Here is a 55779-nt window from a genome sequence, read left to right as displayed (position 1 = left end):
CCAATTGAGCTACGACCCTTTGTGTGTACCCCAACGTACCGCATCCAGCCGGGTGCTCGGTGTGCACCGCCCGGTCACGACCGCTGAAGGCCAACGAGGTGAGAGTGTACGTGCTCCGCGGCCGGGCGTCGAACAGAAAGCGCCCGTAGGTGTCTTGCCCGTGAAAGATCGGCCGGTCCGGGGCGCGAATCCGGACAGTTGTTCAGCCGTCGATCCGTTCCTGTTCAGTCTGTGAAACCCGCGTGCCGGGCGCGTTTCCTGTCTGAAACCATGGGCCTCATGAGCGCTGCAACCCCTCCCACCGAGCGCCGGGTCTCCGCCCGGGTCGGGGCGATCTCCGAGTCCGCCACCCTCGCCGTGGACGCCAAGGCGAAGGCCCTCAAGGCCGCCGGGCGCCCGGTGATCGGCTTCGGCGCCGGTGAGCCCGACTTCCCGACGCCGGACTACATCGTCGAAGCGGCCGTCGAGGCCTGCAAGAACCCGAAGTACCACCGCTACACGCCGGCCGGCGGCCTGCCCGAGTTGAAGGCCGCGATCGCCGCCAAGACGCTGCGCGACTCCGGCTACGAGGTGGACCCCTCGCAGATCCTCGTCACCAACGGCGGCAAGCAGGCCATCTACGAGGCCTTCGCCGCGATCCTCGACCCGGGGGACGAGGTGATCGTCCCGGCGCCGTACTGGACGACGTACCCGGAGTCGATCCGGCTGGCCGGCGGTGTCCCGGTGGAGGTCGTCGCGGACGAGACGACCGGCTACCGCGTCTCCGTCGAGCAGCTGGAGGCGGCCCGCACCGAGAAGACGAAGGTCGTCCTGTTCGTCTCCCCCTCCAACCCGACCGGCGCGGTCTACACCGAGGCCGAGACCGAGGCGATCGGCCGCTGGGCCGTCGAGCACGGCCTGTGGGTGCTCACGGACGAGATCTACGAGCACCTGGTCTACGGGGACGCGGCCCGCGTGTCGCTGCCCGCGCTCCTGCCGGAGCTGCGCGACAAGTGCATCGTGGTCAACGGCGTGGCGAAGACGTACGCCATGACCGGCTGGCGGGTCGGCTGGATCATCGGCCCGAAGGACGTCGTGAAGGCGGCGACGAACCTGCAGTCGCACGCCACGTCGAACGTGGCGAACGTCTCCCAGGCGGCCGCGTTGGCCGCCGTGTCGGGCGACCTGGACGCGGTCGCGAAGATGCGTGAGGCCTTCGACCGGCGCCGCAAGACCATCGTGCGGATGCTGAACGAGATCGACGGCGTGGTGTGCCCGGAGCCGGAGGGCGCGTTCTACGCGTACCCGTCGGTGAAGGCTCTGATCGGCAAGGAGATCCGCGGCAGGCGCCCGAAGGACACCGTGGAGCTGGCCGCGCTGATCCTTGAGGAGGTCGAGGTCGCGGTGGTCCCGGGCGAGGCGTTCGGCACGCCGGGCTATCTGCGGCTGTCGTACGCGCTCGGGGACGAGGACCTGGTCGAGGGCGTGAGCCGGATCCAGAAGCTGCTGGCGGAGGCGCGGGACTGACGTCCTCGCGTCCTTCACGCGCGTGTGCGGGCCGTTTCCCTTCGGGGAGGCGGCCCGTTCGCGTGTGCGAGCAAGACCACGTTCGGGGAAAGCGCTACCGGGGCGGCGGGGGCGTACGGCAGGATCCTGGAATGGAGCACGTACGTGATGCTGCTGAGCGTGATCTTTCTCGGCTGCCCAAGGCCCATCTGCACCTGCACTTCACCGGGTCGATGCGGCCCGCCACCCTGCTGGAACTGGCCGACAGGTACGGCGTGCGCCTGCCCGAGGCGCTCACCGAAGCCCTGACCAGCGGAGAACCGCCGAGACTGCGGGCGACGGACGAGCGGGGCTGGTTCCGCTTCCAGCGGCTGTACGACGCGGCGCGCTCGTGCCTGCGGGAGCCCGAGGACATCCAGCGGCTGGTGCGCGAGGCCGCGGAGGAGGACATCAAGGACGGTTCCGGCTGGCTGGAGATCCAGGTCGATCCGACGTCGTACGCGCCGCGCCTCGGCGGTCTGATCCCGGCGCTGGAGATCATCCTGGACGCGGTGGAGACGGCCATGCGGGAGACGGGCCTCGGCATGCGGGTCCTGGTCGCCGCGAACCGTATGAAGCACCCTCTCGACGCACGCACGCTGGCCCGCCTGGCGGTCCGCTACCGCGACCGGGGCGTGGTCGGCTTCGGCCTGTCGAACGACGAACGGCGGGGCATGGCGCGGGACTTCGACCGCGCCTTCGCCATCGCCCGCGACGGCGGCCTGCTGTCGGCCCCGCACGGGGGCGAGCTGACGGGCCCGGCCTCGGTCCGCGACTGCCTGGACGACCTGCATGCGAGCCGTGTGGGTCACGGCGTACGGGCCGCGGAGGACCCGAACCTGCTCCGGCGCCTCGCCGACAGGGGCGTGACCTGCGAGGTGTGCCCGACGTCGAACGTGGCGCTGGGGGTGTACGAGAAGCCGGAGGACGTCCCGCTGCGGAGGTTCTACGAGGCGGGCGTCCCGATGGCCCTGGGCGCCGACGACCCCCTGCTCTTCGGCTCCCGCCTGGCGGCCCAGTACGAACTGGCCCGCCGACACCACGCCTTCACGGACGAGGAACTGGCGGAACTGGCCCGTCAGTCGGTACGGGGTTCGGCGGCCCCGGAGGACGTGAAGGCGAAGCTGCTGGCCGGCGTCGATGACTGGCTGAGCACGCCCGTCTCGTCCGGGGCCTGAGAGGGCGAGTGGGGGCGGCACCCCCCGGGGGGCGGGGAGAGTGGGGGCGGCGGGGGCGAGCACCGTCATCGGGCCACCCCGTCGTCCCACTACGGCCTCGCGGGCCGACCGGCCGGCTCAGAGGCGCACGCCGACCGTCACCGGCTCGTTCACCAGGGTGATCCCGAAGGCCTGGCGTACCCCCGCCACGACCTCGCGGGCCAGCGCGAGCAGGTCCTCGGTGGTGGCGCCGCCCCGGTTGGTGAGGGCCAGGGTGTGCTTGGTGGAGATACGGGCGGGCCCGGTGCCGTACCCCTTGGTGAAGCCCGCCTTGTCGATCAGCCAGGCCGCCGACGTCTTGGTGTGCCCCTCCCCCGCCGGGTACGCGGGCGGCTCCGCGTCCTCGCCCAGCCGCTCCTTCACGCGGGTGCGGAAGGCGGCGAAGTCCTCGTCCGTGAGGATGGGGTTGGTGAAGAAGGAACCCGCCGACCAGGTGTCGTGGTCCTCCGGGTCCAGGACCATGCCCTTCCCCGAACGCAGCTTCAGCACGGTCTCGCGGGCGTCGGCCAGCGGCACACGGTCGCCGGGCTGGACGCCGAGGGCACGGGCGGTCTCGGTGTAGCGGATGGGCGCGGACAGTCCGTCCGCGTCCTGAAGCTCGAAGCGGACCCGCAGGACGACATGCCGGTCGGGGTCGGCCTTGAAGCGGCTGTGGCGGTACGAGAACGCGCACTCGGCGTTCCGGATCGTGACCGTCTCACGGGTCCTGCGGTCGTAGGCGATCACCTCGGTGATCGTGGAGGAGACCTCCTGGCCGTACGCCCCGACGTTCTGGATCGGGGTCGCACCCGCGGAGCCCGGGATTCCGGCCAGGCACTCGATACCGGCGAGCCCGGCCTCGACCGTGCGGGCGACGGCGTCGCTCCACACCTCGCCCGCGGCGAGCTCCAGTCTCGTGCCGTCGAGGGTGAAACCCTTCGTCGCGATGCGCAGGGCGGTGCCGTCGAAGCCCTTGTCGCCGATGACCAGGTTGGATCCGCCGCCGATCAGCAGCAGCGGTGTGCCGGAGTCGTCGGCCTCGCGGACGGCTTCGATCACCTCGGCGTCGGTGGTGGCGGTGATCAGGCGGTGCGCGGGGCCGCCCAGCCGGAAGGTGGTCAGCGGGGCGAGCGGGGCGTCGTGGAGTTCCTGCACGCGCCCAAGACTACGAGACGGCACCGACAGCCCCGGCACGACGTAAGGGGCGCCCATATGCACGAGCGCCCCTTACCGAAGTCTTCGACGGCGGGTCAGGCGAGCCGTACGACCGCTCGCGACATGCCCAGCACCTTCTGGCCGCCGCTGGTCGCCGTGAGGTCGACGCGGACCGTGTCGTCGTCGAGCTTGGCCGCGACCTTGCCGCTGACCTCGACGAGGGCGCCCTGGTCGTCGTTGGGGACGACGACGGGCCTGGTGAAGCGGACGCCGTACTCGACGACCGCGCCGGGGTCGCCCACCCAGTCGGTCACCACACGGATCGCCTCGGCCATGGTGAACATGCCGTGCGCGATGACGTCCGGCAGGCCGACCTCCTTGGCGAACTTCTCGTTCCAGTGGATCGGGTTGAAGTCCCCGGAGGCGCCCGCGTACCGCACGAGCGTGGCGCGGGTCACGGGGAAGGTCTGGGCCGGCAGTTCGGTGCCGACCTCGACGGTGTCGTACGCGATCTTCGCGGTCATCCGGGTCACTCCCCCTCTTCCGGCGCCCTGGCGACGAGCTTGGTCCAGGCGGTCACCACGTGCTCACCGACCGCGTCGTGGACCTCGCCACGGATGTCCAGGACGTCGTTGCCGGCCAGGCTCTTGATCGACTCGATGGTTGTGGTGACGCTGAGCAGGTCGCCGGCGCGGACCGGGCGGGTGTAGACGAACCTCTGGTCGCCGTGCACGACCCGGCTGTAGTCCAGGCCGAGCTGCCGGTCCTCGACGACCTGGCCCGCGGCCTTGTACGTGATCGCGAACACGAACGTCGGCGGGGCGATCACATCGGGGTGACCGAGCGCTTTGGCGGCCTCCGGGTCCGTGTAGGCCGGGTTGGCGTCCCCGATCGCCTCCGCGAACTCACGGATCTTCTCCCGGCCGACCTCATAGGGGTCGGTGGGCGGGTAGGACCGCCCCACGAAGGACTGGTCGAGCGCCATGGGCTCGGCACCTCCTGGTGTGTGCTGTGGTTGACCGCGCTGGACGAGCCGCACGGTCCTCAGACGGTCCGGGCTGCGGACCGCCCACATCGTCGCATCCGACAACGAACGTGCGCCGCGCGGACCGAAACGACACGAGGCCGCCCCCTGCTGTAGGGGGCGGCCTCGCTGTTGAGTCCGGATCAGCGCGTCTCGCGGTGCGCGGTGTGCGCGTTGCAACGCGGGCAGTGCTTCTTCAGTTCAAGACGATCCGGGTTGTTCCGCCGGTTCTTCTTGGTGATGTAGTTCCGCTCCTTGCACTCCACGCAGGCCAGCGTGATCTTCGGGCGGACGTCGGTGGCAGCCACGTGAGTGCTCCTTGACGAACAGGTAGACGAAATTAACGCAAGAAAGAGTAGCCGATCGAAGGACCGACCCCGCAATCGGCTACTTTGTGTAGCGGTGACCGGACTTGAACCGGTGACACAGCGATTATGAGCCGCTTGCTCTACCGACTGAGCTACACCGCTGCGATGCGATCGGACCCCGCCTCGCGGCGGGAACCTCTCCCATCAGAGCCCCAATACGGAATCGAACCGTAGACCTTCTCCTTACCATGGAGACGCTCTGCCGACTGAGCTATTGGGGCGAGCGATGAAGACATTACACGGTCGCCTGCCGTTCGCCCAAATCCGTTTCGCGGCACCCCGTCCGTACTGTTCCCGGTGCCCCCACGCACCACACCCCCGGTACGACTATTGCGCTCCTCCCCGCCCCGGCCGGGTCGCAACCCTAGGCTCGACTCACCCTGCGTGATCTTGCCTTTGGTGCCGTGGACCACAGGAGCGCGATGCCCGACAGCCGACCGCAGCCGCCCCGCTTCCCGCCCTCACCGTCGGTACCCGCCGACTCGGCCACCCTGCTGCTGTGCGGGGCCCTGCTCACCGACGGCCGGACGGTGGACGTGCGGCTCGCCGGCGGTCGTATCGAGGCCGTCGGCACGCCCGGCAGCCTGGCGACCGGTGCCGTCGGCGCCCGCGTCGACCTGCGCGGCTATCTCCTCCTGCCGGCCCCCGCCGAACCGCACGCCCACTGCGACACGGCCCTGTCCGCCGACGGCACGGGCGACCCGCGGGGTTCGGGCGGCGCCGGACCGCAGTCGCCCCCTGCGGAGGACGTCCAGCGCCGCGCCACCGAGGCCGCGCTGCTGCAGCTCGGACACGGCGCGACGGCCCTGCGCTCCCACGTGCGCATCGGTGACGTACCGGGGCTGGACGCGCTGGCCGCCGTTCTGCGGGCGCGGCGCTCGCTGTGCGGGCTCGCCGAGCTGACGGCGGTGGCGATGCCGGGGGCGCTGACCGGGGTCGCCGGCGCGGACGGGCTCGCGATGCTGCGGGACGCGGTGAAGATGGGCGCCACGGTGGTGGGCGGCTGCCCGGACGCGGACCCCGATCCCACCGGGTACGTGGAGACGGTCCTGCAGATCGCCTCGGAGTTCGGCTGCCCGGTCGACCTGCACACGGACGCCCGCGATCCGGTACGACTGTCCCGGCTCGCGGCGATGGCGGGCGGTCTGCGGCCCGCGGTGACGCTCGGCCCGTGCGGCGGCCTCGGGCGTCTCCCGGCGGGGACGGCCGCCCGCGTCGCAGACCGGCTCGCCGCCGCCCGGGTCAGCGTGGTGTGCCTGCCGCAGGGCGGCTGCGGCGGCGTCGGCCGGCGCGGCACGGCTCCGGTGCGCCTGCTGCGGTCGGCCGGCGTGCGGGTCGCGGCGGGCAGCGGGGCACTGAGGGACCCGGCGAACCCGGTCGGGCGCGGAGACCCGCTGGAGGCGGCCTACCTGCTGGCGTCGCGGTACGGGGTGTCCGCCGAGGACGCGTACGACATGGTGAGCGCGTCGGCGCGGGCGGCGCTCGGGCTGCCGGAGGTGCGCGTGGAGGCGGGTTTCCCGGCGGAACTGCTCGCGGTGCGCGCCGACGGGCTGGCCGGCGCGCTGTCACTGGCCTACAGCCGGGTGGTGATCCACCGGGGGCGTCTGGTGGCTCGTACGAGCGCGGTGCGGGAGTACTGCGACTCGGCCGCGGTGGCGCTGGAGCTGCCACGGCAGGGCCGCGCGGAGCCGTCGTGACGGCCGGGGGCAACTCGGCCCTGATGTGCGGTCGTTGCGCGTCGCGGGAAGGCGCGCTCCGCTGTGCGTGAAGTCGTGGGAGTCGTGAGGGCAAAAGGCCCCCTCGGGGCGTACGGTCGGAAACATGCGCATTGTCATCGCTGGAGGTCATGGTCAGATCGCGCTGCGGCTGGAGCGGCTGCTCGCCGCGCGTGGTGACGAGGTCGCGGGGGTCATCCGCCGGGCGGAACAGGCCGACGATCTACGGGAGGCGGGCGCCGAGCCGATCGTGTGCGACCTGGAGTCGGCATCGGCGGAGGAGGTCGCCGCACACCTGCGGGGAGCCGACGCGGCCGTCTTCGCGGCGGGTGCGGGCCCGGGCAGCGGCGCGGACCGCAAGCACACGGTGGACCGGGACGCGGCGATCCTGTTCGCGGACGCGGCGGAACGGGCGGGCGTGCGCCGGTTCGTCGTCGTGTCGTCGATGGGCGCCGACCCCGAACACCCGGGCGACGAGGTCTTCGACGTGTACCTGCGCGCCAAGGGCGAGGCCGACGCCTACGTACGCGCCCACAAGTCCCTGGACTGGACGATCCTGCGCCCCGGGTCCCTGACGGACGACGCCGGCAAGGGCCTGGTCCGCCTGGAGGCGCACACGGGACGCGGCGCGATCCCGCGCGACGACGTGGCCGCGGTTCTCGCCGAGCTCGTCGACACACCGGCGACGACCGGCCTGACGCTCGAGCTGATCAGCGGTTCGACCCCGGTGTCCGTGGCGGTGAAGTCGGTGGCCGGGAACTGAGCGGGGCGGGGATGCCGGAGGGGATTCCGCCGTCGCGGGCGGCGTTGCTGACGCGGATGTACGAGGTCTTCGCCACGGACGAACGGGAGGCGTTCGTCCCGCACTGCCTGTCCCCGGACGTCGACTGGCCGAACGTCCTGGACGACCTACGACTCCACGGTCACGAAGGGGTACGCGCCTACTGGGCACGCCAGTTCGCCTCCGGCCACCCGCTGGTACGCCTGGAGGGCCTGCACCCGGACGACGACGGCGAGGCGGTCGTCGCCACCGTGCGGCCCGGTGGACGCACGGAGACGGGCGACGAATGGGCGGCGCACACCGTCGAGCATGTGTACCGATTCGACGCGGAGGGCCTGGTGAGCCGGATGGACGTCCGCCGGCCCTGACGGGTCGTCGGTCGGCGGACGGGTGCAGAAGGCGGGCCGGGAGACCGGCCTCAGAAGAGCGGAAGCTGACCGGGGAACTCCGGTACGGCGTACCCGTCGAGGGTGGGCTGCGCGGCGCCGGCCTGCGCCGGCCGACGGGACCCGGGGCACGAGACGAGCGCGCGGCTGCTGCGCGCCCCCGGCGGATCGTGGCGCGCGAACCGCCCAGCGACGACGGCGACGTCCCGGCGGCACTCGGGGCAGGTCCTGCGGGGCGACGACATGGGTTCAGCGTACGAGAACCGGCTCGGCGGGGAGACGAAGCGGCCGGTGCGCAAGGAGCACGACCGCTGGTGGCGGCGCACGAGCCGCACTCGGTCCCGTACGTCGACGACGTCGACACCGCGGACAGCACCACGGCTGCCGCGGCCGACAGACGGTCGGCAGATCGCGCGGCAGATCGCGTGGGCGCAGCGGGTGCATGCCAAAGGGCCCGCGACCTGCTTTCTTCGCAGGTCACGGGCCCTTTGCTTCCGTGTGGCGGCGCCAGGATTCGAACCTGGGAAGGCTGAGCCGGCAGATTTACAGTCTGCTCCCTTTGGCCGCTCGGGCACACCGCCGGGGATTGCCGCCCTGGAGGCCGCCTTTCGGCGGTGCTCCCTGGCAACGACGTAAACGATACCTGATGCGCAGGGGTGCTTCGCCACCCGATAGATCGGCGACCGCAAGGGGAGGGGGTGGCTAGGCTTATGCGGATGCGGCCCGGCTCGACGCCGGGCCGGGCGGCCGCGCTCCCGCACGCCGATACGCAGCCCGTTCCATCCCGATACAAGGAGCCACAGGACATGGCCGACTCCAGTTTCGACATCGTCTCGAAGGTCGAGCGGCAGGAGGTCGACAACGCCCTCAACCAGGCCGCCAAGGAGATCTCCCAGCGCTACGACTTCAAGAACGTCGGCGCCTCGATCGCCTGGTCCGGCGACAAGATCCTGATGCAGGCCAACTCCGAGGACCGGGTGAAGGCCGTCCTCGACGTCTTCGAGACCAAGCTGGTCAAGCGTGGCATCTCGCTGAAGGTGCTGGAGGCCGGTGAGCCGCAGCTCTCCGGCAAGGAGTACAAGATCTTCGCGTCGATCCAGGAGGGCATCACCCAGGAGAACGCGAAGAAGGTGGCGAAGATCATCCGCGATGAGGGTCCCAAGGGCGTCAAGGCCCAGGTGCAGGGCGACGAACTGCGCGTCAGCTCCAAGAGCCGGGACGACCTCCAGGCCGTGATCGCGCTGCTCAAGGGCAAGGACTTCGACTTCGCCCTGCAGTTCGTGAACTACCGGTAGAACCCCCTTCACGACGCAGGGTGGGCACCCCGGAGCGCGGGGTGCCCACCCTTCTGTGCTGCTGGCTGCGGCTTCGGTGGCGCGTTCAGCGGCGGGAGTCGCCGAACAGGACGCGGTAGATGATCAGCAGCACGAGCGAGCCGCCGATCGCGGCCGCCCAGGTGGCGCCGTCGTAGAAGTGCTTGCTGATCGGGTGGTGCAGCCAACGGGCGGAGATCCAGCCGCCGATGAAGGCACCCGCGATGCCGATGAGGGTCGTACCGATGAAGCCGCCGGGGTCCTTGCCCGGCAGCAGGAACTTGGCGATGGCGCCTGCCAACAGCCCCAGGATGATCCAGCTGACAATGCCCATGCCGTGAACCTGCCTCTCCGCGCTGTGCCTGTGCTGTATTCCTGCTCCGGCCAGGCTGTGCCATACCTCGACGGTGTGTGATTCTGCTGGTCACGCGCCTCGTTCTCCAGTTCGTGGCGCGTCGTTGTCGGCAAGGACGCATCCGCGGCGGCCGCCGGTTGCACGGCTCAGTAGGGTTCGGTCCATGACACAGTCCGGGGCACAGACATCCGGTGGCGTGGGGCTGCGACGGACCCTCGGGGTCGGGGACGCCGTCGTCATCGGGCTCGGCTCGATGATCGGGGCGGGGATCTTCGCGGCCCTGGCCCCCGCGGCGCGTGCCGCCGGGTCGGGGCTGCTGGCGGGGCTCGCGGTCGCCGCCGTGGTCGCCTACTGCAACGCGACCTCCTCGGCACGCCTGGCCGCCCTGTATCCCGCCTCGGGCGGCACGTACGTGTACGGGCGCGAGCGGCTCGGAGCGTTCTGGGGCTATCTGGCGGGCTGGTCGTTCGTCGTCGGCAAGACGGCTTCCTGTGCGGCGATGGCCCTGACCGTGGGCGCGTACGTCTGGCCGGGGCAGGCGCACGCGGTGGCGGTCGCGGCCGTGGTGGCGCTGACCGCCGTGAACTACGGCGGCATGCAGAAGTCGGCCCTGCTGACGCGGCTGATCGTGGCGGTGGTCGTGGCGGTCCTCGCATCCGTGGTCGTCGTCTGTCTCGCGTCCGGTGCGGCCGACGCCTCACGGCTGGACGCGGGCGGCTTCGGCGGGGCCGGCGGGGTGCTGCAGGCGGCGGGGCTCCTGTTCTTCGCGTTCGCCGGGTACGCGCGGATCGCCACCCTCGGCGAGGAGGTGCGGGACCCGGCACGCACCATCCCGCGCGCGATCCCGCTGGCGCTGGGCATCACGCTGGTGGTGTACGTGGCGGTGGCTGTGGCTGTGCTTTCCGTACTGGGTGCCGACGGGCTGGGGCGTACCGCGGCGCCGTTGGCCGACGCGGTGCGCACGGCGGGCGTGCCCGGCCTCGTGCCGGTGGTGCGGGTGGGTGCCGCGGTGGCCGCGCTGGGTTCGCTGCTGGCGCTCATCCTGGGCGTCTCCCGGACCACGCTGGCCATGGCCCGCGACCGGCATCTGCCGGGCGTCCTGGCCGCCGTGCACCCGCGGTTCCAGGTGCCGCACCGGGCCGAACTGGCCGTGGGTGCCGTGGTGGCCGCGCTCGCCGCGACGGTGGACGTGCGGGGCGCGATCGGGTTCTCCTCCTTCGGGGTGCTGGCCTACTACGGGATCGCCAACGCGTCCGCCTGGACCCTGACTTCGGCGCCGGCTTCGCGCGTCGTACCGGCGGTCGGGCTCCTCGGCTGCGTCACGCTGGCGTTCGCGCTGCCCGGGGTGTCCGTGGGCGTGGGGGCGGGTGTGCTGGGCCTGGGCGTGGTGGCGTACGCGGTACGGCGGTGGGTGGCCGGGCGGTAGCGAACCAGCGGCCCGGGCAGCGGGCGGTGGCCGGGTGATGGCAACCGGCCCGCGCCGCAGACGGGCGATCCGGAGTCCGCCCCTACTGCCCCCGCCTCCGTAAGCTGCTGCCCGCGCGTGTGTCAGCGCGTCGCGAAAGGCTGGTCCGTCCGCACGATCTCGCGGCCCAGCGGCAGCAGCGAGACCGGGATCAGCTTGAAGTTCGCGACGCCGAACGGGATGCCGATGATCGTGACGCACAGGGCGATGCCCGTGACGATGTGGGCGAGGGCCAGCCACCAGCCGGCCAGGACCAGCCACAGGACGTTGCCGACGCAGGACGGCGCGCCCGCGTCCCGGCGCTCGACCGTCGTATAGCCGAAGGGCCACAGCGCGTAGACACCGATGCGGAAGGCCGCGACGCCGAACGGAATCCCGATGATCGTGACGCACAGCAGCACGCCCGCGAACAGGTAGCCGAGGAACAGCCAGAAGCCGCTCAGCACGAGCCAGACGACGTTCAGGATTGTCTTCACCGGGGGCGACCTGCCATCTGCTCGAGCCGGGTGATGCGCTCCGCCATCGGCGGATGGGTGGAGAACATCTTGGACAGCCCCTGACCGGGACGGAAGGGGTTTGCGATCATCATGTGGCTCGCCGTCTCGATCCGCGGCTCGGACGGGAGCGGCAGCTGCTGTGTGCCCATCTCCAGCTTGCGCAGGGCGCTCGCGAGGGCCAGGGGGTCGCCGGTGAGCTGGGCGCCGGACGCGTCCGCCTCGTACTCCCGGGAGCGGCTGATGGCGAGCTGGATGAGGGACGCGGCGAGCGGGCCCAGGAGCATGATCAGCAGGAAGCCGAGCAGGCCCGGGCCGTCGTCGTCGTCCGAGCGGCCGACCGGGATCAGCCAGGCGAAGTTCACCAGGAACATGATCACCGAGGCGAGGGCGCCGGCGACCGACGAGATGAGGATGTCGCGGTTGTAGACGTGGCTGAGTTCGTGTCCGATGACGCCCCGCAGCTCGCGCTCGTCGAGGAGCCGGAGGATGCCCTCGGTGCAGCACACGGCCGCGTTGCGCGGGTTGCGGCCGGTCGCGAAGGCGTTCGGTGCTTCCGTCGGCGAGATGTAGAGCCGGGGCATGGGCTGGCGGGCCTGGTTGGACAGCTCGCGGACCATGCGGTAGAGGGCGGGGGCCTCGAACTCGCTCACCGGGCGCGCGCGCATCGCGCGTAGAGCCAGTTTGTCGCTGTTCCAGTACGCGTACGCGTTCGTGCCGATGGCGATGAGGAGTGCGACGATCAGGCCGGTACGCCCGAAGAAGCTGCCGATGACGATGATGAGTGCGGACAGTCCCCCGAGGAGTACTGCGGTCCTGAGCCCGTTGTGCCGGCGGTGCACGGTACGCCCTCCAAGTGGTGCGGCAGGGGAACCCTTTGTCTGCGAACTGCTTGTCGACTCCACTTCTCAGTGGACCTTCCCGCACTGGTCAACGCCAGGTGGGCGGCGCGAGTTCCCTGGTGCGGGCTTCCGGAGTCCGTGGGCCGTCCGGGTGAGGCGGCGGCATCGGGCACGCGCGTGTGCCGGATGCCGGGTGGCCGCGCTCTGGGGCGCGGGTCAGAAGAGCGCGGTGGCCGAGAAGCGGAGCACCAGCTGGGGGGCTCCCGACAGGGCGACGCCCAGCACGGCCGTCAGGGTGAGGGCGGCCGTGAGCGGAGCCGGGACGCGGTGCTTCTCCGGTTCCCCCTCGGGGGCGCGGAAGAGCAGGGCCGTCCACTGGAGGTAGTAGAAGAGCGCGATCACCACGTTGACCGCCATGACCACGGCGAGCCAGCCGAGGCCGGCGTCGACGGCCGCGGAGAAGACGGTGACCTTCGCGAAGAGGCCGATGATGCCGGGCGGCAGGCCTGCCAGGCACAGCAGGAAGAACGCCAGGAGCAGCGCGGTCACGGGGTTCGAGGCGTGGAGGCCGCGGTAGTCGGTGATGCGGTTCAGGGCCCTGGTACGGCCCACGAGTGCGGCCACGGCGAAGGCGCCGAGGTTCACCGCCGCGTACATGAGGGCGTACGCCACGGTGGAGCCGATCGCTTTCTGGGCGTTCTTGGAGTAGGCGGCTGCCGCGATCGGCACCAGGAGGTAGCCGGCCTGGCCGACGGAGGACCAGGCGAGCAGGCGTACCGCGCTGTACGCGCGCGTGGCCTGCTGCCGCAGGGCGCCGACGTTGCCGACGGTCATGGTGAGGGCGGCCAGTGCGGCCAGTGCCGGGCCCCAGGCGTCGGAGTAGGACGGGAGGGCGACGACGGTGACGAGGATCAGGCCGGAGAAGCCGACGGCCTTGCCGACGACGGACAGGTAGGCGGCGACCGGGAGGGGCGCGCCCACATAGGTGTCGGGCACCCAGAAGTGGAACGGGACGGCGGCCGTCTTGAAGGCGAAGCCGACGAGGGTGAGGACGACGCCTGCCTGGGTGAGCGTGTGGAGTTGTCCGCTCACGTGCTGGATCCGGTCGGCGACCTGGGTGAGGTACAGGGTGCCGGTGGAGGCGTACACGAAGCTGATGCCCATGAGGCTGACGGCGGTCGCGGTGACGGACGAAAGGAAGAACTTCAGGGCGGCTTCGGAGGATTTCTTGTCGCCGTGCCGGATGCCGACGAGGGCGAACGCGGGCAGGGAGGCGACCTCCAGGGCGACGATGAGGGTGGCCAGGTCGCGGGAGGCGGGCAACAGGGCGGCACCGGCGGCGGAGGACAGCAGCAGGAACCAGAACTCCCCTTCGGGGATGTCCTTCCTGGCGTCCTTCAGCGCGGTGACCGACAGCAGGGCGGCGAGGAGGGCGCCGCCGAGGACGAGGAACTGGATGACGAGGGTGAAACGGTCCGCCGTGTAACTGCACACCTGCGGGCTGCCGGTCAGGCAGAAGGTGGCGCGGTCGCCGTCCAGGAGGGGCAGCAGCATGAGGATCGCGGCGGCCAGTCCGGCGATGGACGCCCAGCCGAGGAAGGCCTTGTGCCGCTCGTCGAGGAAGAGGTCGGCGACGAGGACGAGGAGTCCGACGGCTGCCGCGATGGTGGGCGGTGCGATCGCCAGCCAGTCGACGGACTGGACGAGGGAGCTCATCGGGTGCCTCCTGCGAGGAGCCGCTGCACGGCCGGGTCGGTCAGGCCGAGGAGTGCCCTCGGCCACAGGCCGGCGAGGATGGTGAGGACGACGAGCGGCGTCCAGGCCGCGAACTCGTACGTGTGGACGTCGGCGAGTTTCGGAGTCTCCTGGGGCACGGCGCCCATGCACACGCGGCGCACCACGATGAGCATGTACGCGGCCGTGAGCAGCGTGCCGAAGGCTGCGATCGCCATGAAGGTGAGGAAGGCGGGGCGGTCGAGGTCGGCGGCGGGCTTGAACGCGCCGAACATCGCGAGCATCTCACCCCAGAACCCGGCGAGGCCGGGCAGACCGAGCGAGGCGACGGCGCCGAAGGCGAGGAGGCCGCCGAGGCGGGGGGCCCTGCCATAGAGGGCGGCGCCGGTCTTCTCGGCCAGGGCGTCGAGGTCGGTGGTGCCGGTGCGGTCCTTCAGCGCGCCGACCAGGAAGAACAGCAGGCCGGTGATGAGGCCGTGGGCGATGTTGGCGAACAGCGCGCCGTTGACGCCGGTCGGGGTGGTCGTCGCGATGCCGAGCAGCGCGAAGCCCATGTGGCCGACGGAGGAGTAGGCGATGAGCCGCTTGAGGTCGCCCTTCGCGCCTCGTCTGGCGAGGGCGAGGCAGGCGAGGGATCCGTAGATGATCCCGACGACGGCGAAGGCGGCGAGGTACGGCGCGAAGGTGTGGAAGCCGTGGGGCGCGACCGGCAGGAGGATGCGCACGAAACCGTACGTGCCCATCTTCAGCAGGACGCCGGCCAGCAGGACCGAGCCGACGGTCGGTGCCGCGGTGTGGGCGTCGGGCAGCCAGCTGTGCAGCGGCCACATCGGTGCCTTGACCGCGAGCCCGATCCCGACCGCCAGAACCGCGATGACCTGCACGGATGCGGTGAGCGACCGGCCGTTGTCAGTGGCGAGTGCCACCATGTCGAACGTGCCCGCCTTGAGTCCGATCAGGAGCAGGCCGAGCAGCATGACGACGGAGCCGAGCAGCGTGAAGAGGATGAACCGCCACGCGGCCCGGGTCCGGCCCTCACCGCCCCAGCGGGCGATGAGGAAGTACATCGGGATGAGGACCATCTCGAACGCGAGGAAGAACAGCAGCAGGTCGAGGACGGCGAAGGTCGCGAGGGTGCCGGACTCAAGGACGAGCAGCAGCGCGACGAAGGCCTTCGGGGACGGGCCCGCAGGCATCTTGAAGTACGAGTAGAGCGCGCAGAGGAAGGTCAGCAGCGCGGTCAGCACCAGGAGGGGAAGGGAGATGCCGTCGATGCCGAGGTGGATCCGCACGTCGAGTGCGGGGATCCAGCTGATGTCGGTGGTGGCCTGCATCCTCGACGGGTGGTCGTGGTCGAAGCCGAGCGCGAGGGCGATCGCCGCGATGAGTACGGCGCCGGTGACGGTCACACCGTGCCGCAGCACGGCCTGCTCCGGTGACTTCCCCTTCAGCCCGGGCGGCGCCGGCAGGAGGGCGGCGAGCGCGCCGAGGAGCGGCGCGACGACGACGAATGCCAGAAGGAACTGCATCACGGACTCGCTGATATCGATCACGCCTGCTCACGCTCCCGTGGCGACGAGGAGGGCGGCCACCGCCAGGACGACGGTGCCGGCGAGCAGCGCGCTCACATAGGTCTGCACATTGCCGGTCTGGGCGCGCCGCACGGCGGCCCCGAGCAGGCGGGGCACGGCGCCCGCGCCGCGTACGTAGGTCTCGACGACCTCCCGGTCCAGGAACTGCACGAGGCTCGCTCCGGCCCTGACCGGGCGGACGAAGAGCCGGTCGTACACGGCGTCCAGGTGGAAGCCCTCGGCCGCGTGGCGGTGCAGCGGGCCGAGCAGGAGGCGCCCCGGGTCCGCCGGGTCGGGCGCGTAGGCGATGTCGCCGTACGCGGGCACGTGGCTTGCGATCGCCTCGGCCTCGACCAGGCCGGCGTCCGCCTCGGGATGGGCCGCGACGGCACCCAGCGGGATGCGGGCCGCGAGTGCGGTGGTGTGCCGCCAGGCGCCGTAGGTCACGAGCGCGCCGACCAGGGCGAGGCCCGTGCCGAGGACGGAGGTGGTGAGCGTCGGCGTCAGGGAGCGTCCGTCGAACCAGTGGGGCAGGACACGGTAGGCGAGGCCGAACGCGATCGACGGGGCGGCGAGCACCCACAGCACGGCGTTCATGACCAGCGGCTGCCTGCCGTGGTCGGGGGCCTGGGGTCCGTGGCCGCGGAAGGCGAGCAGCCACAGCCGGGTCGCGTACGCGGCGGTGAGCAGGGCCGTGACCAGGCCGGTGACGAGGACGATCCAGCCCGCGGCGCCGGGGGCGTGTCCGGTGTGGCCGGTGGCCACGTGCTCGGCGGCCCCCAGGACGGACTCCTTGGAGAAGAAGCCGGAGAACGGGGGGATCGCGGCGAGCGCGAGGAGCGCCACGGTCATCGTCCAGAAGGCGTCGGGGATGCGGTCGCGCAGGTCCCTCATACGGGACATGGCGGCCAGCGAGTTGGTTCCGGCGGCGTGGATGATCACGCCGGCGGCGAGGAACAGCAGCGCCTTGAAGGCGCCGTGGGACAGGAGGTGGAACACGGCGGCACCGCGGTCGCCGACGGCCAGGGCGCCGGTCATGTAGCCGAGCTGGCCGATCGTCGAGTAGGCGAGGACGCGCTTGATGTCGTCCTGGGCGAGCGCGGCGAGCGCCGAGCCGACCATGGTGACCGCGGCCGTCACGGCGAGGACGACCATGGCGGCCCAGGAGGTCTGGAAGACCGGGAGAAGACGGGCGATGAAGTAGACACCGGCGGCGACCATCGTCGCGGCGTGGATCAGCGCCGAGACGGGTGTCGGGCCCGCCATCGCGTCGGGGAGCCAGGTGTGCAGCGGGAACTGTGCCGACTTGCCCGCCACGCCGGCCAGGAGCAGCAGGGCGACCAGGGTCGGGTGGTGCAGTCCGCCGCTCGCGACGGTGCCGAGGACGTGGGTGATGCGGAAGGAGTCGGCATCGGTGCCGAGCGCGAACAGGCCGATCAGGAAGGGCACGTCGCCGAGCTTGGTGACCAGGAAGGCCTTGAGGGAGGCGGCGCGGGCCTCGGGGGTCTCCCAGTAGTGGCCGACGAGGAAGTAGGAGCAGATGCCCATGACTTCCCAGCCGACCAGCAGCACGATCAGGTCGCCCGAGTAGACGACGAGGAACATCGCGGAGGTGAACAGGGAGACGAGAGCGGCGTAGGAGGGGTAGCGCGGGTCGTCGCGCAGGTAGCCCGTCGAGTAGATCTGCACGCAGGTGGCGACGACACCGACCAGGACGGCGACGAGGGCGGCGAAGCCGTCGATGTGCAGGGCGAGTTCGATCGGGACCGAGCCGGTGGGCGTGAGCTCGGTGGCGGCGTCGAGTGCCCGGCCTCCGCCCTGGCGGGCGGCTACCAGCACGGCGAGGACGAGCGAGGCGAGGGTCGGCAGGACGGCGAGCGGTCGGACGAGTCCGGGGACCGTGCGGCCGAGGAGCAGGCCTGCCGCGGCGCCGAGGAACGGAAGGAGGGGTACGAGGACGGCGAGGGTGGTCGTGGTCACGCGGTGGCCTCAGCCTTCTCAGCCGCAGGGGTCTCGCCGTCGTGGCCCTCGGCGGTGTCGCGGAGGCGGTCGATGTCCGAGGTGCCGCGGTTGCGGTACACGGCGAGGACGATCGCGAGGCCGATGCCGATCTCGGCGGCGGCGATGGCGATGGTGAACAGGGCCAGGGCCTGTCCTGAGTGCAGCGTCTCGCGGGCGGCGCGGCTCAGCCAGACGTCGAAGGCGACGAGGTTGAGGTTGACGGCGTTGAGCATCAGCTCGACCGACATCAGGACGAGGATCGCGTTGCGGCGGGCGAGGACGCCGTACAGGCCGGTGCAGAACAGGAGGGCGGAGAGCACGGCGGGATAGGCGAGGTGCATCAGCGGGCGCCTTCCTTCTCGCTCCGGGTGTCCGGGGCGGCCGAGGCGTTCGCGGGGGTGGCCGCCGCGTGAGCCTTCGCCTTGCGGGACAGGACGATCGCGCCGACCAGTGCGGCGAGGAGGAGGACGGAGAGGGCCTCGAAGGGGAGGACCCAGTACTGGAAGAGGCTCGCGCCGGTGACCTTGGTGGAGCCGGAGGCGGCGCCCCCGAGGTCGATCCATGTCGTGCGGAAGGCGTCGACGACCACCCACACCAGGGCGGCCGCGGCGGCGACGGCCACGGTGAGGGCGGCCCAGCGGTTGCCGGAGTCGGCGTCCGGGGAGCGGCCGATGGGGGCCTTGGTGAGCATCAGACCGAACAGGAGGAGGACGACGACGGAGCCGACGTAGATGAGGACCTGCACCCAGGCGATGAACTCGGCGGTGAGCAGGAGGTACTCGACGGCGAGCCCGCCGAGGGTGACCACGAGCCACAGGGCGGCGTGCACCAGTTGCCGGGTGGTGACGGTGACCAGGGCGGCGCCGAAGGTGACCAGACCGACGAGCAGGAAGGCGATCTCGACGCCGGTCGGGGAGAGGAAGCCGTGCGAGGCCGTGGCGGCAGCCGTGGTCAGCGCGACGGAGGCGGTGTTCACGACTCTCCTCCCTTCGGCTCGGTGGGCTCGTCGGCTTCGGTGGGCTCGGCCTGCGCGGCGGCCAGCTTCTCGACGGTCTTGCGGGCTGCCGCCATCTCCTTCGGCTCCTCGGCGCCCGGGTCGAGGGCGGGCGGGGCCGGCACGGTCCACATCCACTCGCGGAGCTTGTCGCGCTCGTGGGTGAGGTCGCGGATGTCGGTCTCGGCGTACTCGAACTCCGGGGACCAGAACAGTGCGTCGAAGGGGCAGACCTCGATGCAGATGCCGCAGTACATGCAGAGGGAGAAGTCGATGGCGAAGCGGTCCAGGACGTTGCGGCTGCGTTCACGGCCGCCGGGGGCGGCGGGCGGGACCGTCTCCTTGTGGGAGTCGATGTAGATGCACCAGTCCGGGCACTCGCGGGCGCACAGCATGCAGACCGTGCAGTTCTCCTCGAACAGGCCGATGACACCGCGGCTGCGCGGCGGCAGCGCGGGCTGGGCGTCGGGGTACTGCTCGGTGACGGACTTCTTCGTCATCGTGCGGAGGGTGACGGCCAGGCCCTTGGCGAGGCCGGAGCCAGGAACCGAGAGGCGCGGCCGCCCGGAGGGCGTCGTTGCGGGGTGGTGGTCGGGCGACGGGCGGGCCATTAGGAGATCACCACCTTGACGATGCCGGTGAGGGCGATCTGGGCGAGGGAGAGGGGGACGAGGAGGGTCCAGGAGAGCTTTTGGAGCTGGTCCTCGCGCAGCCGGGGGTAGGTGACGCGCAGCCAGATGACGACGAAGGCGAGGATCGCGGTCTTCAGCAGCGTCCAGAGCCAGCCGAGGCCGTCGGCACCCCAGGGGCCGTGCCAGCCGCCCAGGAAGAGGACGGTGGTCAGGCCGCACAGGACGATGATCCCGGCGTACTCGGCAAGCAGGAACAGGGCGAAACGGAGGCCGGTGTACTCGGTGTACGCACCGAAGATGATCTCCGAGTCGGCGACGGGCATGTCGAAGGGCGGGCGTTGCAGCTCCGCGAGGCCGGCGACGAAGAAGACGATCGCGCCGACGATCTGCCAGGGCAGCCACCACCAGCGGAAGGCGTCGAGGATGCCGGGGAGCGAGACGGTGCCCGCCGCCATGGCCACCGAGGCGGCCGCGAGCAGCATGGGGAGTTCGTAGGCGAGGAGCTGGGCGGCGGTGCGGAGGCCGCCGAGGAGGGAGAACTTGTTGGCGGAGGCCCAGCCGGCCATGAGGGAGCCGAGGACGCCGACGCCCATGACGGCGAGGACGAAGAAGATGCCCGCGTCGACGACCTGGCCGACGGCGCCCTCGCTCGGGCCGATGGGGATGGCGAGGAGCACGAGGAGGTACGGCAGCAGGGCCACGGCGGGGGCCAGCTGGAAGATACGGCGGTCCGCGCCCGCCGGGACGACGTCCTCCTTCTGCGCGAACTTCACGCCGTCGGCGACGAGCTGGGCCCAGCCGTGGAAGCCGCCCGCGTACATGGGGCCGAGGCGGCCCTGCATATGGGCCATCACCTTGTGCTCGGTCTGGCCGACGAGCAGGGGGAAGGTGAGGAAGACGACGAACACGACGAGGAGTCGCAGGGCGACGTCGAGAGCGCCGTTCACCGCGTGCCTCCTGGGGTGTCGTCGGGGTTCGGGGACTTCTTCGGGGACTCCGGGGACTTCGGGGTCTGCTGCGCGCCGTCGGGCCGCGTGTCACCGGGACGGGTTTCGCCACGGTGGGCTTCGCCGCCGGTCGCGTCGGGCTCCGCCGCGGGAGCGGTGTCGGCTTCCGCGGCTTGGGGCGCGGGGCTCGCGGGTTCGGTCGCGGGCTTCGCCGGTTCCGCCGACTCGGCCGCCGGTTCCGCCGACTCGGTCGCGGGCTTCACCGGACCTTCTGGGGCGGTGGGCTCGGGCTCGTCGAAGGCCGGGCGGGCGTGGTGCCAGGGGGCGTCCGCGCTGCGGGGGGCGACGGCGGGCCTCTGGGGCGTCCCCTCGGCTGCCAGGGCCTCGGCGCGCTGGGACGCCGAACCCTCGGAGGCGCTCCGCGCACGGCGGGGCCCGGCGGAAGGTGTCGCCGGCTCGGCACCGCCCTCGACCCGTTGCGAGGCCGAGCCCTCCGACGCGCTGCGGGCACGCCGGGGACCAGTCGGCGCCGTCGCCGTGTCCCCGGCCGCGCGCTCCGACGCCGAACCCTCCGACGCGCTCCGCGCACGCCGCGGCGGCGGCGCCGCGGTCTCCGTGGGCTCGCCCGCGGCGGGGGCCTGGCTCGCGGAGCCCTCCGCTGCCGTGCGGGTGCGTCGTACGGGGCGTTCGCCCGCCGCTCGGCCTGCGGCGCGGGCCGGGCGGGCGGGGGCCGGAGGGAGCTGGCCCTTGAGGGGGCCCCACTCGTTCGGATCGGGGACGCCCGGGGGCAGCATCTGGCGGCGCTTGGGGCCGCCGCCCGCGGCGGAGCCGCCATGAGATGCAGTGGACTCGCCCGGTTCCTTCGCACCCGGCCATGCCTTGGCCACCCGGGCCGCCAGCACGAAGTCCTTGCGCAGCGGGTGGCCCTCGAAGCCCTCGGGCAGGAGCAGGTGCTCCAGCGCGGGGTGGCCCTCGAAGGCGATGCCGAACATCTCGTGGGTCTCGCGTTCGTGCCAGGCGGCGCCCGCGTAGACGTCCACGGCGGACGGCAGGACGGGGGCCTCGTGCGGGACGGTCGTACGGACGAGGAGGCGGCGGACCGGGGACAGGGCCACCACATGGGCCGAGACGCGCAGGCCCGTGCCCGGCTCGTCGACCGCGCTCAGCCAGTCGAAGTACGTGCAGCCCAGCTCGTCGCGGGCGACCCGGAGCGCCTCGGTCCAGCCCGTCGGGGTCACGTCGACGGTCAGGACCTCGTACGACTCCTCGGCCGTGGCCTCAGGGCCGAAGAGTTCCTCGGCGGACGCGGGCAGCCAGCCGACGGCGGTCATCGCCCCTCCCGCTGATCCGGTTCGGGGGCCGACGGCGGCGGCTGCACCAGGCCGCTCTGCAGGGCCGCGGTGGACGGCCGCGAGGATCCGTACCGCTCCCCCAGCGACTCGCGCGCGATCTTCTCCTGGAGCTTGAGGATGCCCTGGAGCAGTGCCTCGGGACGCGGCGGGCAGCCGGGGACGTACACGTCCACCGGGATGATCTGGTCGACGCCCTTGGTGACGGAGTAGGAGTCCCAGTACGGGCCGCCGCAGTTGGAGCACGCGCCGAAGGAGATGACGTACTTCGGCTCGGGCATCTGCTCGTACAGGCGCTTGACGGCCGGGGCCATCTTGTCCGTGACCGTGCCGGACACCACCATCAGGTCGGCCTGGCGCGGGCCCGGCGCGAACGGGATGACCCCCAGGCGGATGAAGTCGTGGCGGGCCATGGACGCGGCGATGAACTCGATCGCGCAGCAGGCGAGGCCGAAGTTGAAGACCCAGAGCGAGTAGCGGCGTCCCCAGTTCAGGATCACCTTCATCGGCTCGGGGGCGAGGCGGGCCAGTGCGCCCAGCCTCTTGGGCTCCGGAAGCAGCACAGGGCCGGTGGCCTCGGTGGTCGAGGGGTTCACGTCCATGTCAGGACCCCCTTCTTGTACGCGTAGAGCAGTCCCACGGCCAGGAAGCCGAGGAAGACGAACATCTCCACGAGGGTGGTGGCTCCGTACCGCGGATCGGCGAAGACCGTGGCCCACGGGAAGAGGAAGATCGAGTCGACGGCGAAGATCACGTACAGGAACGCGTAGACGTAGTAGCGGACCTGCGTGTGGGCCCAGCCCTCGCCGACGGGGTCGACGCCGCACTCGTACGTGAGCAGCTTCTCCGGCGTGGGCACGACGGGGCGCAGCAGCCGGCCCGCGCCGAAGGCGACGGCGACGAAGAGCACGCCGACGACGGCGAGCAGCCCGACGACGGAGTAGGACCGGAAGTAGTCCGCCGCCACGACAGCGACGGCGGTCGGATGCGGCACGTCAGCCCCTCGCTCCCTGACCTCGTGACCCTGGTGAATCCTGTGATTCGACGATCTGTACGCACGGGAGTCTAGGCCCTGCTAAAGAGAGGGTAAGCAGCCCGTCGCACGTTGAGATGCCCTGGTACGCGCCCCACTCGCCTTACCGCTCGCATCACGTACCCCTGGCACGGCTCGGATCACCTCCCGCGCCGGCCGGATCGGCGGAGGGTGGGGAAACCCCGAGGAAGTCACGGCGGTCGGCCTCATGGTGCGGCGGCCCGCGGCGCGACAGGCTGGCGGACATCACCGCACGAGGCCGGAAATGTGACCGAACGAGGCCGGGGGATATGACCGAACGGGGTCGGAGGGCCATGAACGAACGGGGTCGCGGGGCCATGGACGAACGGGGGCGGGAGGCCATGGACGAACGGGGGCGGGAGGCCATGGACGAACGGGGGCGGGAGGCCATGGACGAACGGGGGCGGGGGGCCGTGGCCGTACGGGGGCGGGGGGCCATGAACGAACGCAGTACGAGCCAGGGCGTGCTGGACGGCGAGCGGCCGCCGCCCGTGCGCCTGGCGCTGGACGAGCACACCTGGCGGGAGATCGCGCATCTTCTGGCGAACCTGCCGATGTCGCTGATCGGGTTCGTCTACGTGGTCACGGTGCTGTCCACGGGTGGGGCGCTGACGGTGACCGTGATCGGTGTCCCGCTGCTCGCGGCCGGACTGCTGGGCGCGCGGCAGCTCGGCAAGCTGGAGCGTGCGCGGGCCAGGGCGTTGCTCGGGGTGCGGGTGGAGGAGCCGACCCCGCTGCCGTTGCGCAAGAGCGGCGGGATGGTGCAGTGGCTGTCGATGACGCTGAAGGACCCGGTGGGCTGGCGGACTCTGCTGTACGGCTTCATCCGGCTGCCCTGGGGGATCCTGAGCTTCACGGTGACGTTCATGTCGCTGTTCGTGCTGTGGCCGGTTCTGCCGTTGCTCGCGCGCGGGCTCAGCAATGTGGACCGGGCGATGGTGCGCGGTCTGCTGTCCCCCTCCGACGAGCTGGAACGGCGTATCGCCGAACTGGAGTCCGACCGTGGGGTCGTGGTGGACACGGCGGCAGCCGATCTGCGGCGCATCGAGCGCGATCTGCACGACGGAGCGCAGGCACGCCTGGTGAACCTGGCGATGGGGCTCGGCCTCGCCAAGGAGAAGCTGCTCGAGGACCCGGACTCGGCGGCGGCGATGGTCGAGGAGGCGCACGGCGAGGTGAAGCTGGCGCTGCAGGAACTGCGGGACCTGGCCCGCGGCATCCATCCGGCGGTCCTCACCGACCGCGGCCTCGACGCCGCGCTGTCGTCGGTCGCCACGCGCTGCACCGTGCCGGTGAAGGTCACCGTGGATCTCGACACGAGACCGGCCGCGGCGATCGAGGGCATCGCCTACTTCACGGTCTCGGAGCTGTTGCAGAACATCAGCAAGCACAGCCGGGCCGGCTCCGCCTCCGTGGAGGTGTGGCGGACGGACGAACGACTGCTCATCCAGGTCTGGGACGACGGCCGCGGAGGCGCGCGCCTCGACGGCGGCACGGGCATGGCGGGGCTCGCGGAGCGGCTGGACGCGGTCGACGGCCTGTTCGTCGTCGACTCGCCGGTGGGCGGCCCCACGACGATCACTGCGGAGCTGCCGTGGCGGGACCGCGGGGACGAGGGACGGCGGCGGAGGTAGCGCAGCGACGATTCGGTCCCGGGGGCGTCTCCAGGGTGGGGAAAACCCCCGGTTGAAGACGCCGACGCGCTGCATGGCCGGGCGGGCGCGGGCACAGCAGGGTGGAGACGCGAACCGGGGTGGACGACCAGCAGAACGGACGAGCCGATGGCCACGCAGTACGGGCAGGGGTACGGAGAGTGGGGCGGCCCTGGAGCCCAGGGCGCCGGGGGGCGGCCGCACCGGCTTCCGGTGGCGCTGCGGGCACCGATCGAGGCGCGCAGCTGGGGCGAGTTCTGCTACGTGCTGCTGAGCCTGCCGATCGGGATCGCGATGTTCACCTACAGCGTCACGATGTTCTCGATCGGGGCCGGGCTGCTGGTGACGTTCCTGGGCATCCCGGTGCTCGCGGCGGCGCTCGCCGGGTGCCGTGGGTTCGGGGCGCTGGAGCGGGCCCGGGCGCGGGGGCTGCTGGGGCTGGAGGCGGCCGCTCCGGAGCCGCTGCGGATGAACGGGCGCGGGGCGATGGCGTGGACGGGGGCGATGCTCAAGAGCGGGACGTCGTGGCGGCACATGCTGTACACGGTGCTGCAGTTCCCGTGGGCGGTGTTCTCGTTCTCGGTGGGGGTGAGTTTCTGGACGTGCGGGTGGGCGCTGCTGACGTATCCGCTGTGGTTCTGGGTGTTCCCGGTGTACGCCGGTCACGGCGGCATCCAGCTGTACGGCGACGAGACGCACCACGTGTACGTCGACAACCCGTTCGAGATCACGGTGACCGCGCTGGTGGGGCTGCTGATCACACTGGCCACGCCCTGGATCGTCCGGGGGCTGACGACCGTGGACCGGCTGCTGGTGCACGGGCTGCTCGGACCCTCGCGGCTGGCGACCCGGGTGGTGGAGCTGGAGTCGGACCGCGGGGCGGTGGTGGACACGGCGGCGGCGGATCTGCGGCGCATCGAGCGCGACCTGCACGACGGGGCGCAGGCCCGGCTGGTGGCGTTGGCCATGGATCTGGGGCTGGCGAAGGAGAAGCTGGCGGAGGATCCGCAGGCGGCGGCCCGGATGGTGGAGGACGCGCACGGCGAGGTGAAGACGGCGCTGCAGGAGTTGCGGGACCTGGCCCGTGGGATCCATCCGGCGGTCCTCACCGACCGCGGCCTCGATGCCGCGCTGTCGGCGGTGGCCTCGCGGTGCGCCGTGCCGGTGGATGTGGAGGTGGACCTGCCGTCCCGGCCGGCACCGGCGATCGAGGGGATCGCCTACTTCACGGTGTCGGAGCTGCTGCAGAACGTGAGCAAGCATGCGCGGGCGTCGCGGGCGACGGTGGATGTGTGGCAGGCGCAGGACCGGCTGCTGCTGCAGGTGACCGACGACGGGGTCGGGGGCGCCGACGCCTCCGGCGGGTCGGGGCTGGCGGGCCTGGCGGGGCGGCTCGACGCGGTGGACGGCGTGCTGGTGGTGGATTCGCCGGTCGGGGGGCCTACGCGGATCACCGCGGAGTTGCCCTGGCGGGCGTAGCCCCCGGCGGTGCGACGCCGGATTCTTCCGCCCGTCCGCCTGACACACCCCCCTTTCGCCCCCGCAGCGACCCCGCGCGCGTCCCGATCCTGGAATGCTGGAGCCTGTCGTGCGGACCGGAGACAGGTTGCGGGGGCCGGGGGGATCGTGGAGGACAGGGTGCGTGTCGTCATCGCCGAGGATTCTGTGCTGCTCAGGGAGGGGCTGACCCGGCTGCTGACCGACCGCGGGCATGACGTCGTCGCCGGTGTCGGGGACGCGGAGGTGCTGATCAAGACCATCACCGAGCTGGCGGACCAGGGCGAGTTGCCCGATGTCGTCGTCGCCGACGTGCGGATGCCGCCGACCCACACGGACGAAGGTGTCCGGGCCGCGGTCCAGCTGCGCAGGGCGCATCCCGGACTGGGGGTGCTCGTGCTGTCGCAGTATGTGGAGGAGCGGTACGCCACCGAACTGCTGGCCGGTTCCAGTCGTGGCGTCGGCTATCTGCTCAAGGACCGGGTCGCCGAGGTGCGCGAGTTCGTGGACGCCGTCGTGCGGGTCGCCGAGGGAGGCACCGCGCTGGACCCCGAGGTGGTCGCACAGCTGCTCGGGCGCAGCCGCAAGCAGGACGTGCTGGCGGCGCTCACCCCGCGGGAGCGGGAGGTGCTCGGGCTGATGGCCGAGGGACGGACGAACTCCGCGATCGCCCGGCAGCTCGTCGTCAGCGACGGAGCCGTCGAGAAGCACGTCAGCAACATCTTCCTGAAGCTCGGTCTGTCCCCGAGTGACGGGGATCACCGGCGTGTTCTGGCCGTGCTCACCTATCTCAACTCCTGAACAGCTGAGACTGTGTCAGGCGGCGCTGCCGGATCCGGACACAACCGGGGCTCCGGTGCCGTCGCGTACGCCAGTGCCGGCCGAAGGACGAGCAGGGAGCCTTTTTCACGCGCAGCACCCGGGGGGCGAGCGAACAAATGATGACAAGTCGGGGCGCCGGACCGTCTCACGATGGTGTCCATCATGCGAACGGTCGAGGGAAGGCGACCCTTACCGACGTAGGGTTGGTCCTGGGAAGGCCGGTGGGACGGCCACTCCCAGACAGCCGCCTCGAGGGAGGTCCAGTTCAGTGACCAGCCAGGTCAGCAGTCCAGCGGGACAGGCGGACGGAGCCGTCGTAGGAGAACAGCGCAAACCGGCGGGCACGAAGGACGTGCGCCGGCTCGACCGGGTGATCATCCGGTTCGCGGGGGACTCCGGTGACGGTATGCAGCTCACCGGCGACCGTTTCACCTCGGAGACGGCCTCCTTCGGCAACGACCTGTCCACCCTGCCGAACTTCCCCGCCGAGATCCGCGCCCCTGCCGGGACGCTGCCGGGTGTGTCGTCGTTCCAGCTGCACTTCGCCGACCACGACATCCTCACCCCGGGCGACGCGCCGAACGTGCTGGTGGCCATGAACCCGGCCGCCCTGAAGGCCAACGTGGGCGACCTGCCGCGCGGCGCGGAGATCATCGTCAACACCGACGAGTTCACCAAGCGCGCGATGCAGAAGGTCGGCTACGCCGCCTCTCCCCTGGAGGACGGGTCGCTCGACGGCTACAACGTCCACCCGGTGCCGCTGACCACCCTCACCGTCGAGGCGCTGAAGGACTTCGACCTCACCCGCAAGGAGGCCGAGCGCAGCAAGAACATGTTCGCGCTCGGCCTGCTGAGCTGGATGTACCACCGGCCCACCGAGGGCACCGAGGCGTTCCTGAAGACGAAGTTCGCCAAGAAGCCGGACATCGCCGCGGCGAACATCGCCGCGTTCCGGGCGGGGTGGAACTTCGGGGAGACGACGGAGGACTTCGCGGTCTCCTACGAGGTCGCCCCGGCCGTCAAGGCGTTCCCGGTGGGCACCTACCGCAACATCTCCGGGAACCTGGCGCTGGCGTACGGCCTGATCGCCGCCTCACGTCAGGCGGACCTGCCGCTGTTCCTGGGCTCGTACCCGATCACTCCGGCCTCGGACATCCTGCACGAGCTGTCAAAGCACAAGAACTTCGGTGTGCGCACCTTCCAGGCCGAGGACGAGATCGCCGGCATCGGCGCTGCCCTCGGTGCCGCCTTCGGCGGGTCGCTGGCCGTGACCACCACCTCCGGGCCGGGCATCGCGCTCAAGAGCGAGACGATCGGTCTCGCGGTCTCCCTGGAACTGCCGCTGCTGATCGTCGACATCCAGCGCGGCGGCCCGTCCACCGGTCTGCCCACCAAGACCGAGCAGGCGGACCTGCTGCAGGCGATGTACGGCCGCAACGGCGAGGCCCCGGTCCCGGTGATCGCCCCGCGCACCCCGGCCGACTGCTTCGACGCCGCCCTGGAGGCGGCCCGGATCGCGCTGACCTACCGCACCCCGGTCTTCCTGCTCTCCGACGGCTACCTGGCCAACGGCTCGGAGCCGTGGCGCATCCCCGAGCTGGACGAGCTGCCCGACCTCAGGGTGCAGTTCGCGCAGGGCCCGAACCACACCCTGGACGACGGCACCGAGGTGTTCTGGCCCTACAAGCGCGACCCCCAGACCCTGGCCCGCCCATGGGCGGTCCCGGGCACGCCCGGCCTGGAGCACCGCATCGGCGGCATCGAGAAGCAGGACGGCACCGGCAACATCTCCTACGACCCCGCCAACCACGACTTCATGGTTCGCACCCGCCAGGCGAAGGTCGACGGGATCGTGGTACCCGATGTGGAGGTGGACGACCCGCACGGCGCGAGCACCCTGGTGCTCGGCTGGGGCTCGACGTACGGGCCGATCACCGCGGCGGTGCGCCGGCTGCGTGCGGCCGGGGAGTCGATCGCGCAGGCCCATCTGCGGCACGTCAACCCGTTCCCGCGGAATCTCGGCGCGGTGCTGGGACGTTACGAGAAGCTGGTGATCCCCGAGATGAACCTCGGCCAGCTCGCCACCCTGATCCGGGCGAAGTACCTGGTCGACGCCCACTCCTACAACCAGGTCAACGGCATGCCGTTCAAGGCGGAGCAGCTCGCCGCGGCGCTCAAGGAGGCCATCGATGGCTGAGACGACCACGGAAGGCACGGGCACGATCGAGGCGCTTTCGCTCGTCCCCAAGGCCGTGGCCAGGCAGTCCATGAAGGACTTCAAGTCCGATCAGGAAGTGCGCTGGTGCCCCGGCTGCGGTGACTACGCGATCCTCGCCGCCGTCCAGGGCTTCATGCCGGAGCTTGGCCTCGCCCGGGAGAACATCGTCTTCGTCTCCGGGATCGGCTGCTCGTCCCGCTTCCCGTACTACATGAACACGTACGGCATGCACTCCATCCACGGCCGGGCGCCCGCCATCGCGACCGGGCTCGCGGCCTCGCGGCGCGATCTGAGCGTGTGGGTGGTCACCGGTGACGGTGACGCGCTGTCCATCGGCGGCAACCACCTGATCCACGCGCTGCGCCGCAACGTGAACCTGAAGATCCTGCTGTTCAACAACCGGATCTACGGCCTGACCAAGGGCCAGTACTCCCCCACCTCAGAGGTCGGCAAGATCACCAAGTCGACTCCGATGGGCTCCCTCGACGCGCCGTTCAACCCCGTGTCGCTCGCCCTCGGCGCGGAGGCGTCCTTCGTGGCCCGCACGATCGACTCCGACCGAAAGCACCTCACCGAGGTGCTGCGCCAGGCCGCGGCCCACCCGGGCACGGCGCTGATCGAGATCTACCAGAACTGCAACATCTTCAACGACGGCGCCTTCGACGCGCTCAAGGACAAGCAGAGCGCCGACGAGGCCCTGATCCGGCTGGAGCACGGGCAGCCGATCCGGTTCGGATCGGACGGCGCGCGCGGTGTCGTACGGGACCGGCAGACCGGCGACCTGAAGGTCGTCACCGTCACCCCGGAGAACGAGGCGGACATCCTGGTCCACGACGCGCACTCCGCCTCCTCCACCACGGCCTTCGCGCTCTCCCGCCTCGCCGACCCGGACACCCTCCACCACACCCCGATCGGCGTGTTCCGGTCCGTGGAGCGGCCCGTCTACGACACGGCGATGGCCGACCAGCTCGATGCCGCCATCGAGCAGAACGGCAAGGGCGACCTGGCCACCCTGCTCGCCGGCGGGGACACCTGGACCGTCGTCGGCTGAGCTGAGCCGCCGTTCACGAGGCCCGGGCGGACAACGCCCGGGCCTCGTCGTATGCCTGCCGGGCCTTCTCCACGTCCGCCATGCGGTCGTGGGTCCACAGCGCCAGCGCCCGCACCTGCTCGGCGGCCTCGCGGCCCAGGCCGGTGAGGGAGTAGTCGACGCGCGGCGGGATCACGGGCTTGGCGTCCCGGTGCACCAGACCGTCGCGTTCCAGGGTCTGCAGGGTCTGGGTGAGCATCTTCTCGCTGACCCGGGCGGTCCGCCCGATCGCCCGGCGCAACTCGCTGAAGCGGTGGGGGCGGTCGAGGAGCTCGATCAGGACGAGCACGCCCCAGCGGCTGGTGACGTGTTCCAGGACGAGGCGGTAGGGGCACATCGCCTCGGCGGCGTCGCGCCTGCCGGCGGCTCCATCACTTACTGTCATGCCAGTACCTTACTTCAAAGTGGGTACTTTCGCTTAGTTAGCGCACCTCCTAGGGTGAGTGTAAGAAAGCACCCCACAAGGAGATCCAAGTCATGAGCATCGTCGTCACCGGAGCCACCGGACACCTCGGCCGTCATGTGGTGGAGCAGTTGCTGGAGAAGGTTCCGGCCGAGCAGATCACCGCGGTCGTCCGCACCCCGGAGAAGGCCGCCGACCTCGCGGAGCGCGGCGTGCGGATCGCCGTCGCCGACTACAACGCTCCGGAGACCTTCGACGGCCTGTTCTCGGCCGGCGACAAGGTGCTGCTGATCTCCGGCAACGAGTTCGACAAGGGCCGCGTCCAGCAGCACCAGGTGGTCCTCGACGCCGCCAAGGCCGCCGGAGTCGCCCTCTTCGCCTACACCAGCGCTCCCGGCAGCCTGAAGGCCGCCCTCGCCGACGACCACCGGGCCACCGAGCAGGCGATCCTGGCCTCGGGCGTGCCGTATGTGCTGCTGCGCAACGGCTGGTACCACGAGAACTACACCGAGAACCTCGCCCCCGTCCTCGAGCACGGCGCCGTCGTCCAGGCAGCCGGCGAGGGACGCGTCTCCTCCGCCTCGCGCGCCGACTACGCGGCCGCCGCGGTCGCCGTACTGACCGGCGAGGGCCACGAGAACAAGGCGTACGAGCTGGGCGGCGACGAGGCGTGGGGCTTCGCCGAGTACGCCGCCGAGCTGAGCAAGCAGACCGGCAAGGAGATCACATACAACGCCGTCCCCGTCGAGGCGTACGAGGGGATCCTGAAGGGCGCCGGGCTGCCCGAGCCGCTCGCCGCGGTCCTCGCCGGCGTGGACGCGTCCATCGAGAAGGGCGAGCTGGAGGTCACCACCGGCGACCTCTCCCGCCTGGCCGGCCGCCCGACCACCCCGCTCACCGAGGCGATCACCGCCGCGCTCAAGGGCTGAACTCCCCCTTCGGGCCCTTGAGCTTCCCAGCCCCCGCCTGTCATGACCGTATGCCGATACGGGCATGACAGGCGGGGGTCCTCGCGCTACCTTCGTGGAGGCTGCACCGGGCAGCCGCGAGCGTGAGGGAGGGCCCGTGGCCGGGGAGCCGAAGGGTGAGCGACGGACAGGTCTGCTGAACGGCTTCGCCGCGTACGGCATGTGGGGGCTCGTCCCGCTGTTCTGGCCCCTGCTGAAGCCCGCCGGGGCGATGGAGATCCTCGCTCACCGAATGGTGTGGTCCCTGGTCCTGGTCGCCCTCGCACTGCTGGTGATGCGGCGCTGGTCCTGGGCGGGGGAACTGCTCCGGCAGCCGCGCCGGCTCGCGCTGATCACGGTCGCCGCGGCTGTCATCACCGTCAACTGGGGCGTCTACATCTGGGCCGTGAACAGCGGCCACGTGGTGGAGGCCTCGCTCGGCTACTTCATCAACCCGCTCGTCACCATCGCCATGGGCGTGCTGCTCCTGAAGGAACGGCTGCGGCCGGTGCAGTGGGCGGCGGTCGGGGTCGGCTTCGCCGCCGTGCTCGTCCTCACGATCGGCTACGGCCGTCCGCCGTGGATCTCCCTGTGTCTTGCGTTCTCCTTCGCCACCTACGGGCTGGTGAAGAAGAAGGTCAGCCTCGGCGGCATCGAGTCGCTGGCCGCGGAGACCGCCGTGCAGTTCCTGCCGGCGCTGGCGTATCTGCTGTGGCTGTCGGCGCACGGCGAGTCGACGTTCACATCCCGGGGGGCGGGTCACGCGGCGCTGCTCGCGGCCACCGGGGTGGTCACCGCGCTGCCGCTCGTCTGCTTCGGGGCCGCGGCCATACGGGTTCCCCTGTCGACGCTGGGGCTGCTGCAGTACCTGGCGCCCGTCTTCCAGTTCCTGCTGGGCATCCTCTACTTCCACGAGGCGATGCCGCCCGAGCGCTGGGCGGGCTTCGCGCTGGTCTGGCTGGCGCTGTCGCTGCTGACGGCGGACGCGTTGCGCACCGCGCGGCGGGCCGCGCGGACGCTCGGCGGGGCGATCCCGGGCGCCCGCGCCGCCACCGCGACGGTGAGCCGGACCGCGGACGCGGACCCGGTGGACGCCACGCCGTAGCCGCCGTGGCGCCTACTGGACGGCAGGCCGCTCGCCGGACGCCTTGCGAGCGCGCTCGGCCAGGCGGCCCATGCGGCTGCGGGCCTTCTCGAGCTGGTCGAGGTCGTCGGCGGCGGGGCCGTCCTGGGCCGCGAGTTCGCTCCATACGGCGATGAGGTCGCGGCCGAGGTCCAGCCCCTGGACCGGTTCGCGTACGGCGCGCCAGGCGGCGGCCGCGCTCTGCACGTTGCCGTAGGCCCCGCGCGGGTCGCCGAGGCGGTGCCGGATGCGGGCCAGGTCCAGCGACAGGCGGAAGGAGCGCAGGGGGTCCGTCGCCAGGTAGGCGATGTAGGCGGTGAGTTCGCGCAGGTGCAGGACGTCGGGGTGCTCGTCGCCGAGGCTCGCGGCCGACTCGGCGACGGCCTGCTCGGCCAGCCCGGACGCCTCCTCGAGACGGCCCTGCTTCACGGCCGCGCTGATCCGGGCCATGGACTCGGAGACGGGCCCGTACACGCCGCCGGCCGGCGCATCCCCGAGCACGGCCTCCGCCACGGAGTCGAACTCCCGCACGGGCGGCTCCTTGACCTCGTCGTCCTGGCCGGCGGCGATGGGGAAGATCTCAGGGGCAGGGGCAGGGGCGGGAGTGGGGGTGCGGTCGGCGGCGGGCTTCCAGTCTGGGGCGGAGCGGGCGTCGGGGTCGGGGGCGGGGTCCGCTTCCGTGGTGGCAGGCGCGGCGACTTCGGGGGTCTGGGCGGAGGAGAAGGCGGGCGTGGGCCGAGTGGTGGGCTCGGGAGCTTCGGCAGCGGCGGGGGTGGCGGACGGTGCGGTCGGCATGACCGGCGGCGGGCCGAACGTTCCTGTCGGCGGCGAAACGGTGCCGGGGGTCGGCGGTGCGGGCGGCGGCGGGGTGCCGCCGTGGTTCGGGGCACCGGGCAGGGCCTGGGCCGGCCCGGACGTCGCGGTGATGAAGGCGGCGTGCTCGGGCACCGCCTGCAGACCGAACGGCGCGACGGTACGGCCGGGGGACGTGGGGGCGGCGGATTCGGCGGGCTGCGTGCGCTGGGCGGGGGAGGGAGCGGGCTCGGACTCGGCGGGCTCCGGCAGGGCGCGCAGTACGCGAGTGTCGGGCTCGATGTCGGCCGGTGGCGTGCTCGGCGGGGGCGGCGGGGACTCCGGCGGTGCGTACGGGTCGTGCACCGCCCTGCGGGGGAACGTGGGAGCCGTGGTGCCCGGGGTCGGCTGCCGGGTGTCCACCAGGCGCAGGCCGTACGTGGCCTTGTCGCGCGGCCCGGCCTCCACGGGTGCCGCCTGAGCCGAACCACCGGGCTCCGCGGCCGTGGGCGCCCCTCCGGCCGTGGGCGCCCCTCCCCTCCGTACCGGCTCCCCCGCGAACTCGCTGGAGCCGTCGACGTGCACCCGGATCGCTACGAGATAGCCGATCCGTTCGTCGTGCACCGAGGCGAGGACCGGGTGGCCCGTGGCGCGGGCCAGGCGGTGGAGGTGGTCCAGGACGGCCTGCTGGACCGGCTCCCCGGGTCCCGCGACCACCGGCGTCCCGCCCACCGTCGCTCCCGGGCCCGGCACCCCGTCGCGGGTCCCCGCGGGCACCCGGACCTCGATCGGCGTCACCCCGGACCCCGCACCCCCGTCGTATGCGGCCCCCGCGAAGGAGCGGCCCCGCTTCTGTCCGCGGCTGAGTCGAGACATCGTTCCCTCACTCGGGTCGGTCGGTCGGGGAAAGGCGCCGAAGTCCTCCGCCTCCATTCGGCGTCGGCTCCCCTCGTCTCCGTCCCCGGCCCTGGGTGCGGGGACGTACGGCACACCCCTTCGAGTTTCCCGCCCCCGTGCTCGTCCCCGCGTCACCGCCGCGTCACAGCCTCGTCCCAGGAACCGGTGCCCGGTACCGAACCCGCACACCGCGGGTGAAGATCGAGGGGCGAGGAACGATCGAGGAGAGGCGATGCACGGGATCGCGCGGCAGGGGCCCGGCGGGCCGGAGATCTGGGTCCGCGGGCCGGTGGTCGACGGTGCACGGCCGCCGTCCCACGGCACCGCGAGCCCACGCCGGTTCGCCTGGGTGGCCACCCACGGCGGCGCCGGCACCTCGACGCTCGCCACCGTCTTCGGCGGGTTCGATGCGGGCCGCGGCTGGCCCCGTCCCGAGCACGACGAACCCTCCTCGGTGCTACTGGTCGCCCGCACCCACGCGACCGGCCTGGGGTCCGTCCTCCGGTCCCTCGACGTCTTCCGGTGCGGCGCGGCCCCGCCCGGGCTCGCTCTGGACGCCGTGGTGCTGGTCGCGGACGCGCCGGGCCGGCTGCCGCGCCCGCTCGCCCAGCGCGTCAAGGCGATCGAGTCGATGATCGGCGTCCATCGTGTGCCCTGGGTGCCCGCCTGGCGCACCGGCGACCTGGGGGGCCGGCCACCCCGTGAGTGCGACCGACTGGCTCGCCTGGTCGGCCCGTTCACGCCCTCGGGCGGCGGATCGGAGGTGCGCTGAGCATGCGCTGGACCGTGCACGGCGAACGGGCGCTGTACGAGACGCCCTGGGTGCGGCTGCGGGCGCTCGACGTCGAACAGCCCGACGGGACACGCTGTGAGTACCACGTGGTCCGGCTGCGGGACGTCGCCGTCGCAGCCGCCGTCGACCGCGAACAGCGCGTGCTCATGATGTGGCGGCACCGCTTCGTCACCGACACATGGGCCTGGGAGCTGCCCATGGGCCTCGTCGAGGACGGCGAGGAGCCCGCCGCGGCGGCAGGGCGCGAACTCGAGGAGGAGACCGGATGGCGCCCGCGCTCGCTGCGGCCGCTGATGTGCGCCCAGCCCGCGGCCGGTGTCACCGACTCCCGGCACTTCGTGTTCCGCACGGACGACGCCACGCGCGTCGGCGAGCCGACCGAGCGCAACGAGTCCGACCGCCTGGAGTGGGTCCCGCTGCCGGGGGTACGGGCGATGATCGAACGCGGTGAGATCGTCAGCAGCGCCACACTGGTGGGCGTGATGGCCCTGCTGCTCGACCTCGGGCCCGGCCCGGGCGGCTGACCCGGCGGGGCCGGTGGACCGTGATGGCGCGACCGGCCCCCGCCCGCCCGTGCCTAGGCCGTGATGTCCTTCGCTGTGAACCGCGCCCACGCCGCCGAGCCGAAGACCGCCGCGTACAGGGCCTGCAGGCCCAGGTTGCGTATCAGGTCGTGCCAGTAGACCGGGTCGCGCATCAGGTCCGCGAAGGACAGCCAGTAGTGCGAGAAGAAGTACGGCTGGAGCGCGTGCAGCTGCGGTATCTGGTCCATGATCTGGACCGTGATGAGCAGGCCCACCGTCGTCGCCATCGCCGCGATGCCGCTGCCCGTGAGCGTGGAGACGAACAGTCCGAGGGCCGCCACCCCGATCAGGGATGCGGCGACGACCAGCGCGATCAGCAGGGCCCTGCCGAGGCCCTCGGCGAAGCTGATGCGCGTACCGGAGATCGTCGTCAGCTCGCCCAGCGGGAAGAGCAGGGCGCCCACCGCGAGCGCCGAGACGGCGACGACGAGGGTGGCGATCAGGCAGAAGGCGATCGTGGTGGCGTACTTGGTGAGCAGCAGGCGGGTACGGCCCGCGGGGGCGACCAGCAGGTAGCGCAGGGTGCCGGAGTTCGCCTCGCCCGCGATGGCGTCGCCCGCGATGACGCCGATCGCCATCGGCAGGAAGAACGGGAGCGTCGCGGCGAGCGCGGTGAAGACCAGGAACAGGCCGTTGTTGGTGATCTGGGTGATGAACGCCGGGCCACCGCCCCCGTCCCGCCCGCCCGACCCGTCGCTCGTCTGGACCTTCACCGCGATCCCGACCAGGATCGGCACGGCGGCGAGCACGGCCAGCAGGGCGAGCGTGCGCCAGCGCCGGAACGTGGTCACCAGCTCGCTGCGCAGCAGCCCGAAGGTCCACAGCGGGCTCGTCCGGCGCAGTACGCCGGCCGGCTCAGCCTGCGACATCGAACCCCTCCCCCGTGAGCGCCACGAACGCGTCCTCCAGGGAGGCACGTTCGACGCCGAAGCCGCGTACGCGGACTCCCGCCGTGACCAACGCGGCGTTCACATCGGAAAGTTCCCGGTCAAGGGGCTCGGCCGTCACCCGGTTCACCTCCACCACCACATCGGCCACGCCCTGTTCCTTCAGGACGCGTGCCGCGTCGGTGACGTCCGGGGTGGTGACGACGAGACGTCCACGCGCCCCGGCCACCAGGTCTCCCACCGCGCCCTGCGCGATCAGCCGGCCCTGCGCCATCACCGCCGCGTGCGTGCAGACCTGCTCGATCTCGTCCAGCAGGTGGGAGGAGAGGAAGACGGTCGTGCCGTCGAAGGCCAGTTCCCTGACCAGGGAGCGGATCTCCCGCATACCCTGCGGGTCGAGGCCGTTGGTCGGCTCGTCCAGCACGAGGAGCCTGCGGGGCTGGAGCAGGGCGGCCGCGAGACCGAGACGCTGCTTCATCCCCAGGGAGTACGCCTTCGCCTTCTTGCCCGCGGCCGCCGTGAGCCCGACCCGGTCGAGGGCGGCCGCGACACGCGTCCGCCGGGTGCGCGGGTCGGCGGTGGGGTCGGCGGCGTCGTAGCGCAGGAGGTTGTCCCGGCCGGAGAGGAAGCCGTAGAGCGCCGGGCCCTCGATGAGGGCGCCGACGTGCGGGAGCACGCTGCGCGTGGCCCGGGGCATGGGCTGCCCCAGCACGCGTGCCGAGCCCGAGGTGGGCTCGATCAGGCCCATCAGCATGCGGATGGTGGTCGTCTTGCCGGAGCCGTTCGGCCCGAGGAAGCCGAAGACGCTGCCCGCCGGGACGGTCAGATCGAGCCCGTCCACGGCGAGCTGCCCGTCGCGGTAGCGCTTGGTGAGGGCGCGGGTGGCGATGACCGGGGCCTCGGGGTCACTCGCCGCCCGCGCCGGTGAGTCCTTCGACTCCGCTTCCGCGGCGGGCAGTTCCTCCATGGGCTCTCCTGCTCCCCTTCGTCCGTACGCCGTACGGGGGTCACTTCCCCGCGTTCGCCGCCTTCACCAGCGCGTCCTTGGTGACCGCGCCCGCGTACACCTTGCCGTTGTCCGTGATCAGGGCGTTGACCAGGCGGGTGGAGAAGACCGTGCCCGAGCCGAACTTGCCGGTGACGTGGTCGCCGAGCGAGTTCAGGAAGCCGGAGGCCGCGCCCTCGCCGGACGGCGATCCGGACGGCACGCCGCCCTTGCTGCCGGTGTCGAACACGTAGATCGCGTTCCAGCCCTCGCCGATGGTCTTCGACGCACCGCCCCAGGGCGTTCCCCCGGTGTCCTTGTGCTGCGCCTCGCGCCCGGCCTCCTCGTGCCCGGCCTTCAGGTCGTCGCCCTGGGTGACCTTCGTGCCCTTGGGCGGCGCGAAGTCGAACGTCGACGCGGCCGGCTTGGCGAACGAGACCTGGGTGAAGCCCACGTCCAGCACCGCCGCGCCGCCCTTCGCCGGGGTCAGCGTGAACTTCAGCGGCAGCCCGGTCTTCGCGTCGACCGCGATGCTGATCGCGCCGACCGTCGTACCCGACTGCTTCGGCCGGATGAGCAGCTTGTAGGCGTCCCGGCCCGCGACCTGGGCCGTGCCGTCGACCGTCACCGAGGTGGTCCTGTCGGCCGCCTTCAGGGCCTGATCGGCGAAGTCCCTGGGTGTGGCGGGCACGTCCTTGGACGCCCTCTCACCGCTCTTGTGCTCGCCCGCGCCGGTCACGTGGTACGCCTGGTTGGACGCGCTGTCGTACGCCCACACCTGGTCGCCGTTTCGGATGACGCTGTACTCGGCGGCCTTCTCGATGAGCGAGAGCTTCTGCTTGTCCTGGCCGTCGGCGGCGACCCGCACGGTGTGGGTGCCGGAGGCCAGCTCCAGCAGCTTGGAGCTCGGGTCGGCGGCCGAGTCGCCCTTGCCCTGCTCGCCCCGGGAGAGCGCGCCCGAGGCCAGGCTGTCCTCCAGGCCGCCCAGGTTGGGCAGGCCCAGGTCCGTGCTGATCGTCACCGTGCCGGACATCTGCTGGACGTCCGACTTGGCGATCTTCTCGATGAGCTGCTGCGCGCTGATCTTCGGCAGGTCGGGGTCCCCGGAACCGGCGAACGCCGGGACGAGCCCGATGGTCGCCGCCGCCACGCCCACGACCGTGACCGGGACGACGTACCGCGCGGCCCTGCGCCGCCCGTCGCGTACGTCCTCGGCCTCCCCGGCGGGTGTGCTGTCGTCGGATTCGTACGGTGCCATGTGTGCCTTACCTCCGTCGTCGGCGGCGGCCTGCTGTCTGTGCACTCGTCCACCCCTGCGCCGCCATTCTCCCCCGGACTCCTGTGAGGTGGTCCTCTCCATAGGACCAAATCGCCGGGAGGGAAGCGTCAGACCGCGGGGCCAACTCCGCGTACTTCTGGGGTATGACACGAAAGGCGGGGCACGGTGCCCCACCCCTAGGGGTCGTCAGGGCGGGCCGAAAGGCGTGTGACGTGGCACACGCCAGGCGCGGGTCTCGGGGAGGCGCGTGGCGCGTCACCCTGCCCGGTGCACCACCGCGTCGCACATGTCCGTCAGGGCCGCCTTCGCGCCGCAGTCCGGCAGCGGGGCCAGGGCCGAGCGGGCGTCCTGCGCGTAGCGGACGGCGTCGCGGCGGGCCTGTTCGAGGGCCGGGTGGACCCGGAGCCGGGCGAGGGCGTCGGCGTGGCGGTCGTCGTCCGTGAGGTCGGAGTCCAGCAGCTCGCACAGGGCGACGTCCTCCGGCAGCCCGTGCCGCTGCGCGCGCTCGCGCAGGCGCAGGACCGGGAGGGTCGCGATGCCCTCGCGCAGGTCCGTCCCCGGCGTCTTGCCGGACTCGTGGGAGTCGGAGGCGATGTCCAGGACGTCGTCGGCCAGCTGGAACGCCACGCCGAGACGCTCGCCGTACTGCGTCAGCACATCCACGACCGTCTCGTCGGCGCCCGACATCATCGCGCCGAAGCGGCACGCCACCGCCACCAGGGAGCCCGTCTTGCCGGCGAGGACGTCGAGATAGTGCTCCACCGGGTCACGGCCGTCCCGCGGGCCCGCCGTCTCCAGGATCTGGCCGGTGACGAGCCGCTCGAACGCCTCCGCCTGGATACGGACCGCCTCCGGGCCGAGGTCGGCCAGGATGTGGGACGCGCGGGCGAACAGGAAGTCGCCGGTGAGGACCGCCACCGAGTTGCCCCAGCGGCTGTTCGCGCTGGCCACCCCGCGCCGCACCTCGGCCTCGTCCATCACGTCGTCGTGGTACAGCGTGGCGAGGTGGGTGAGTTCCACGACCACGGCCGAGGGGACGACCCCCGGCGCGTACGGGTCACCGAACTGCGCCGCGAGCATGACGAGCAGCGGCCGGAACCGCTTCCCGCCCGCGCGCACGAGATGCTGCGCGGCCTCGGTGATGAAGGGCACCTCGCTCTTCGTGGCGTCGAGCAGCCCTTCCTCGACAGCGGCCAATCCGGCCTGGACATCGGCTTCCAGAGCCTGGTCCCGCACGCTCAGCCCGAACGGCCCGACGACGGTCACGTGAGGTCTCCTGTCTGCTGACGTCTGCTGACGATCACACGGTCGGTATCGAGGTCGGTCACTTGATCGATGACGTCGTCAGGACGACTCGACTCACCGAGTTTGTCGATCTGTCGCCGCCATCACTCAAGTCAGCGTATCCGGTCAGGTTTCGATCACCACGAGTGCCCGCTGTTCCAGGCCGGGCCGTATCGGATCACGAGAGGTATGTTCTTGATCAGGTGATACGAGCGGGTTTGGAGCGACATAGCGGAAAGCTGCCCCTTCCGGTGGCCGGCGACGCGCACCGGTCCCCGGAAACGCCCCTCGCATCCCGCTTCCGGAGCAGCCCCGCACCCCGAAGGCCTCCGCAGGGCCACGCGACCCCCCGGACGCCCCGCTCGGCACCATCACCCGGCCGGGCTCACCTCCGATCCCGCCGGGACGCCCGGAATCCCGAGGCGCACGCACAGATCGGCTCCATACGGCCCGCTACGGCATGACGGGTGACGTCGGTCACGCCTTCCGATCCGGGGGCGGGGGTTCCCGTAGATCCAGAAACTGTCCGAATTACTCTAATTCGCCACCATAAAACCCCCACCTAAAGGCGATCGTCGAGCCTTTTGTCCGAATTGCCGCCCCAGGATCCCGCATTGCGGATCCCGATCAAGGAAAGTGCGAGTGAGTTAGCTCACGCCGTTGCGGGGCGACGCGAAGCATTCGGAATCTCAACTTCCGCTTTGCTTATGCCAAGTTGAACCCTGTTCAACAAAATGGATCACATCCCTTATTCCCGCATTTCAAGGTCATTTACCTCGGAGTGTGACTTCCAGGCTTGTTCCCGACATGTGCTCTCGCATACCTTCCCAATCGATCCGAGCGGACCGCCGAATCCTGCCGCCGCTCGCGAGCCCATCCACCACCAACGGCAGGAGCGGGGGACCCAGGTAAGCCGCCGGACCGGACACAGCGCCGGAACGGCTTGGGGTGAAGCCGAGTCCTCGGCACCGAGGACAAGGCCGGGCACCTCCCCGCCCGAACCCGACAGCTCACCTCGCAGGCGCCGGAGAGGACTACGACATGCCCGCTTTCGCCCTGCCCGCACGCCGTCTGGACCGCCGCTCCAAGGCCGCGCGCCTCACCCGTGCCCTCGCTGTCGCGGGGACGGGTGCCGCCGTTCTGGCCCTTCCGGTCCTGGGCGCGACCAGCGCTTCCGCCGCGACCCCCGCCTCCGCGACGACCACGACCGCCGCCGCCAAGACCATGACGACGCGCGCCGGAAACCTCGACAGCTGGATCCGTCAGTCGCTGGTCGTCATGCGGCAGCACCGGATCCCCGGCTCCTACTACGGCATCCACCGCAACGTGATGCGTGAGTCGTCGGGGAACCCGTCCGCCATCAACCTCTGGGACTCCAACGCCCGGATGGGCATCCCGTCCAAGGGCCTCCTCCAGGTCATCGACCCGACCTTCCGCGCGTACCACGTGCCGGGCACGTCCTGGAACATCTACGACCCGGTCGCGAACATCACGGCCGCGTGCAACTACGCCGCCCACCGGTACGGCTCCATCGACAACGTCAACAGCGCGTACTGACGCTGTGCGCCGCGCGTACCGAGGCTGAAGCCGAGGTCTAGCGGCCCCCGAAAAGTCGTTCGAGGACGACGGCGATGCCGTCGTCCTCGTTCGACTTCGTGATCTCGTCGGCGACCGCCTTGAGTTCGGGGTGGGCGTTCGCCATGGCGACGCCGTGCGCGGCCCAGTCGAACATCGGGATGTCGTTCGGCATGTCGCCGAACGCGATGGTCTGGGACGGCCCCAGACCCAGATACTCGGCGGCGAGCGCGAGCCCTGTCGCCTTGGTGATGCCGCATGGCTGGAGTTCGACTGTGCCGGGCCCGGACATGGTGACCGTCGCCAGCGAACCGACCGCGCTGCGCGCCGCCGTCGCCAACTCGTCGTCGGTCAGGGCGTGATGGCGCAGCAGCACCTTGCTGATGGGCGCGCACCACAGGTCGTCGCGCCGTTGGACCCGCACCGCGGGCAGCGTGGGGTGCGGCATCCGGTATCCGGGTTCGATGAGCGTGAGCCCGTCCACGCCGTCCTGGTCGACGGCCGCGTACACCTGCCCCACCTCGGCCTCGATCTTGCCGAGCGCGGTCTCGGCCAACTCCCGGTCCAGGGTGACGGAAAACAGCAACCGGTCCGCGCCGGCGTCGTACACCTGCGCGCCCTGCCCGCACACCGCGAGCCCCCTGCCGCCCAGGTCGTCGAGTAGCGGCCGCACCCTGGGGGCCGGACGCCCCGTCACCACGAGGTGCTGCGCGCCGACCGCGGCGGCCCGCGCCAGCGCGTCCCTCGACCGGTCGGAGAGCGTGTCGTCGCCGCGCAGCAGCGTCCCGTCCAGGTCAGTGGCGATGAGTGAATATGCGAGGGGTGCGGCCATGATCAGAGAATACGGATGGAACACCCCCACGACTCACCGCGAACCAGCCGACGTCCGGCCACCCGTCGTGAACCGGCCGACCTACCGCCGACCTACCGCTGACCTACGACTGGCCTGCGGCCGACCTCTGGCCCTCCTGCCAAAGAACCGGTCGGCATCGGCCCCCTCCGAGAACCGGTCGGCATCCGGCTCGACAACCGTGGCCCTGTGGCCCTTCCGAGGGGGAAGGGCCACGCGGTGGTCCGGTGGCCGACCGGGGTCAGCCGTGGGCCGTCGCCAGGTGCTTCGCCAGGCGCGGCGACGCGAACTCCGTGCCACAGACGAACCGCATCACCGGTCCGTAGGAGGCCGCCGCCGGCAGGCCCGTGAAGTACAGGCCCGGGACCGAGGACACATAGCCCGCGCCGAGCTTGGGCGCGCCCCGGCTCACCGCCAGGCGTGTACGCAGCTCATGGCCCAGGAAGTCCATCGCGGAGATGTCCACGCGATAGCCGGTCGCGGCGATGACGTGGTCCGCGGTCATCTCCTCCGTGCGGCCCGTGTGGGTCCGGACCGTCAGGGCCGGGCTGCCGTCCGCCACCGACGCGCTGAGGATGCCGACGACCTCACGCACCTGCACGTTCTCCTGGAAGCGGTCGCGCAGCCACCACGCGCCGAGCGGGCCGAGGACGCGGCTCACCAGGTAGTGGCGGGTCTGGGCGGGCAGGAAGCGGTACGGGTGGGGGTAGTAGCTCAGCGCCCACAGGGACCAGGCACGGCCGAAGGGCGACTCGGGGCGCAGCTTCGGCTGGTCCCACGGGGGTGCGCCGAAGGCGACCCTGCCCTGCCCGCGCGCTACGACGCGCACCCGTGCGCCCGCCTCGGCCGCCAGCGCCGCCGTCTCCAACGCGGACTGGCCGGCGCCCACGACCAGCAGTTCCTTGCCTGAGAACCGGCTGAGGTCATGGTGCTGGGAGCTGTGCGAGACCGGACCGGTGGGCGTGGGGCCGTCGACTGCCGCGGCGGCCAGCTCCGGTGGGAGGTGGGCGAGTCCCGACAGGCCGGTCGCCACCACGACCGCCCGAGCGGTGAACAACTCGCCCGAGTCCAGCTTGAGATCGAAGCCACCGCCCTTGTGGCGGTCCACGGAGACCACCCGGACCCGCTCCAGCTCGGGCACCAGCTTCTGCTGGAACCACTCCCCGTACGCGATGAACGTCTCGACCGGGATGATGTCCTCGTCCGTCACCAGTCGGCGGATGCCCGCCGCGTCGCAGTAGTCGGCCAGGGTGTGGCCGCGCTGGGGCGCGTCGATGTTCGAGGCGACCGGAGTGGACTTCAGGAGCATGCCCGCGGGCATGTTGTCGCGCCAGCTGACCATGGGCTCACCGAAGACGCGGACCGGGATACCGCGCCCGCGCAGATGGGCGGCGGTGGACAGGCCGAACGGCCCGGCACCGATGACTGCTACCGGTTGAATCACGAAGTCCCTCCCCAGGACGCGACGTGCCTACTTCGTGGTGGAGCGTGTACGCCTGCGACGTACCGGTCGTACGCCTACGACGTACGGGTCGTGCTGCCGCGGCGGTTGGTCCGCCACAGCTGATACAGGTGCTTCGCGCCCGGCCGCACGAAGCGCGCGAGCATCGTGACGAACGGCAGTGGGTCGTCCCCCGCGAACCAGGCCAGTTCCGTGCCGCTCGCACGGGCCGGTGCGTGCGGTGTCGTGTAGCCGCTGCGGCGGTAGGCGAGCAGGGCCGGCAGGTCGATGTTCTCCACGATGTACCGGTGGCCGGCGCGCTGTTCCCCCTCCGGTACGGCACGGCCGGTCAGGTCCAGGTGCATGGCGCGGACGACGTCCACCCCCGATTCGTTCTCGAACAGCCGGAACTGGGCGCCCATGCGCGGGTTGAAGTCGAGCAGTTTGTACTGTCCGTCGCGCCGGTCGAAGCGCAGGTCGAGGTCGACGATGCCGGTGAAGCCGATCTGTTTGACGAAACGTGCGGCGAGATCGGCGAGTTCCGGGTTGTCGACGACGTACGCGTTGGCCGTCATGCCCGCGTGGGGCGGCCACGAGCGCACCTTGACGCCGGTGAACAGGGCGAGCGGGGTGGAGTCCTGGTCGAAGTAGGCGTGCACGATCCAGTCCTCGGCCTGCTCCCGGGGCAGGTACTCCTGGAGGATCACGCCCGGCTTCTCGCCCCAGTCGCGGGCGAGCCTGAGCAGCCCGTCACGGGTGGCGATCTTCGTCGTGCCGCCCACCGCGGGCCGTTCGCGGCGCACGAACGCCTCGCGGTTCTTCGCCACGAGCGGGAAGCGGGCCTTGCCGGCGAAGCGCAGAATGTCGTCGTACGACTGCGGGAAGGCCGCCTGGGGGCTGGGGATGCCGTGTTCCACACACAGTTCGTGCAGTCCCTGCTTGCTGGCGAGGCGCCGCGGGAGCCCCGCCTCCACCTTGGGAAACAGGAAGGGGCCGGTCAGGGCGTCCTGGTGCTCGGCGATCAGGACCGCTGCCTCCTCGTCGGTGGGGACGAGGACCGCCGGCCGGCCGATACGGCGCCCGACGCGCAGCAGGCCCTCCACGAGCCGCTCCGGCTTCTCGGTCCCGGTGGTCGGCCACACGAAGGCGCGCCGCAGATAGCGGGAGGCCGCGGCCGGCGTGTAGCGGTCCTCCGTGATCGCATACATCGGTATGCCGAGCCGGCCGAGGCTGCGGATCGCGCCGACCCCGCCGTGGTGGAGCGGGTAGTCGCCGAACTTCACGATGAGCCCCGGCACGTCGCGGTCCGCGTCGAACGGCACACCGCCGGTGCTCCTGGCCACGGGTCCCCCCACGTGTCCCCCCTACGGACCGGACCCACCCCGTCCGTGTCCCCCAAAGGACGCTAAGCCGGAATTGACCCCTCCGACAAGACCAATACGGACATTGCAAACTCTTTAGACACTGCCCAAGACAGATGACTCACCCGTAACGTGTGCGGCGACCGCATGGAACGCACTGAAACGCACCCCCATGCACGGCACACCCGAAGTGCACGAAAGCGAGGCAGCATCCCATGCCCCCCTTCGACGTCCCCGAGGGCGACCCCTTCGGCCCGCACAACCTCCCCTACGGCGTCTTCTCCCCCGCCGACTCCGACGAGCGGCGCGTCGGCGTCCGCCTGGGCGACCATGTGCTCGACGCGGGCGCGGCGGCCACGGCGCTCGGCTCCCCGTACGCCTCCCTGCTGGCGCGTCCGTCCCTGAACCCGCTGCTGGCCGCGGGCCGCACGACCTGGTCGGATGTGCGGCGGGCGCTGACGGCGTGGGTGACGGTGCCCGCGCACCGGGAGACCGTGGAGCCGCTGCTGCACCCGCTCTCCGAGGTGACGCTGCACCTGCCCTTCGAGGTCGCGGACTACGTCGACTTCTACGCCTCCGAGAACCACGCCCGCAACGTCGGGCAGATCTTCCGCCCGGACGCGGCGGATTCCCTGACCCTCAACTGGAAGCATCTGCCGATCGGCTACCACGGCCGGTCCGGCACGGTGGTGGTGTCGGGCACGGATGTCGTGCGGCCGTCGGGACAGCGCAAGGCGCCCGCCGACCCGGCACCGGTGTTCGGGCCGTCCGTCCGTCTGGACATCGAGGCGGAGGTGGGCTTCGTGGTGGGCGTGCCGTCGCGGCTGGGGCGGCCGGTGCCGCTCACGGCCTTCCGCGACCATGTGTTCGGGCTCTGCCTGCTCAACGACTGGTCGGCGCGGGACGTCCAGGCCTGGGAGTACGTGCCGCTCGGGCCGTTCCTCGGCAAGTCGTTCGCCACGTCGGTCTCGGCGTGGATCACCCCGCTGGACGCGCTGGAGGACGCGCGGGTGGCCCCGCCCGGGCGCACGCATCCGCTGCTGCCGTACCTGGACGACTCACAGGAGGAACCGGGGGGCTACGACCTGCGCATCTCCGTCGCGATCAACGGCCATGTCGTCTCCGAGCCGCCGTTCTCCACCATGTACTGGACGGCGGCCCAGCAGCTGGCGCACATGACGGTGAACGGCGCGTCCCTGCGCACCGGCGACCTCTACGGCTCCGGCACGGTGAGCGGCCCGACGGAGCACGAACGCGGCTCACTGCTGGAGCTGACGTGGAACGGGCGGGACCCGCTCGAACTTCCGGACGGCAAACGGACGTTCCTGGAGGACGGGGACGTGGTGACACTGACCGCGTGGGCGCCGGGTCCGGGTGGGACGCGGGTGGGTCTCGGGGAAGTGACGGGGCGGGTGGTGCCGAGCCTGCCCTAGCCGCGGGCGGTCGGTCGTCGCTTCGGGCAGTCGTTCCTCCCCCGGAGCCCTGCCGCCCCGGGGACCCAGGGCGGCACGGGTGGGCGCTGGGGCCCCTCTGGGGGAGGCACCCTGCCGGCGCCGGAAGCGAACCCGGCCCCGGGCGCCCGAGCCGTCGGCGCCCGCTCACCCGGCAGTGGCAGATCTTGCCCCCATCGTCGGCGAAACCCCAGTTCAGCGGCGTTCCTGACGCCTCGGCACATGGCGCAACACTTCGGCAACACAGCTTTCCCTACCGCCTCGGTATGGTTCAAAACATGCCACCCACCGACCGCATCCGAGACCACGCCGGTCAGGGCGCCGCGACCACCGTCGCCGCCCACCGCACGCGTCGCCGGCTGCGTGCGGACCAGGCCAGGCAGCTTGCCGATCTCCTCCGCCACCAGATCCTCACCGGCGGCTTCCCGGACGGCACGCTCCCGCACGAAACCACCCTCGGCACCGACTACGGCGCCTCCCGCAACACCGTCCGCCAGGCCCTCGACCTCCTCCGCGCCGAGGGCCTGGTGGACCGACTGCCGGGAGTCGGCACGATCGTCGCCGCGCGCAAGTACCCCCACGGACTGGACCGGCTGATGGGCCTGGCGGAAACCCTGCACGAACACGGCCGCGTCACCAACGAGGTCCGCACCCTGGGCCCCGCCTCCGCACCCGTCCCCGTGGCGGAGCGCCTCCACGTCCAACCCGGCGCCGACGTCCTTTACATCGAACGCCTGCGCAGGCTGAACGGCCTCCCCCTCTCCCTGGACGTCACCTACATCCCCCTCGACATCGGCGCCGCCCTCCTCGACGCCGATCTGGAGAACACCGACGTCTTCCGCCTCCTGGAAGCCGTCACCGGCCAACGCCTCGGCCACGCCGAGATCACCCTGGAAGCGGTGAACGCGGACGCCCACTCCTCCGCCGTGCTCCAGGCCCCCCGCGGCGCCGCCGTACTGATGCTGGAACGCCTCACCCACCTCGCCGACGGCCGGCCCGTCGACCTGGAGTTCATCCGCTTCCGCGGCGACCGCATCACCATGAGCGGTCTGCTGCACCGGTCCCTGTAATCCCTGTTCGCCCCCCTTTCGCCCTGTCCGGGCACCTTTCTGGAGACAGCCATGCCCTTGGCGCCCCAGCGGGCCGACGTGCCCGTGACCATCGACGAGTCGAAGTGCATCGACGGCTGCACCCTGTGCGTGGACATGTGCCCGCTGGACTCCCTCGCCATCGACGAGAGCACCGGCAAGGCGTACATGCACGTCGACGAGTGCTGGTACTGCGGACCGTGCGCGGCCCGCTGTCCCACCGGAGCGGTCACGGTCAACATGCCCTACCTGCTCCGCTGAGAGGCCCTAACTCCCATGAAGCGCACGGCAGTCCCTCTCGCCACGGTCGCCCTCCTCCTCCCGCTCGCCGCCTGCGGCACGAGCGCGCAGGCGGGCACCGGCTCCACGATCACCGTCACCGTCGGCTACCAGTCCAGGACCATCAACACCGTCACCGCGGGCACCCTCCTGCGCTCCCTGGGCTACTTCGAGCAGCAGCTGGGTGCCCTGCACGACGGCCACGCCTACAAGGTCGTCTGGCAGGACTACGCGACCGGAGCCCCCATCACCGCGCAGATGACCGCCGGGAAGATCGACATCGGCTCGATGGGCGACTTCCCGCTCCTCATCAACGCGGCCCGTGGAAGGCAGCTGGGCCGCACCACGCACCTGGTCTCCGTCACCGGCTACAACCTGCGCGGCGGTCTCAACACCATCGTCACCGCACCGGATTCGAAGCTCACCTCCCTGCAGGACCTGAAGGGCAGGAAGGTCTCCACGAGTGTCGGCTCCGCCGCGGACGGCACCCTCGTACGAGCCCTGCAGCGCGCCGGCATCGACCCGGACCAGGACGTCGAGAAGCTCAACCAGCAGCCCGCGGTGGGCGCTTCGGCGCTCGCGGCGGGCAGCGTGGACGCGCTGAGCCAGTTCGTGGCCTGGCCGGGCCTGCTCGCCTACCAGGGCAAGGCGAAGGCGCTGTACGACGGTGCGCAGCTGAACCTTCCGACGTTCCACGGCGTCACCGCGCGCGAGGACTTCGCGAAGCAGCGTCCGGCCGTCCTGGAAGCCTTCCTGAAGGCGCAGGCCCAGGCGACCGACTACCTGGACGCCCATCCTGTGGCGGCGGCCGAGAACGTCGCGAAGGCCACCGGCCTGCCCGCCGAGGTCGTCTACCTCTACAACGGCGCCCACGGCATCTCCACCTTCGACCCGGCCGTCAAGCCGCAGCTGGTGTCCGCGCTGAAGCAGGACGTGTCGATCCTGAAGTCCGAGAAGCTGACGGGTGACATCGACGTGGACTCCTTCGTCGACGACCAGTACGCGAAGAAGGCACTCGGCTCGGCGTACACGAAGGCTCTCGCCGCGACGCCTCCGCCGGCCGCGAGCGAGGTGTGGCCCAAGGGCGCGGAGACCACGCGGACCTTCAAGACCCCCGATGAGCTGCTGAAGTACGTGGCGCAGCACCGCTCGGACATCCGTGCCGCGTACGTGCCCGACGCCACCACCGGCACCCTGTGGTTCGCCGACAGGGCGGTGTGGGTGGTGGACGGCAGCCGACTGCTCCCCTTCGTCACGCCGGCCACCGCGCAGACGTACGTGGCGGCGCACCCGGGGGCGCGCACGATCTCGTACGCCGACGCGCTGGGACGTGCGTCATGAGCCGGTATCGCCGGTATGTGCTGAGGGTGGCGTCCCTGGCCGCCGCCCTCGGTCTGTGGCAGCTGCTGACCAGCCTGAACGTCAACGTGTGGCTGCGCTTCTCGCAGTTCCCCACGGTCACCGAGGTGGCCCGCGCCTTCGCCGGCCGGCTCTCCGGCGGCGACTACTGGACGGACCTGGCCGACAGCCTGACCCGCATCCTCACGGGCTTCCTGCTGGCGGCGGTCCTCGGGGTGGCCACGGGCGTGCTCGTGGCCCGCTCCCGCGTCGCCGAGGACCTGCTCGGCCCGCTGCTGGAGGTGGTCCGCCCGATCCCTGCGATCGCACTGGTTCCCGTCGCGATCCTCCTCTTCCCGAGCAACGAACAGGGCATCGTCTTCATCACCTGCACGGCCGCCTTCTTCCCCGTGCTGGTCTCGACCCGGCACGCGGTCCGTGCGCTGACCCCGGTGTGGGAGGAGGCGGTGCGGACCATGGGCGGCGGCCGGTGGAGGGTCCTCGGCTCGGTCGTCCTGCCGGGTGCGCTGCCCGGCATCTTCGGCGGCCTGTCCGTCGGCATCGGCGTGTCGTGGATCTGTGTGATCTCCGCTGAGATGATCTCCGGCCAGTACGGCGTCGGCTACCGCACCTGGCAGGACTACACGGTCGTCGACTACCCGGACGTCTTCGTCGGCATGGTGACGATCGGCGTGCTCGGCTGGGTGACGTCCACGGCGGTGGAGCTGCTCGGGCGCCGTCTGACCCGTTGGCTCCCACGGACCTCCTACGCCGCCGCGGACCGCGTTCCCCGGGAGCGCTCGGCCGCTTCCGCGCCGCCGCCGAGCAACACCCGGACGACCGTTGCGGAGGTCCCCGATGACCAGCTCGTCTGACGTCCTGTCACCGTCCCGCACCGGTGCCGGCCTCACCCTGCGGTCAGCCACGCTCGGCCGCCCCGGCGCACCGGCCCTCGAGGGCGTCGACCTGGACATCGCCCCGGGCGAGATCCTCACCGTCGTCGGCCCTTCAGGCTGCGGCAAGTCGACCCTGCTGCGGACGCTGGCCGGGCTGCTGCCCACGCTCGCCGGGACGGTGGAGCAGGACGGCCGCCCCCTGAACGGGCCCGCCGGGGACCGGGCGCTGGTGTTCCAGGAGGACGCCCTGCTGCCCTGGCGCACCCTGCGCGCGAACGTCGAACTTCCCCTCGCCATCGAGGGCGTTCCGCGCGCCGAGCGCCGTACCCGGGCCGACGCCTGGCTGGACCGGGTAGGACTGGCCGACCGCGCACGGCACCTGCCGCACCGCGTGTCCGGGGGCCAGCGCCAGCGCGCGCAACTGGCACGCGCCCTCGCCGCCGGCCCGAGCACCGTCCTCATGGACGAGCCCTTCGGCGCCCTCGACGCCCAGACCCGCGCCGGCATGCAGGACCTGCTGGTGGAGGTCCTGCACGGCACGGGAGCGACCGTCGTCTTCGTCACCCACGACGTCGACGAGGCCCTGTACCTCGGCGACCGGCTGGCGCTGCTCGGCACGGGCCGGCTCCTCGCCGTACGGGACATACCGCGCCCGCGCGACCGTACGGCGCACGACGACCCGGCACGCCGCGCCCTGCGCCGCGACGTCCTCACCTCACTCGGTTCCTGAGCACGCGAAAGGCGACCCTGGTGGACACCCCGATGGAGATTCCCGCCCTCACCGACGCCGAGGAACTCTCCTGTGACGTCCTCGTCATCGGCGGCGGCACGGCCGGCACCATGGCGGCACTGACGGCCGCCGAACACGGCGCGGACGTCCTGCTGCTGGAGAAGGCGCACGTGAGGCACTCCGGCGCGCTCGCCATGGGCATGGACGGCGTCAACAACGCGGTCGTCCCCGGGCGCGCCGAGCCCGACGACTACGTCGCCGAGATCACCCGCGCCAACGACGGCATCGTCGACCAGTCCACGGTCCGGCAGACCGCGACCCGCGGCTTCGCCATGGTGAAGCGGCTGGAGTCGTACGGGGTGAAGTTCGAGAAGGACGAGCACGGCGAGTACGCGGTCCGTCAGGTGCACCGGTCGGGCTCCTACGTGCTGCCGATGCCGGAGGGCAAGGACGTCAAGAAGGTCCTGTACCGGCAGCTGCGGCGGCGCGAGATGCGGGAGCGGATCCGGATCGAGAACCGCGTGATGCCCGTCAGGGTACTGACGTCCGGGGGCCGGGCCGTGGGCGCGGCGGGCTTCCACACCCGCACCGGCCGCTTCGTGACGGTCCGCGCGGGCGCGGTGATCCTGGCGACGGGCGCCTGCGGCCGCCTCGGCCTGCCCGCCTCCGGTTACCTGTACGGCACGTACGAGAACCCCACGAACGCCGGCGACGGCTACGCGATGGCCTACCACGCGGGCGCCGAGCTGACCGGCATCGAGTGCTTCCAGATCAACCCGCTGATCAAGGACTACAACGGCCCGGCCTGTGCCTACGTGGCCAACCCCTTCGGCGGCTACCAGGTCAACCGGCACGGCGAACGCTTCGTCGACTCCGACTACTGGTCCGGGCAGATGATGGCGGAGTTCGCGCAGGAGGTGGCCTCGGACCGGGGCCCGGTGTATCTGAAGCTGAGCCATCTGCCGGAGGAGTCGATCTCGGCGTTGGAGTCGATCCTGCACTCGACGGAACGCCCGACGCGCGGCACCTTCCACACGGGCCGCGGCCACGACTACCGCACCCACGACGTGGAGATGCACATCTCGGAGATCGGCCTGTGCGGCGGCCACTCGGCCTCGGGCGTCCGCGTCGACGACCACGCCCGGACGACGGTCCCCGGCCTGTACGCCGCCGGTGACCTGGCCTGCGTGCCGCACAACTACATGATCGGCGCGTTCGTGTTCGGCGAGCTGGCCGGCGAGGACGCCGCGCAGTACCAGGCCTACGAAGGCGAGTTGCCGCAGGACCAGCTCCGCGAGGCGCACGAGCTGATCTACCGCCCGCTGCGCAACCCGGACGGCCCACCGCAGCCCCAGGTCGAGTACAAGCTGCGCCGCTTCGTGAACGACTACGTGGCCCCGCCGAAGTCCGGCGCCCGGCTGTCCCTGGCGCTGGAGGCGTTCGAGCGGATGCACGCCGACATCGCCTCGATGGGCGCCCGCACCCCGCACGAGCTGATGCGCTGCGTGGAGGTGGCCTTCATCCGCGACTGCGCGGAGATGGCGGCCCGCGCCTCTCTGGCCCGCACGGAGTCCCGCTGGGGCCTCTACCACGACCGCATCGACCATCCGGAACGCGACGACGCGTCCTGGTTCCACCATCTCGATCTGCACAGGTCCCCCTCTGGTGCGATGGAGTTCACGGCACGCCCCGTGGCTCCCTATCTGGTTCCGGTGGAGGGGTTCGCCCCTGCGGGCGGTCCCTCCCGTCGGCTCGGCGAGGTGCGTCCGGAGCAGGTGGCGACGGCCGGGGCACGGGAGGTGGCGCCCACCGCGGTGCGGCAGCGGGCCACGGCGGGTGAAGAGGCGTTGTGCTCCGTGACCGACCACGAGGCACCGACGTCACCCCGCCTGCTGGAGCTCCTCGCCCTGGCGGAGGAGGAACCCGACCTCACGGTGCTGCGGCCCTACTTGACCGACCTCGATCCTTCGGTCCGCCGCACCGCCGTCACCGTCCTGACCGAGACCGTGCCTCCGGGCACCGGCCCGGCGCTCGCCGCGCTCCTGTCCGACCCCGACGCGGGTGTGCGTGCCGCCGCGGCCGCCTCCCTGCGGGAACTCGTCGAGACACTGTCGACGGATCCGTCCCTGCGCGACCGCCTCGCCGCAGCCGTGTCCGAGCCCGACCCCGTCGTCCGCGCCGCCGCGCTGGACATCCTCCGGGCGCTGCGGCTGGGCGACGCCGACCTGTTCGCCGGGGCTCTCGCCGACTCCGACACGGCGGTCCGCATCGAGGCCGTGCGCGCCCTCGTCTCGGTCGACGCGGTCGCACCACTGGTGCGCGCGGCGACCACCGACCCGTCCCGCGAGGTCCGGGTCGCGCTCGCCAAGGCTCTCGGCACGGTGGGCGCGGTGGGCACGGAGGGCCCCGGTGGCGGGGGCCCGACGGGAGCGGACAGCGTCCTGTGTGCCCTGGCGGCCCTCACCGGCGACCCCGACGCCCTGGTCCGTGCCGCCGCCTACGGAGCGCTGGCCACCACCGGCTGCCCACCAGCGCTCGCCGCCCAGGCCACGGGCGCCCTCTCCGACCCGGCCTGGCAGGTCCGCGCCGGTGCCGCCGCCGCGCTCGCCGCCGCCGACCCCGAGCCGGCCGTCCCCGCTCTCGCCAAGGCCCTGGCCGACCACAATGCGGACGTCCGGAAGGCAGCCGTCCTGGCACTGACCCGGCACGGCGGCGCCGCCGACGCCCGAGCGGCCCTCGCCACGGCCACGGCGGACTCGGACGCGGACGTCAGGGCGTACGCGGCACGTGCGCTGTGATCCCTACCGGGCGGCTCATATCCAGTCCTCCGGCTCCGGCTCATCGTCCGGCTCGGGCCAGTCGTCCGGCTCGGGTTCGTCGCCGGGCGCCGTGGCCTGCCGGGTGGCCGACGGACCGCCCAGCGACGCGAGCACTGCGAGCACGCCCTCCCCATAGGTGGCCAGCTTCTTCTCACCGATCCCGCTGATACCGCCGAGCTGGGTCACGGAGGTGGGCCAGGCGGTGGCGATCTCGCGCAGCGTGGCGTCATGGAAGATCACGTACGCCGGGACGCCCTGCTCCCGGGCCTGGTCGGCGCGCCAGGCGCGCAGGGCCTCGAAGGCGGGGGCCAGCTCCGGGGGCAGCTCGGCGGCGGCCGCCTTCGGCTTGCGGTCGGACCGGGCGGACGGCGACGACGACCGGGGAGCCGCCGCCGGCTTCTTCGGCTCCTTGCGCAGCGGCACCTCCCGCTCTCGTCCTAGCACCGCCCCGCTGGCCTCGGTCAGCACCAGCGTCCCGTACTCGCCCTCGACCGCGAGCAGCCCCTGCGCCAGCAGCTGCCGTATGACGCCGCGCCATTCGCCCTCGGTCAGCTCCTCGCCGATGCCGAACACGGACAGCTGGTCGTGGTCGAACTGGATGACCCTGGCCGTGCGCCGGCCCAGCAGGATGTCGACGATCTGCACCGCGCCGAACTTCTGCCGCCTCTCCCGGTGCAGCCGCCACACCGTGGACAGCACCTTCTGCGCCGCGATCGTCCCGTCCCACGTGTCCGGCGGCTCCAGGCAGGTGTCGCAGTTGCCGCAGCCGCCCGGCTGGGGGTCCTGGCCGAAGTAGGCGAGCAGCTGGCCACGGCGGCACTGGGCGGTCTCGCACAACGCCAGCATCGCGCCCAGGTGCGCCTGGGCCCGGCGGCGGAACGCCTCGTCGCCGTCCCCGGACTGGATGAGCTTGCGCTGCTGTATGACGTCGTTCAGCCCGTACGCCATCCAGGCCGTGGACGGCAGTCCGTCGCGGCCCGCACGGCCCGTCTCCTGGTAGTAGCCCTCGACGGACTTCGGCAGGTCCAGGTGGGCGACGAACCGCACGTCCGGCTTGTCGATACCCATCCCGAAGGCGATCGTCGCGACCACCACCAGACCCTCCTCGCGCAGGAAACGGGACTGGTGCGCCGCACGGGTGCCCGCGTCCAGGCCCGCGTGGTACGGCACCGCCTCGATGCCGTTGCGGGTCAGGAACTCGGCCGTCTTCTCCACCGAGTTCCGTGAGAGGCAGTAGACGATGCCGGCGTCGCCCGCGTGCTCCTCGCGCAGGAACGCCAGCAACTGCTTCTTGGGGTCGGCCTTCGGCACGATCCGGTACTGGATGTTGGGCCGGTCGAAGCTGGCCACGAAATGGCGGGCCCGCGGCATGTGCAGCCGCTGGGTGATCTCCTGGTGCGTCGCCCGCGTGGCCGTCGCCGTGAGTGCGATGCGGGGCACGTCCGGCCACCGCTCGCCGAGCAGGGACAGCGCCAGGTAGTCCGGGCGGAAGTCATGGCCCCACTGGGACACGCAGTGCGCCTCGTCGATGGCGAAGACGGAGATCTTGCCGCGGGACAGCAGGTCGAGGGTGGACTCCAGACGCAGCCGCTCCGGCGCCAGGTACAGCAGGTCCAGCTCGCCGGCCAGGAACTGCGCCTCCATCACGCGCCGCTCGTCGAAGTCCTGCGTGGAGTTGACGAACCCGGCGCGCACACCGAGCGCGCGCAGGGCGTCCACCTGGTCCTGCATGAGGGCGATGAGCGGGGAGACCACGACTCCCGTACCGGGTCTGACCAGGGCCGGAATCTGGTAGCAC

The 55779-nt window shown here is 71.6% G+C and carries 52 protein-coding genes, 4 tRNA genes and 1 riboswitch (2 of these 57 only partly in view); of the genes, 24 read left to right on the top strand and 32 right to left on the bottom strand.

Annotation, left to right across the window (positions count from 1 at the left end; all coding sequences use genetic code 11):
• Positions 1-19, bottom strand: a tRNA-Trp gene (locus ACZ7L1_RS22705); it reaches 54 nt to the left of the window's first position.
• A gap of 260 nt (positions 20-279) precedes the next feature.
• Here ACZ7L1_RS22705 and ACZ7L1_RS22700 point away from each other — a divergent pair.
• Positions 280-1506, top strand: a complete 1227-nt coding sequence (locus tag ACZ7L1_RS22700) for a pyridoxal phosphate-dependent aminotransferase (RefSeq protein WP_471439640.1) — start codon at positions 280-282, stop codon at positions 1504-1506.
• A gap of 131 nt (positions 1507-1637) precedes the next feature.
• On the top strand, positions 1638-2702 hold the full coding sequence (locus tag ACZ7L1_RS22695; protein WP_471439638.1) for an adenosine deaminase: 1065 nt from the start codon (positions 1638-1640) through the stop codon (positions 2700-2702).
• 117 nt (positions 2703-2819) lie between these two features.
• Here ACZ7L1_RS22695 and ACZ7L1_RS22690 read toward each other — a convergent pair whose 3' ends face one another.
• The 6 genes from ACZ7L1_RS22690 to ACZ7L1_RS22665 all read right to left on the bottom strand — a co-directional run bounded on the left by ACZ7L1_RS22690 (position 2820) and on the right by ACZ7L1_RS22665 (position 5488).
• Positions 2820-3875: a UDP-N-acetylmuramate dehydrogenase gene (locus tag ACZ7L1_RS22690; RefSeq protein WP_471439636.1), complete on the bottom strand. Its 1056-nt coding sequence runs from the start codon at positions 3873-3875 to the stop codon at positions 2820-2822.
• A 95-nt stretch (positions 3876-3970) separates the two neighbouring features.
• On the bottom strand, positions 3971-4399 hold the full coding sequence (locus ACZ7L1_RS22685) for a MaoC family dehydratase (protein ID WP_471439634.1): 429 nt from the start codon (positions 4397-4399) through the stop codon (positions 3971-3973).
• 5 nt (positions 4400-4404) lie between these two features.
• Positions 4405-4860 carry an FAS1-like dehydratase domain-containing protein gene (locus tag ACZ7L1_RS22680; RefSeq protein ID WP_471439632.1) on the bottom strand — a complete coding sequence of 152 codons (456 nt, stop codon included), beginning with the start codon at positions 4858-4860 and terminating at the stop codon, positions 4405-4407.
• A gap of 182 nt (positions 4861-5042) precedes the next feature.
• The gene (rpmG, locus tag ACZ7L1_RS22675; protein WP_067397031.1) at positions 5043-5207 is read right to left on the bottom strand and encodes a 50S ribosomal protein L33; all 165 of its coding nucleotides are present in this window, start codon (positions 5205-5207) and stop codon (positions 5043-5045) included.
• An 89-nt stretch (positions 5208-5296) separates the two neighbouring features.
• Positions 5297-5369, bottom strand: a tRNA-Met gene (locus tag ACZ7L1_RS22670).
• Between the two features lie 46 nt (positions 5370-5415).
• Positions 5416-5488 (bottom strand) — tRNA-Thr (locus tag ACZ7L1_RS22665).
• A gap of 201 nt (positions 5489-5689) precedes the next feature.
• On the opposite strand from ACZ7L1_RS22665, the gene ACZ7L1_RS22660 reads away from it, so the two are divergent.
• From ACZ7L1_RS22660 to ACZ7L1_RS22650, 3 genes are all read left to right on the top strand, one after another.
• Positions 5690-6964 carry an amidohydrolase family protein gene (locus tag ACZ7L1_RS22660; protein WP_471439630.1) on the top strand — a complete coding sequence of 425 codons (1275 nt, stop codon included), beginning with the start codon at positions 5690-5692 and terminating at the stop codon, positions 6962-6964.
• A gap of 124 nt (positions 6965-7088) precedes the next feature.
• Positions 7089-7745, top strand: coding sequence for an SDR family oxidoreductase (locus ACZ7L1_RS22655; protein WP_471439628.1), 657 nt, complete (start codon positions 7089-7091; stop codon positions 7743-7745).
• Positions 7746-7756: 11 nt separating this feature from the next.
• Entirely contained in the window at positions 7757-8131 is a 375-nt protein-coding gene (locus tag ACZ7L1_RS22650) for a nuclear transport factor 2 family protein (protein ID WP_471439626.1), read from the top strand.
• Positions 8132-8181: 50 nt separating this feature from the next.
• Here ACZ7L1_RS22650 and ACZ7L1_RS22645 read toward each other — a convergent pair whose 3' ends face one another.
• Both ACZ7L1_RS22645 and ACZ7L1_RS22640 read right to left on the bottom strand, forming a co-directional pair.
• Positions 8182-8394, bottom strand: a complete 213-nt coding sequence (locus tag ACZ7L1_RS22645) for a hypothetical protein (protein ID WP_471439624.1) — start codon at positions 8392-8394, stop codon at positions 8182-8184.
• Between the two features lie 254 nt (positions 8395-8648).
• Positions 8649-8730, bottom strand: a tRNA-Tyr gene (locus ACZ7L1_RS22640).
• A 225-nt stretch (positions 8731-8955) separates the two neighbouring features.
• Here ACZ7L1_RS22640 and ACZ7L1_RS22635 point away from each other — a divergent pair.
• A complete protein-coding gene (locus ACZ7L1_RS22635; protein WP_471439622.1) occupies positions 8956-9444 on the top strand; it encodes a YajQ family cyclic di-GMP-binding protein in 489 nt (162 codons plus the stop codon).
• Positions 9445-9529: 85 nt separating this feature from the next.
• Here ACZ7L1_RS22635 and ACZ7L1_RS22630 read toward each other — a convergent pair whose 3' ends face one another.
• Positions 9530-9796: a GlsB/YeaQ/YmgE family stress response membrane protein gene (locus ACZ7L1_RS22630; RefSeq protein WP_471439620.1), complete on the bottom strand. Its 267-nt coding sequence runs from the start codon at positions 9794-9796 to the stop codon at positions 9530-9532.
• A 184-nt stretch (positions 9797-9980) separates the two neighbouring features.
• Here ACZ7L1_RS22630 and ACZ7L1_RS22625 point away from each other — a divergent pair, with 184 nt between their 5' ends.
• Positions 9981-11243, top strand: coding sequence for an APC family permease (locus tag ACZ7L1_RS22625; protein WP_471439618.1), 1263 nt, complete (start codon positions 9981-9983; stop codon positions 11241-11243).
• Positions 11244-11365: 122 nt separating this feature from the next.
• Here the strand turns inward: ACZ7L1_RS22625 and ACZ7L1_RS22620 are convergent, their stop codons facing one another.
• The 12 genes from ACZ7L1_RS22620 to ACZ7L1_RS22565 all read right to left on the bottom strand — a co-directional run bounded on the left by ACZ7L1_RS22620 (position 11366) and on the right by ACZ7L1_RS22565 (position 22840).
• Positions 11366-11758 carry a YccF domain-containing protein gene (locus tag ACZ7L1_RS22620; protein WP_471439616.1) on the bottom strand — a complete coding sequence of 131 codons (393 nt, stop codon included), beginning with the start codon at positions 11756-11758 and terminating at the stop codon, positions 11366-11368.
• The gene (gene htpX, locus ACZ7L1_RS22615; RefSeq protein ID WP_471439614.1) at positions 11755-12618 is read right to left on the bottom strand and encodes a zinc metalloprotease HtpX; all 864 of its coding nucleotides are present in this window, start codon (positions 12616-12618) and stop codon (positions 11755-11757) included. The genes ACZ7L1_RS22620 and htpX overlap by 4 nt, the downstream gene beginning before the upstream one ends.
• 216 nt (positions 12619-12834) lie before the next feature.
• Complete coding sequence (locus ACZ7L1_RS22610) at positions 12835-14334, bottom strand: NADH-quinone oxidoreductase subunit N (protein WP_471439612.1); 1500 nt, start codon at positions 14332-14334, stop codon at positions 12835-12837.
• Complete coding sequence (locus tag ACZ7L1_RS22605) at positions 14331-15905, bottom strand: complex I subunit 4 family protein (RefSeq protein WP_471439610.1); 1575 nt, start codon at positions 15903-15905, stop codon at positions 14331-14333. The genes ACZ7L1_RS22610 and ACZ7L1_RS22605 overlap by 4 nt, the downstream gene beginning before the upstream one ends.
• Positions 15906-15911: 6 nt before the next feature.
• Positions 15912-17903 carry an NADH-quinone oxidoreductase subunit 5 family protein gene (locus ACZ7L1_RS22600; protein WP_471439609.1) on the bottom strand — a complete coding sequence of 664 codons (1992 nt, stop codon included), beginning with the start codon at positions 17901-17903 and terminating at the stop codon, positions 15912-15914.
• Positions 17900-18265, bottom strand: coding sequence for an NADH-quinone oxidoreductase subunit NuoK (nuoK, locus tag ACZ7L1_RS22595; RefSeq protein ID WP_471439607.1), 366 nt, complete (start codon positions 18263-18265; stop codon positions 17900-17902). Before nuoK ends, ACZ7L1_RS22600 begins: the two co-directional genes overlap by 4 nt.
• Positions 18265-18900 carry an NADH-quinone oxidoreductase subunit J family protein gene (locus ACZ7L1_RS22590; protein WP_471439605.1) on the bottom strand — a complete coding sequence of 212 codons (636 nt, stop codon included), beginning with the start codon at positions 18898-18900 and terminating at the stop codon, positions 18265-18267. Before ACZ7L1_RS22590 ends, nuoK begins: the two co-directional genes overlap by 1 nt.
• A complete protein-coding gene (locus tag ACZ7L1_RS22585; protein ID WP_471439748.1) occupies positions 18897-19418 on the bottom strand; it encodes a 4Fe-4S binding protein in 522 nt (173 codons plus the stop codon). Before ACZ7L1_RS22585 ends, ACZ7L1_RS22590 begins: the two co-directional genes overlap by 4 nt.
• A 110-nt stretch (positions 19419-19528) precedes the next feature.
• Positions 19529-20497 carry a complex I subunit 1/NuoH family protein gene (locus ACZ7L1_RS22580; RefSeq protein WP_471439604.1) on the bottom strand — a complete coding sequence of 323 codons (969 nt, stop codon included), beginning with the start codon at positions 20495-20497 and terminating at the stop codon, positions 19529-19531.
• Positions 20494-21828 carry an NADH-quinone oxidoreductase subunit C gene (locus ACZ7L1_RS22575; RefSeq protein WP_471439602.1) on the bottom strand — a complete coding sequence of 445 codons (1335 nt, stop codon included), beginning with the start codon at positions 21826-21828 and terminating at the stop codon, positions 20494-20496. The genes ACZ7L1_RS22580 and ACZ7L1_RS22575 overlap by 4 nt, the downstream gene beginning before the upstream one ends.
• A complete protein-coding gene (locus ACZ7L1_RS22570) occupies positions 21825-22448 on the bottom strand; it encodes an NADH-quinone oxidoreductase subunit B (protein WP_446791767.1) in 624 nt (207 codons plus the stop codon). The genes ACZ7L1_RS22575 and ACZ7L1_RS22570 overlap by 4 nt, the downstream gene beginning before the upstream one ends.
• A complete protein-coding gene (locus ACZ7L1_RS22565; protein ID WP_388571630.1) occupies positions 22439-22840 on the bottom strand; it encodes an NADH-quinone oxidoreductase subunit A in 402 nt (133 codons plus the stop codon). Before ACZ7L1_RS22565 ends, ACZ7L1_RS22570 begins: the two co-directional genes overlap by 10 nt.
• A 497-nt stretch (positions 22841-23337) precedes the next feature.
• On the opposite strand from ACZ7L1_RS22565, the gene ACZ7L1_RS22560 reads away from it, so the two are divergent.
• From ACZ7L1_RS22560 to ACZ7L1_RS22540, 5 genes are all read left to right on the top strand, one after another.
• Positions 23338-24534, top strand: coding sequence for a sensor histidine kinase (locus tag ACZ7L1_RS22560; RefSeq protein WP_471439746.1), 1197 nt, complete (start codon positions 23338-23340; stop codon positions 24532-24534).
• A 147-nt stretch (positions 24535-24681) separates the two neighbouring features.
• Complete coding sequence (locus tag ACZ7L1_RS22555) at positions 24682-26031, top strand: sensor histidine kinase (RefSeq protein ID WP_471439600.1); 1350 nt, start codon at positions 24682-24684, stop codon at positions 26029-26031.
• A 159-nt stretch (positions 26032-26190) separates the two neighbouring features.
• Positions 26191-26850: a LuxR C-terminal-related transcriptional regulator gene (locus ACZ7L1_RS22550; RefSeq protein WP_471439598.1), complete on the top strand. Its 660-nt coding sequence runs from the start codon at positions 26191-26193 to the stop codon at positions 26848-26850.
• 289 nt (positions 26851-27139) lie between these two features.
• Positions 27140-29068 (top strand): 2-oxoacid:acceptor oxidoreductase subunit alpha, encoded by a 1929-nt coding sequence (locus ACZ7L1_RS22545; protein ID WP_471439596.1) that lies wholly within the window; start codon positions 27140-27142, stop codon positions 29066-29068.
• Positions 29061-30140: a 2-oxoacid:ferredoxin oxidoreductase subunit beta gene (locus ACZ7L1_RS22540; RefSeq protein ID WP_471439594.1), complete on the top strand. Its 1080-nt coding sequence runs from the start codon at positions 29061-29063 to the stop codon at positions 30138-30140. Before ACZ7L1_RS22545 ends, ACZ7L1_RS22540 begins: the two co-directional genes overlap by 8 nt.
• Before the next feature lie 13 nt (positions 30141-30153).
• Here ACZ7L1_RS22540 and ACZ7L1_RS22535 read toward each other — a convergent pair whose 3' ends face one another.
• Positions 30154-30564 (bottom strand): winged helix-turn-helix transcriptional regulator, encoded by a 411-nt coding sequence (locus ACZ7L1_RS22535; RefSeq protein WP_471439592.1) that lies wholly within the window; start codon positions 30562-30564, stop codon positions 30154-30156.
• 92 nt (positions 30565-30656) lie between these two features.
• Between ACZ7L1_RS22535 and ACZ7L1_RS22530 the strand changes: the two genes are divergently transcribed.
• Positions 30657-31511 (top strand): SDR family oxidoreductase, encoded by an 855-nt coding sequence (locus tag ACZ7L1_RS22530; RefSeq protein ID WP_471439590.1) that lies wholly within the window; start codon positions 30657-30659, stop codon positions 31509-31511.
• Between the two features lie 199 nt (positions 31512-31710).
• Positions 31711-32634 (top strand): EamA family transporter RarD, encoded by a 924-nt coding sequence (gene rarD, locus ACZ7L1_RS22525; RefSeq protein WP_471439744.1) that lies wholly within the window; start codon positions 31711-31713, stop codon positions 32632-32634.
• 12 nt (positions 32635-32646) lie between these two features.
• Here the strand turns inward: rarD and ACZ7L1_RS22520 are convergent, their stop codons facing one another.
• The gene (locus tag ACZ7L1_RS22520; RefSeq protein WP_471439588.1) at positions 32647-34320 is read right to left on the bottom strand and encodes a hypothetical protein; all 1674 of its coding nucleotides are present in this window, start codon (positions 34318-34320) and stop codon (positions 32647-32649) included.
• Positions 34321-34573: 253 nt separating this feature from the next.
• Here ACZ7L1_RS22520 and ACZ7L1_RS22515 point away from each other — a divergent pair, with 253 nt between their 5' ends.
• Together ACZ7L1_RS22515 and ACZ7L1_RS22510 are read left to right on the top strand one after the other, a co-directional pair.
• Positions 34574-35113 (top strand): DUF6668 family protein, encoded by a 540-nt coding sequence (locus ACZ7L1_RS22515; RefSeq protein ID WP_471439586.1) that lies wholly within the window; start codon positions 34574-34576, stop codon positions 35111-35113.
• Positions 35114-35115: 2 nt separating this feature from the next.
• The gene (locus ACZ7L1_RS22510) at positions 35116-35658 is read left to right on the top strand and encodes an NUDIX hydrolase (RefSeq protein WP_471439584.1); all 543 of its coding nucleotides are present in this window, start codon (positions 35116-35118) and stop codon (positions 35656-35658) included.
• A gap of 53 nt (positions 35659-35711) precedes the next feature.
• Here the strand turns inward: ACZ7L1_RS22510 and ACZ7L1_RS22505 are convergent, their stop codons facing one another.
• The 4 genes from ACZ7L1_RS22505 to ACZ7L1_RS22490 all read right to left on the bottom strand — a co-directional run bounded on the left by ACZ7L1_RS22505 (position 35712) and on the right by ACZ7L1_RS22490 (position 40135).
• Entirely contained in the window at positions 35712-36587 is an 876-nt protein-coding gene (locus ACZ7L1_RS22505) for an ABC transporter permease (RefSeq protein WP_471439582.1), read from the bottom strand.
• Positions 36574-37572, bottom strand: coding sequence for an ABC transporter ATP-binding protein (locus ACZ7L1_RS22500; RefSeq protein ID WP_471439580.1), 999 nt, complete (start codon positions 37570-37572; stop codon positions 36574-36576). Before ACZ7L1_RS22500 ends, ACZ7L1_RS22505 begins: the two co-directional genes overlap by 14 nt.
• A gap of 40 nt (positions 37573-37612) precedes the next feature.
• A complete protein-coding gene (locus ACZ7L1_RS22495) occupies positions 37613-38848 on the bottom strand; it encodes a LolA family protein (protein WP_471439578.1) in 1236 nt (411 codons plus the stop codon).
• Positions 38849-39124: 276 nt separating this feature from the next.
• Positions 39125-40135, bottom strand: a complete 1011-nt coding sequence (locus tag ACZ7L1_RS22490) for a polyprenyl synthetase family protein (RefSeq protein WP_471439576.1) — start codon at positions 40133-40135, stop codon at positions 39125-39127.
• An 854-nt stretch (positions 40136-40989) separates the two neighbouring features.
• Positions 40990-41190: riboswitch (cyclic di-AMP (ydaO/yuaA leader) on the top strand.
• A gap of 4 nt (positions 41191-41194) precedes the next feature.
• Between ACZ7L1_RS22490 and ACZ7L1_RS22485 the strand changes: the two genes are divergently transcribed.
• Positions 41195-41710, top strand: a complete 516-nt coding sequence (locus ACZ7L1_RS22485) for a transglycosylase SLT domain-containing protein (protein ID WP_471439574.1) — start codon at positions 41195-41197, stop codon at positions 41708-41710.
• Between the two features lie 37 nt (positions 41711-41747).
• On the opposite strand, the gene ACZ7L1_RS22480 is transcribed toward ACZ7L1_RS22485, so the two are convergent.
• The 3 genes from ACZ7L1_RS22480 to ACZ7L1_RS22470 form a co-directional block, all read right to left on the bottom strand.
• Positions 41748-42560 (bottom strand): HAD family hydrolase, encoded by an 813-nt coding sequence (locus tag ACZ7L1_RS22480; RefSeq protein WP_471439572.1) that lies wholly within the window; start codon positions 42558-42560, stop codon positions 41748-41750.
• 259 nt (positions 42561-42819) lie between these two features.
• The gene (locus ACZ7L1_RS22475; RefSeq protein WP_471439570.1) at positions 42820-44022 is read right to left on the bottom strand and encodes an FAD-dependent oxidoreductase; all 1203 of its coding nucleotides are present in this window, start codon (positions 44020-44022) and stop codon (positions 42820-42822) included.
• 74 nt (positions 44023-44096) lie between these two features.
• The gene (locus ACZ7L1_RS22470) at positions 44097-45341 is read right to left on the bottom strand and encodes a carboxylate--amine ligase (RefSeq protein WP_471439742.1); all 1245 of its coding nucleotides are present in this window, start codon (positions 45339-45341) and stop codon (positions 44097-44099) included.
• Positions 45342-45595: 254 nt separating this feature from the next.
• On the opposite strand from ACZ7L1_RS22470, the gene fahA reads away from it, so the two are divergent.
• From fahA to ACZ7L1_RS22435, 7 genes are all read left to right on the top strand, one after another.
• Positions 45596-46813 (top strand): fumarylacetoacetase, encoded by a 1218-nt coding sequence (fahA, locus tag ACZ7L1_RS22465; RefSeq protein ID WP_471439569.1) that lies wholly within the window; start codon positions 45596-45598, stop codon positions 46811-46813.
• A 296-nt stretch (positions 46814-47109) separates the two neighbouring features.
• Positions 47110-47901: a GntR family transcriptional regulator gene (locus ACZ7L1_RS22460; RefSeq protein ID WP_471439568.1), complete on the top strand. Its 792-nt coding sequence runs from the start codon at positions 47110-47112 to the stop codon at positions 47899-47901.
• Between the two features lie 51 nt (positions 47902-47952).
• Positions 47953-48180: a 4Fe-4S dicluster domain-containing protein gene (locus ACZ7L1_RS22455; RefSeq protein WP_103838192.1), complete on the top strand. Its 228-nt coding sequence runs from the start codon at positions 47953-47955 to the stop codon at positions 48178-48180.
• 15 nt (positions 48181-48195) lie between these two features.
• A complete protein-coding gene (locus ACZ7L1_RS22450) occupies positions 48196-49539 on the top strand; it encodes an ABC transporter substrate-binding protein (protein ID WP_471439566.1) in 1344 nt (447 codons plus the stop codon).
• Positions 49536-50411, top strand: coding sequence for an ABC transporter permease (locus ACZ7L1_RS22445; protein WP_471439564.1), 876 nt, complete (start codon positions 49536-49538; stop codon positions 50409-50411). Before ACZ7L1_RS22450 ends, ACZ7L1_RS22445 begins: the two co-directional genes overlap by 4 nt.
• Entirely contained in the window at positions 50395-51162 is a 768-nt protein-coding gene (locus tag ACZ7L1_RS22440; protein WP_471439562.1) for an ABC transporter ATP-binding protein, read from the top strand. The genes ACZ7L1_RS22445 and ACZ7L1_RS22440 overlap by 17 nt, the downstream gene beginning before the upstream one ends.
• A 32-nt stretch (positions 51163-51194) precedes the next feature.
• Positions 51195-53960, top strand: coding sequence for a fumarate reductase/succinate dehydrogenase flavoprotein subunit (locus ACZ7L1_RS22435; RefSeq protein ID WP_471439740.1), 2766 nt, complete (start codon positions 51195-51197; stop codon positions 53958-53960).
• Between the two features lie 15 nt (positions 53961-53975).
• Here the strand turns inward: ACZ7L1_RS22435 and recQ are convergent, their stop codons facing one another.
• A protein-coding gene (gene recQ, locus ACZ7L1_RS22430) for a DNA helicase RecQ (RefSeq protein WP_471439560.1) crosses the window boundary here: on the bottom strand, positions 53976-55779 show its 3' portion. The gene runs 188 nt beyond the window's last position; 1804 of the gene's 1992 nt are visible here — the last part of the coding sequence; the start codon falls outside the window, past its right edge; the stop codon is at positions 53976-53978.

The organism is Streptomyces sp. NPDC107546, from assembly GCF_055639175.1.
This window is presented reverse-complemented; position numbering and strand designations above follow the sequence as displayed.

Coding starts and splice junctions, on each gene's coding strand:
- fahA (WP_471439569.1), top strand. CDS start 45,596: ATGCCCCCCTTCGACGTCCCCGAGGGCGACCCCTTCGGCCCGCACAAC.
- nuoK (WP_471439607.1), bottom strand. CDS start 18,265: ATGCACCTCGCCTATCCCGCCGTGCTCTCCGCCCTCCTGTTCTGCACC.
- ACZ7L1_RS22520 (WP_471439588.1), bottom strand. CDS start 34,320: ATGTCTCGACTCAGCCGCGGACAGAAGCGGGGCCGCTCCTTCGCGGGG.
- ACZ7L1_RS22625 (WP_471439618.1), top strand. CDS start 9,981: ATGACACAGTCCGGGGCACAGACATCCGGTGGCGTGGGGCTGCGACGG.
- ACZ7L1_RS22435 (WP_471439740.1), top strand. CDS start 51,195: ATGGAGATTCCCGCCCTCACCGACGCCGAGGAACTCTCCTGTGACGTC.
- ACZ7L1_RS22495 (WP_471439578.1), bottom strand. CDS start 38,848: ATGGCACCGTACGAATCCGACGACAGCACACCCGCCGGGGAGGCCGAG.
- ACZ7L1_RS22560 (WP_471439746.1), top strand. CDS start 23,338: ATGAACGAACGCAGTACGAGCCAGGGCGTGCTGGACGGCGAGCGGCCG.
- ACZ7L1_RS22610 (WP_471439612.1), bottom strand. CDS start 14,334: ATGAGCTCCCTCGTCCAGTCCGTCGACTGGCTGGCGATCGCACCGCCC.
- ACZ7L1_RS22680 (WP_471439632.1), bottom strand. CDS start 4,860: ATGGCGCTCGACCAGTCCTTCGTGGGGCGGTCCTACCCGCCCACCGAC.
- ACZ7L1_RS22535 (WP_471439592.1), bottom strand. CDS start 30,564: ATGACAGTAAGTGATGGAGCCGCCGGCAGGCGCGACGCCGCCGAGGCG.
- ACZ7L1_RS22515 (WP_471439586.1), top strand. CDS start 34,574: ATGCACGGGATCGCGCGGCAGGGGCCCGGCGGGCCGGAGATCTGGGTC.
- ACZ7L1_RS22455 (WP_103838192.1), top strand. CDS start 47,953: ATGCCCTTGGCGCCCCAGCGGGCCGACGTGCCCGTGACCATCGACGAG.
- ACZ7L1_RS22480 (WP_471439572.1), bottom strand. CDS start 42,560: ATGGCCGCACCCCTCGCATATTCACTCATCGCCACTGACCTGGACGGG.
- ACZ7L1_RS22450 (WP_471439566.1), top strand. CDS start 48,196: ATGAAGCGCACGGCAGTCCCTCTCGCCACGGTCGCCCTCCTCCTCCCG.
- ACZ7L1_RS22660 (WP_471439630.1), top strand. CDS start 5,690: ATGCCCGACAGCCGACCGCAGCCGCCCCGCTTCCCGCCCTCACCGTCG.
- rarD (WP_471439744.1), top strand. CDS start 31,711: ATGTGGGGGCTCGTCCCGCTGTTCTGGCCCCTGCTGAAGCCCGCCGGG.
- ACZ7L1_RS22630 (WP_471439620.1), bottom strand. CDS start 9,796: ATGGGCATTGTCAGCTGGATCATCCTGGGGCTGTTGGCAGGCGCCATC.
- ACZ7L1_RS22510 (WP_471439584.1), top strand. CDS start 35,116: ATGCGCTGGACCGTGCACGGCGAACGGGCGCTGTACGAGACGCCCTGG.
- ACZ7L1_RS22530 (WP_471439590.1), top strand. CDS start 30,657: ATGAGCATCGTCGTCACCGGAGCCACCGGACACCTCGGCCGTCATGTG.
- ACZ7L1_RS22700 (WP_471439640.1), top strand. CDS start 280: ATGAGCGCTGCAACCCCTCCCACCGAGCGCCGGGTCTCCGCCCGGGTC.
- ACZ7L1_RS22635 (WP_471439622.1), top strand. CDS start 8,956: ATGGCCGACTCCAGTTTCGACATCGTCTCGAAGGTCGAGCGGCAGGAG.
- ACZ7L1_RS22485 (WP_471439574.1), top strand. CDS start 41,195: ATGCCCGCTTTCGCCCTGCCCGCACGCCGTCTGGACCGCCGCTCCAAG.
- ACZ7L1_RS22650 (WP_471439626.1), top strand. CDS start 7,757: ATGCCGGAGGGGATTCCGCCGTCGCGGGCGGCGTTGCTGACGCGGATG.
- ACZ7L1_RS22505 (WP_471439582.1), bottom strand. CDS start 36,587: ATGTCGCAGGCTGAGCCGGCCGGCGTACTGCGCCGGACGAGCCCGCTG.
- ACZ7L1_RS22460 (WP_471439568.1), top strand. CDS start 47,110: ATGCCACCCACCGACCGCATCCGAGACCACGCCGGTCAGGGCGCCGCG.
- ACZ7L1_RS22575 (WP_471439602.1), bottom strand. CDS start 21,828: ATGACCGCCGTCGGCTGGCTGCCCGCGTCCGCCGAGGAACTCTTCGGC.
- ACZ7L1_RS22440 (WP_471439562.1), top strand. CDS start 50,395: ATGACCAGCTCGTCTGACGTCCTGTCACCGTCCCGCACCGGTGCCGGC.
- ACZ7L1_RS22585 (WP_471439748.1), bottom strand. CDS start 19,418: ATGACGAAGAAGTCCGTCACCGAGCAGTACCCCGACGCCCAGCCCGCG.
- ACZ7L1_RS22695 (WP_471439638.1), top strand. CDS start 1,638: ATGGAGCACGTACGTGATGCTGCTGAGCGTGATCTTTCTCGGCTGCCC.
- ACZ7L1_RS22655 (WP_471439628.1), top strand. CDS start 7,089: ATGCGCATTGTCATCGCTGGAGGTCATGGTCAGATCGCGCTGCGGCTG.
- ACZ7L1_RS22570 (WP_446791767.1), bottom strand. CDS start 22,448: ATGGACGTGAACCCCTCGACCACCGAGGCCACCGGCCCTGTGCTGCTT.
- ACZ7L1_RS22500 (WP_471439580.1), bottom strand. CDS start 37,572: ATGGAGGAACTGCCCGCCGCGGAAGCGGAGTCGAAGGACTCACCGGCG.
- ACZ7L1_RS22445 (WP_471439564.1), top strand. CDS start 49,536: ATGAGCCGGTATCGCCGGTATGTGCTGAGGGTGGCGTCCCTGGCCGCC.
- ACZ7L1_RS22555 (WP_471439600.1), top strand. CDS start 24,682: ATGGCCACGCAGTACGGGCAGGGGTACGGAGAGTGGGGCGGCCCTGGA.
- ACZ7L1_RS22645 (WP_471439624.1), bottom strand. CDS start 8,394: ATGTCGTCGCCCCGCAGGACCTGCCCCGAGTGCCGCCGGGACGTCGCC.
- ACZ7L1_RS22540 (WP_471439594.1), top strand. CDS start 29,061: ATGGCTGAGACGACCACGGAAGGCACGGGCACGATCGAGGCGCTTTCG.
- ACZ7L1_RS22685 (WP_471439634.1), bottom strand. CDS start 4,399: ATGACCGCGAAGATCGCGTACGACACCGTCGAGGTCGGCACCGAACTG.